General features: G+C 70.1%; 49 protein-coding genes (2 of these 49 running past the window's edge). 18 read left to right on the top strand and 31 right to left on the bottom strand.

Translation table 11 applies throughout. The annotated features are described in order from the left end of the window. A protein-coding gene (locus tag O7616_RS14120; protein ID WP_282261416.1) for an ABC transporter permease crosses the window boundary here: on the bottom strand, positions 1–939 show its 5' portion. The gene continues 33 nt to the left of window position 1, outside the view; 939 of the gene's 972 nt are visible here — the first part of the coding sequence; its start codon is at positions 937–939; its stop codon lies off the left edge, out of view. Beyond that, complete coding sequence (locus O7616_RS14115; RefSeq protein ID WP_282307204.1) at positions 936–2,447, bottom strand: sugar ABC transporter ATP-binding protein; 1,512 nt, start codon at positions 2,445–2,447, stop codon at positions 936–938. The genes O7616_RS14120 and O7616_RS14115 overlap by 4 nt, the downstream gene beginning before the upstream one ends. Before the next feature lie 520 nt (positions 2,448–2,967). Between O7616_RS14115 and O7616_RS14110 the strand changes: the two genes are divergently transcribed. Then, positions 2,968–6,516 (top strand): ThuA domain-containing protein, encoded by a 3,549-nt coding sequence (locus O7616_RS14110; RefSeq protein WP_282307203.1) that lies wholly within the window; start codon positions 2,968–2,970, stop codon positions 6,514–6,516. Positions 6,517–6,603: 87 nt separating this feature from the next. Here O7616_RS14110 and O7616_RS14105 read toward each other — a convergent pair whose 3' ends face one another. From O7616_RS14105 to O7616_RS14070, 8 genes are all read right to left on the bottom strand, one after another. After that, positions 6,604–7,605, bottom strand: a complete 1,002-nt coding sequence (locus O7616_RS14105; RefSeq protein WP_282307202.1) for an aldo/keto reductase — start codon at positions 7,603–7,605, stop codon at positions 6,604–6,606. Then, the gene (locus O7616_RS14100) at positions 7,602–8,480 is read right to left on the bottom strand and encodes an amidohydrolase family protein (RefSeq protein ID WP_282307201.1); all 879 of its coding nucleotides are present in this window, start codon (positions 8,478–8,480) and stop codon (positions 7,602–7,604) included. Before O7616_RS14100 ends, O7616_RS14105 begins: the two co-directional genes overlap by 4 nt. Further along, a complete protein-coding gene (locus tag O7616_RS14095; protein ID WP_282307200.1) occupies positions 8,477–9,238 on the bottom strand; it encodes an SDR family NAD(P)-dependent oxidoreductase in 762 nt (253 codons plus the stop codon). The genes O7616_RS14100 and O7616_RS14095 overlap by 4 nt, the downstream gene beginning before the upstream one ends. Continuing rightward, the gene (locus O7616_RS14090) at positions 9,235–10,260 is read right to left on the bottom strand and encodes an alcohol dehydrogenase catalytic domain-containing protein (RefSeq protein ID WP_282307199.1); all 1,026 of its coding nucleotides are present in this window, start codon (positions 10,258–10,260) and stop codon (positions 9,235–9,237) included. The genes O7616_RS14095 and O7616_RS14090 overlap by 4 nt, the downstream gene beginning before the upstream one ends. 109 nt (positions 10,261–10,369) lie before the next feature. Further along, entirely contained in the window at positions 10,370–11,590 is a 1,221-nt protein-coding gene (locus O7616_RS14085; protein ID WP_282307198.1) for a mandelate racemase/muconate lactonizing enzyme family protein, read from the bottom strand. A 1-nt stretch (position 11,591) separates the two neighbouring features. Next, positions 11,592–12,419: a carbohydrate ABC transporter permease gene (locus O7616_RS14080; RefSeq protein WP_282307197.1), complete on the bottom strand. Its 828-nt coding sequence runs from the start codon at positions 12,417–12,419 to the stop codon at positions 11,592–11,594. Beyond that, complete coding sequence (locus O7616_RS14075) at positions 12,419–13,399, bottom strand: sugar ABC transporter permease (RefSeq protein WP_282307196.1); 981 nt, start codon at positions 13,397–13,399, stop codon at positions 12,419–12,421. The genes O7616_RS14080 and O7616_RS14075 overlap by 1 nt, the downstream gene beginning before the upstream one ends. Before the next feature lie 4 nt (positions 13,400–13,403). Continuing rightward, complete coding sequence (locus O7616_RS14070) at positions 13,404–14,666, bottom strand: extracellular solute-binding protein (protein WP_282261427.1); 1,263 nt, start codon at positions 14,664–14,666, stop codon at positions 13,404–13,406. A 146-nt stretch (positions 14,667–14,812) separates the two neighbouring features. On the opposite strand from O7616_RS14070, the gene O7616_RS14065 reads away from it, so the two are divergent. Further along, positions 14,813–15,583 carry a FadR/GntR family transcriptional regulator gene (locus O7616_RS14065; protein ID WP_282307195.1) on the top strand — a complete coding sequence of 257 codons (771 nt, stop codon included), beginning with the start codon at positions 14,813–14,815 and terminating at the stop codon, positions 15,581–15,583. 76 nt (positions 15,584–15,659) lie between these two features. Here the strand turns inward: O7616_RS14065 and O7616_RS14060 are convergent, their stop codons facing one another. The 3 genes from O7616_RS14060 to O7616_RS14050 all read right to left on the bottom strand — a co-directional run bounded on the left by O7616_RS14060 (position 15,660) and on the right by O7616_RS14050 (position 20,486). Further along, positions 15,660–17,048, bottom strand: a complete 1,389-nt coding sequence (locus O7616_RS14060) for an RICIN domain-containing protein (RefSeq protein WP_282307194.1) — start codon at positions 17,046–17,048, stop codon at positions 15,660–15,662. Between the two features lie 490 nt (positions 17,049–17,538). Continuing rightward, entirely contained in the window at positions 17,539–19,005 is a 1,467-nt protein-coding gene (locus tag O7616_RS14055) for an endo-1,4-beta-xylanase (protein ID WP_282307193.1), read from the bottom strand. 482 nt (positions 19,006–19,487) lie between these two features. Further along, positions 19,488–20,486 (bottom strand): PaaX family transcriptional regulator C-terminal domain-containing protein, encoded by a 999-nt coding sequence (locus O7616_RS14050; RefSeq protein WP_282307191.1) that lies wholly within the window; start codon positions 20,484–20,486, stop codon positions 19,488–19,490. A gap of 269 nt (positions 20,487–20,755) precedes the next feature. On the opposite strand from O7616_RS14050, the gene O7616_RS14045 reads away from it, so the two are divergent. Then, positions 20,756–22,075 carry a PHB depolymerase family esterase gene (locus O7616_RS14045; RefSeq protein WP_282307190.1) on the top strand — a complete coding sequence of 440 codons (1,320 nt, stop codon included), beginning with the start codon at positions 20,756–20,758 and terminating at the stop codon, positions 22,073–22,075. An 82-nt stretch (positions 22,076–22,157) separates the two neighbouring features. Here the strand turns inward: O7616_RS14045 and O7616_RS14040 are convergent, their stop codons facing one another. Both O7616_RS14040 and O7616_RS14035 read right to left on the bottom strand, forming a co-directional pair. After that, positions 22,158–23,741 (bottom strand): arabinofuranosidase catalytic domain-containing protein, encoded by a 1,584-nt coding sequence (locus O7616_RS14040; RefSeq protein ID WP_282307189.1) that lies wholly within the window; start codon positions 23,739–23,741, stop codon positions 22,158–22,160. A 181-nt stretch (positions 23,742–23,922) separates the two neighbouring features. Next, positions 23,923–25,758, bottom strand: a complete 1,836-nt coding sequence (locus tag O7616_RS14035) for an RICIN domain-containing protein (RefSeq protein WP_282307188.1) — start codon at positions 25,756–25,758, stop codon at positions 23,923–23,925. A gap of 285 nt (positions 25,759–26,043) precedes the next feature. On the opposite strand from O7616_RS14035, the gene O7616_RS14030 reads away from it, so the two are divergent. The 4 genes from O7616_RS14030 to O7616_RS14015 all read left to right on the top strand — a co-directional run bounded on the left by O7616_RS14030 (position 26,044) and on the right by O7616_RS14015 (position 30,838). Further along, a complete protein-coding gene (locus tag O7616_RS14030) occupies positions 26,044–27,282 on the top strand; it encodes an extracellular solute-binding protein (RefSeq protein WP_282307187.1) in 1,239 nt (412 codons plus the stop codon). 141 nt (positions 27,283–27,423) lie between these two features. Then, positions 27,424–28,272 carry a sugar ABC transporter permease gene (locus O7616_RS14025; protein WP_348773880.1) on the top strand — a complete coding sequence of 283 codons (849 nt, stop codon included), beginning with the start codon at positions 27,424–27,426 and terminating at the stop codon, positions 28,270–28,272. Then, positions 28,269–29,093 (top strand): carbohydrate ABC transporter permease, encoded by an 825-nt coding sequence (locus O7616_RS14020; protein WP_282307186.1) that lies wholly within the window; start codon positions 28,269–28,271, stop codon positions 29,091–29,093. The genes O7616_RS14025 and O7616_RS14020 overlap by 4 nt, the downstream gene beginning before the upstream one ends. A 32-nt stretch (positions 29,094–29,125) precedes the next feature. After that, entirely contained in the window at positions 29,126–30,838 is a 1,713-nt protein-coding gene (locus O7616_RS14015; RefSeq protein WP_282307185.1) for a trehalase family glycosidase, read from the top strand. Between the two features lie 7 nt (positions 30,839–30,845). Here O7616_RS14015 and O7616_RS14010 read toward each other — a convergent pair whose 3' ends face one another. The 3 genes from O7616_RS14010 to O7616_RS14000 form a co-directional block, all read right to left on the bottom strand. Further along, positions 30,846–31,859 (bottom strand): LacI family DNA-binding transcriptional regulator, encoded by a 1,014-nt coding sequence (locus tag O7616_RS14010; protein WP_282261441.1) that lies wholly within the window; start codon positions 31,857–31,859, stop codon positions 30,846–30,848. Between the two features lie 121 nt (positions 31,860–31,980). After that, positions 31,981–32,565: an alpha/beta fold hydrolase gene (locus O7616_RS14005; protein ID WP_282307184.1), complete on the bottom strand. Its 585-nt coding sequence runs from the start codon at positions 32,563–32,565 to the stop codon at positions 31,981–31,983. 22 nt (positions 32,566–32,587) lie between these two features. Beyond that, on the bottom strand, positions 32,588–32,815 hold the full coding sequence (locus O7616_RS14000; protein WP_282307183.1) for a hypothetical protein: 228 nt from the start codon (positions 32,813–32,815) through the stop codon (positions 32,588–32,590). A 107-nt stretch (positions 32,816–32,922) separates the two neighbouring features. Between O7616_RS14000 and O7616_RS13995 the strand changes: the two genes are divergently transcribed. Together O7616_RS13995 and O7616_RS13990 are read left to right on the top strand one after the other, a co-directional pair. Next, positions 32,923–33,501, top strand: a complete 579-nt coding sequence (locus O7616_RS13995; protein WP_282307182.1) for a VanZ family protein — start codon at positions 32,923–32,925, stop codon at positions 33,499–33,501. A gap of 31 nt (positions 33,502–33,532) precedes the next feature. After that, positions 33,533–34,141: a class I SAM-dependent methyltransferase gene (locus O7616_RS13990; protein WP_282307181.1), complete on the top strand. Its 609-nt coding sequence runs from the start codon at positions 33,533–33,535 to the stop codon at positions 34,139–34,141. A 13-nt stretch (positions 34,142–34,154) separates the two neighbouring features. Here the strand turns inward: O7616_RS13990 and O7616_RS13985 are convergent, their stop codons facing one another. Then, positions 34,155–34,874, bottom strand: a complete 720-nt coding sequence (locus O7616_RS13985) for a VOC family protein (protein ID WP_282307180.1) — start codon at positions 34,872–34,874, stop codon at positions 34,155–34,157. A 96-nt stretch (positions 34,875–34,970) separates the two neighbouring features. Between O7616_RS13985 and O7616_RS13980 the strand changes: the two genes are divergently transcribed. Then, positions 34,971–35,561 carry a DinB family protein gene (locus O7616_RS13980; RefSeq protein WP_282307179.1) on the top strand — a complete coding sequence of 197 codons (591 nt, stop codon included), beginning with the start codon at positions 34,971–34,973 and terminating at the stop codon, positions 35,559–35,561. A gap of 27 nt (positions 35,562–35,588) precedes the next feature. On the opposite strand, the gene O7616_RS13975 is transcribed toward O7616_RS13980, so the two are convergent. Next, positions 35,589–35,819 (bottom strand): CGNR zinc finger domain-containing protein, encoded by a 231-nt coding sequence (locus tag O7616_RS13975; protein WP_282307178.1) that lies wholly within the window; start codon positions 35,817–35,819, stop codon positions 35,589–35,591. Positions 35,820–35,996: 177 nt separating this feature from the next. On the opposite strand from O7616_RS13975, the gene O7616_RS13970 reads away from it, so the two are divergent. Continuing rightward, positions 35,997–36,839 (top strand): MBL fold metallo-hydrolase, encoded by an 843-nt coding sequence (locus tag O7616_RS13970; RefSeq protein ID WP_282307177.1) that lies wholly within the window; start codon positions 35,997–35,999, stop codon positions 36,837–36,839. Positions 36,840–36,953: 114 nt separating this feature from the next. Here the strand turns inward: O7616_RS13970 and O7616_RS13965 are convergent, their stop codons facing one another. Further along, a complete protein-coding gene (locus O7616_RS13965; RefSeq protein ID WP_282307176.1) occupies positions 36,954–38,123 on the bottom strand; it encodes a cellulose-binding domain-containing protein in 1,170 nt (389 codons plus the stop codon). Positions 38,124–38,402: 279 nt separating this feature from the next. Here O7616_RS13965 and O7616_RS13960 point away from each other — a divergent pair, with 279 nt between their 5' ends. Beyond that, positions 38,403–38,810: a TIGR03618 family F420-dependent PPOX class oxidoreductase gene (locus tag O7616_RS13960; RefSeq protein ID WP_282307175.1), complete on the top strand. Its 408-nt coding sequence runs from the start codon at positions 38,403–38,405 to the stop codon at positions 38,808–38,810. A 120-nt stretch (positions 38,811–38,930) separates the two neighbouring features. Here O7616_RS13960 and O7616_RS13955 read toward each other — a convergent pair whose 3' ends face one another. Further along, positions 38,931–39,848: an oxidoreductase gene (locus O7616_RS13955; RefSeq protein ID WP_282307174.1), complete on the bottom strand. Its 918-nt coding sequence runs from the start codon at positions 39,846–39,848 to the stop codon at positions 38,931–38,933. Between the two features lie 56 nt (positions 39,849–39,904). Here O7616_RS13955 and O7616_RS13950 point away from each other — a divergent pair, with 56 nt between their 5' ends. Next, a complete protein-coding gene (locus tag O7616_RS13950) occupies positions 39,905–40,363 on the top strand; it encodes a MerR family transcriptional regulator (protein WP_282307173.1) in 459 nt (152 codons plus the stop codon). A 140-nt stretch (positions 40,364–40,503) separates the two neighbouring features. Then, positions 40,504–41,589, top strand: coding sequence for a hypothetical protein (locus O7616_RS13945; RefSeq protein ID WP_282307172.1), 1,086 nt, complete (start codon positions 40,504–40,506; stop codon positions 41,587–41,589). Positions 41,590–41,674: 85 nt separating this feature from the next. On the opposite strand, the gene O7616_RS13940 is transcribed toward O7616_RS13945, so the two are convergent. The 4 genes from O7616_RS13940 to O7616_RS13925 all read right to left on the bottom strand — a co-directional run bounded on the left by O7616_RS13940 (position 41,675) and on the right by O7616_RS13925 (position 44,382). Continuing rightward, complete coding sequence (locus O7616_RS13940) at positions 41,675–42,571, bottom strand: hypothetical protein (protein WP_282307171.1); 897 nt, start codon at positions 42,569–42,571, stop codon at positions 41,675–41,677. 151 nt (positions 42,572–42,722) lie between these two features. Further along, a complete protein-coding gene (locus O7616_RS13935) occupies positions 42,723–43,214 on the bottom strand; it encodes an SRPBCC family protein (RefSeq protein WP_282307170.1) in 492 nt (163 codons plus the stop codon). Next, on the bottom strand, positions 43,211–43,531 hold the full coding sequence (locus O7616_RS13930; RefSeq protein WP_282307169.1) for a metalloregulator ArsR/SmtB family transcription factor: 321 nt from the start codon (positions 43,529–43,531) through the stop codon (positions 43,211–43,213). The genes O7616_RS13935 and O7616_RS13930 overlap by 4 nt, the downstream gene beginning before the upstream one ends. A gap of 230 nt (positions 43,532–43,761) precedes the next feature. Beyond that, positions 43,762–44,382 carry an ABATE domain-containing protein gene (locus O7616_RS13925; RefSeq protein WP_282307168.1) on the bottom strand — a complete coding sequence of 207 codons (621 nt, stop codon included), beginning with the start codon at positions 44,380–44,382 and terminating at the stop codon, positions 43,762–43,764. Positions 44,383–44,474: 92 nt separating this feature from the next. Here O7616_RS13925 and O7616_RS13920 point away from each other — a divergent pair, with 92 nt between their 5' ends. The 3 genes from O7616_RS13920 to O7616_RS13910 all read left to right on the top strand — a co-directional run bounded on the left by O7616_RS13920 (position 44,475) and on the right by O7616_RS13910 (position 48,269). Continuing rightward, the gene (locus tag O7616_RS13920) at positions 44,475–45,674 is read left to right on the top strand and encodes an MFS transporter (protein WP_282307166.1); all 1,200 of its coding nucleotides are present in this window, start codon (positions 44,475–44,477) and stop codon (positions 45,672–45,674) included. A 221-nt stretch (positions 45,675–45,895) separates the two neighbouring features. Beyond that, a complete protein-coding gene (locus O7616_RS13915; RefSeq protein WP_282307165.1) occupies positions 45,896–46,735 on the top strand; it encodes an SAM-dependent methyltransferase in 840 nt (279 codons plus the stop codon). Between the two features lie 205 nt (positions 46,736–46,940). Further along, the gene (locus O7616_RS13910) at positions 46,941–48,269 is read left to right on the top strand and encodes a glycosyl hydrolase family 18 protein (protein WP_282307164.1); all 1,329 of its coding nucleotides are present in this window, start codon (positions 46,941–46,943) and stop codon (positions 48,267–48,269) included. Positions 48,270–48,317: 48 nt separating this feature from the next. Here O7616_RS13910 and O7616_RS13905 read toward each other — a convergent pair whose 3' ends face one another. After that, complete coding sequence (locus tag O7616_RS13905) at positions 48,318–49,028, bottom strand: TMEM175 family protein (RefSeq protein WP_282307163.1); 711 nt, start codon at positions 49,026–49,028, stop codon at positions 48,318–48,320. A gap of 312 nt (positions 49,029–49,340) precedes the next feature. Here O7616_RS13905 and O7616_RS13900 point away from each other — a divergent pair, with 312 nt between their 5' ends. Continuing rightward, positions 49,341–50,606: a PHB depolymerase family esterase gene (locus O7616_RS13900; protein ID WP_282307162.1), complete on the top strand. Its 1,266-nt coding sequence runs from the start codon at positions 49,341–49,343 to the stop codon at positions 50,604–50,606. Between the two features lie 15 nt (positions 50,607–50,621). Here O7616_RS13900 and O7616_RS13895 read toward each other — a convergent pair whose 3' ends face one another. The 4 genes from O7616_RS13895 to O7616_RS13880 all read right to left on the bottom strand — a co-directional run. Continuing rightward, positions 50,622–51,809: an amidohydrolase family protein gene (locus tag O7616_RS13895; RefSeq protein WP_282307161.1), complete on the bottom strand. Its 1,188-nt coding sequence runs from the start codon at positions 51,807–51,809 to the stop codon at positions 50,622–50,624. A gap of 213 nt (positions 51,810–52,022) precedes the next feature. Then, positions 52,023–52,847 carry a TIGR02452 family protein gene (locus O7616_RS13890; protein ID WP_282307160.1) on the bottom strand — a complete coding sequence of 275 codons (825 nt, stop codon included), beginning with the start codon at positions 52,845–52,847 and terminating at the stop codon, positions 52,023–52,025. 125 nt (positions 52,848–52,972) lie between these two features. Beyond that, entirely contained in the window at positions 52,973–56,158 is a 3,186-nt protein-coding gene (locus tag O7616_RS13885) for a penicillin acylase family protein (protein WP_282307159.1), read from the bottom strand. Positions 56,159–57,050: 892 nt separating this feature from the next. Then, on the bottom strand, positions 57,051–57,671 hold the 3' portion of the coding sequence (locus O7616_RS13880; protein WP_282307158.1) for a low temperature requirement protein A. The gene runs 594 nt beyond the window's last position; 621 of the gene's 1,215 nt are visible here — the last part of the coding sequence; its start codon lies beyond the right edge, outside the window; it ends in the stop codon at positions 57,051–57,053.

Genomic DNA, 57,671 nt, shown 5'->3' with positions numbered 1-57,671 from the left:
GACGGCGACCGCGGCGATGATGATGACGCCCCGGATCACCTGCTTGAAGAAGGCGTCGACCTCGAGCTGGTTGAAGATGGAGTCGATGCTGGCGAGCAGCAGCACCCCACCGATGGTGCCGATGACGCCGCCGCGGCCACCGGCGAGGGCCGTCCCGCCGATCACCACGGCGGCGATGGACTCCAGGTCGTAGAGACCCTCGGTGCCGACCCGGGGCGCGCCCGAGCCGAGCCGACTGGCGAGGTAGATGCCGGCCAGCCCCGCGCACATCGAGCAGAGCACGTGGGCGATGACGAGGATCCGGTCGTTGCGGACACCGGAGAGCCGGGCCACCTCCGGATCGCCGCCCACGGCGACCAGGTGGTGCCCGAACCGGGTCCGGGTGAGCGCGAACCAGACTGCCGCGGTCACGGCGAGCAACAGCAGGAACGACACCGGCACCGGGCCGACGCGCTGGTAGCCGAGGGTCTGCACGAGGGTGGGCGAGGTGGTGCCGGCCGGGCCGTCGTAGCCGTTGTCGAGGTAACCCTTGAGCAGCAGCCCGACGCCGAGCGTCGCGATGAACGCGTTGACCCGGAGCTTGGTGACGAGCAGGCCGTTGAACAGCCCGATGCCCGCGCTCACCGCGAGCACCAGGCCGATCGCCGGCACCAGCGCGCCGTCGCTGCCGTTCATCGTCTCGGCCGCGACGAGAGTGCTGAGACTGATCACGTACGCGACCGACAGGTCGAGCGAACCGCCCAGGATGACCAGGGTCTGGCCGACGGCGACGAGCCCGAGCCCGGCGGCGACGTGCAGCAGGCTCACCGTCGTGGACTGGTTGAAGAGCTGGCCGCCGTCGACGAGAACGACCAGCCAACCGATCGCCAGGGTGAGGATCAGGGCCACGAAGACGCCCGGCACGGGACGGCGGGCCGGAAGGAGCGACAGCGCGCTCATGCGGCGGCCTCCCGTGCCGTGCCGACCGCCAGGGCGACGACGTCCTCCTCGGTCGCGCCGGCGGGCAGCTCGCCCGCGACGCGCCCGTCGCGCATGACGACGATGCGGTCACTCATCCCCAGCAGCTCCGGCAGGTCGGACGAGATCATCAGCACTGCCGCTCCGTCGCGGGCGAGGCTGCGCACGAGGTCGTGGATGGCTGACTTCGCACCCACGTCGATCCCCCGGGTCGGTTCGTCGAAGAGGAGGATCCGCGGGTTGAGCGCGAGCCAGCGGGCCAGCACGACCTTCTGCTGATTTCCACCGGACAGGAAGCGGATCTCCTGGTCGTCGCCGGCGGAGCGGACCTCCACGGCGGCGAGCAGCTCGCGCAGGCGCTGCGTACGGGCCGCACGGCCGGACCGGGCGGCGAAGACAGCCCGGCTGGCGAGCAGCGCGTTGTCGAGCACCGACTGGCGGGGCACGATCCCCTCGCCCTTGCGGTCCTCGGTGACGTACGCGATGCCGGCCCGCATCGCGGCGCGGGGTGAGCGCAGTCGGACCGGCCGGTCGTCGACGCTGACGTCGCCGGTCGTGAACGGGGTCACCCCGAAGATCGCCCGGGCCAGCGCCGAGCGGCCGGAGCCCTGCAGGCCGCCGATGCCGAGCACCTCACCGGCGCGCAACTGGAGGTTGACGTCGTGCAGCTTGCGGTTGCCCACGTCGCGGAGGTTGAGCCGTACCGGGCCGCGGTCCTCGGGGGCGGCCCGGTCCGGGTAGTAGCTGGACAGCTCCCGGCCGACCATGTGCCGCACCAGCGCGTCGGCGTCGGTGTCCGCGGTGTCCACCGTGATGACGTGGCGACCGTCCTTGAGGACGGTGATCCGGCTGGACAGGTCGAAGACCTCGGCGAGCCGGTGCGAGACGTAGAGCAGGCCGATGCCGCGCTCCTGGAGTCGGCGCACCAACCCGTAGAGGAGTTCGACCTCGTGGTCGGCCAGCGAGGCGGTCGGCTCGTCCATGATGAGCAGGCGGGCGTCCAGGGCGAGCGCCTTGGCGATCTCGACGACCTGTTGCTGGGCGACGCCGAGCTGCCCCACCCGGGCGTCCGCCGGCAGGGTGGTCTCGCCGATCGAGGCGAGCAGTCGGGTGGTGCGGTCGAGCATCGCCCGCCGGTCGACCAGCCCACGACGCACGGGCTCGTGCCCCAGGTAGACGTTCTCCGCGACGGTGCGCTCCGGGAGCAGGTTGAACTCCTGGTGGATGATGCCGACGCCGGCCCGCTGCGCGTCCCGCGGACCACGGAACGTGCGCTGTTCGCCGGCGAACTCGACGGTGCCCTCGTCCGGGGCGTACCCGCCCGAGACGATCTTCATGAGGGTCGACTTCCCGGCGCCGTTCTCGCCGACCACGGCGTGCACCTCGCCCGGCGCGACATCGAGGTCGACACCGTCGAGAACGCGTACGCCGAGGAAGGACTTGCCGATGCCCCGGAGGTTGAGTAACGGCACCGGCCGTGGGTCTGACATTCCGAAAGCCCTCACAGACAGTAGTCATCAACAATATTCGATCAAACGCTACGGCGACTTCGAGGTGCCAGCCATCGAACTTTCGTAGGTAGCGGCGGATGCTTACGTTCTTCTATCGCGAACATTCCCTTGACATCGACGAAACATCACACGTATGAAGATAGATGTTTGGATGCTGGTCCGCAATCCTCGACCGGGGCCGATTGCCAGGCCCGGCAGCCAGACCGGCAGCGATGCCGCAGTTGGGCAGTCGATGGCGGCCGTCGTCAACCGGGCAGAACGTCGGACGTCACTTCATTAATTGACAGTCATGGATCTCTAGCTCATCCTGACCTCGTGGACCACGGGACGAGCACCACGGCGACCGTCACGCTGGGTGATGTCCTGCGGGTCTGAGTGCCGTTGCGGCGAACGGCATGAGGACAGACCAGAACGCTCACGCCCACCCGCGCGTCCAGGCACGACCTGACGCAGCGTGGTGCTCGTGATCGCACCCCCACCGCCCAACCTAGGAGACGGCATGCGTCGCAACACATTGCTCATCTCAGTGATCGCCGGCTTGTTGCTGGCGCTCGGACTCGCCCCACCCGCGTCGGCTGCTCCGGCCTTCCGGGCCCTGGTGTTCACCAAGACCACCGGCTACCGCCACGACTCGATCCCCGCCGGGATCAGCATGATCCAGCAGCAGGCGGCGGCGAACAACTTCGAGGTGGTGGCGACCGAGGACTCCAGCGTCTTCACCGCCGGTAACCTGGCGACCTTCGACGTGATCGTCATGCTCCAGACCTCCGGCATGGTCTGGACCTCGGCGGCGCAGCGCCAGGCGGTGGAGGGTTACCTCGCCAGCGGCAAGGGCATCGTCGCCATCCACAACGCCACCGACATGGGCATCGAGAACGAATACCCGTGGTGGGACCAGACCATCAACGCCGGCGCCCACATGCCCGAGCACTCCCCCGGCGTGCTCCAGGGCACCGCCATCGTCGCCGACAAGAAGCACCCGTCGACGGCCGGCCTGCCGGATCGGTGGACCCGCAGCGAGGAGTGGTACAACTTCGACGCCAACCCGCGCGGCAACGTGCACGTGCTGGTGACCGCCGACGAGCGCACCTACAACCCCGGATCCCGGGCGATGGGCCCGGATCATCCGATCTCCTGGTGCCGCAACACCAACGGCGGGCGGGTGTGGGCCACCGCGATGGGCCACGCGATCGGCTCCTACAGCGAGGCGAACTTCCAGAACCACGTGCTCGGTGGCATCCGGTGGGCGGCCGGTAACGCCGCCGGAGACTGCGGCGGCACCGTCTGGGGCAACTTCGAGAAGCGCACCCTCGACGACAACACCGTCGACCCGATGGCGCTGGGTGTGGCACCGGACGGCCGGGTCTTCTACGTCCAGCGCGGCGGCCAGGTGAAGATCTTCAAGCCCTCCACCAACAGCACCGTGACGGCCGGCACGCTCAGCGTCTACACCGGCGGTGAGGACGGCCTCACCGGCATGGCACTGGACCCCAACTTCGCCACCAACGGCTACATCTACCTGTACCACTCACCGGCCAACAGCAGCACCGACGTCAACCGGGTCTCCCGCTACACGGTCAGCGGTGACACGCTGAACACGTCGAGCGGCGTGACGATCATCGACATCCCCGCGTACCGGGACCGGACGTTCCCGGAGCCCGGCCACACCGGCGGCTACATCAAGTTCGGTCCGGACGGCAACCTCTTCATCGGCACCGGCGACGACACGCCGCCGAACCTGGATCCGAACTGGCAGGGCTACGCCCCGCTGGACTGGCGCTCGGGCAAGTCGAACCTGGACGCCGCCCGCAGCGCCGGCAACACCAACGACCTGCGGGGCAAGCTGCTGCGCATCCGGCCCTCGGCCAACGGTGGCTACACCATCCCGTCGGGCAACCTCTACCCCCAGGGCACCGCGCAGACCAAGCCCGAGGTCTACGCGATGGGCTTCCGCAACCCGTTCCGCTTCTCCATCGACCCGGCCAACGGCTGGGTCTACCTGGCCGACTACGGCCCGGACCGGAACCCGCCCACCACCAACCGCGGCCCGGAGGGCCTGGTCGAGCTCAACGTGATCAAGCAGGCCGGCAACTACGGCTGGCCGTTCTGCCACGGCAACAACCAGCCGTACGCCCCGTTCAACCCGGACACCGGCGTCGTCGGCGCGAAGTTCAACTGCTCCGCGCCGGTCAACAACTCGCCGAACAACACCGGTCTGACCAGCCTGAAGCCGGTCGTCATGCCGAACATCTGGTATGGCTACCCCGCCTCGACGACCTTCCCCGAGCTCGGCTCCGGCGGCTCCGCTCCGATGGGTGGGCCGATCTACCGGTACGACGCGGCGAACCCCTCCGAGACGAAGTTCCCGCCCTACTACGACGGCGTGCACTTCTTCTACGAGTGGGCGCGCAACTACGTCAAGGAGGTGCACTTCGACTCCTCCTCGGCGGTGACCCGCACCAACCCGTTCCTGCCCAACGTGCGGTTCAACAAGCCGATGGACATGGAGTTCGGCAAGGACGGCTCGCTCTACCTGCTGGAGTGGGGCACCAACTTCGGCGGCGGCAACAGCGACTCCGGGCTCTACCGGATCGACTACAACCAGGGCGGCCGGTCACCGATCGTCAAGGCCACCGGCACGCCCACCAGCGGCAGCGCACCGCTGACCGTCCAGTTCAGCAGCGCCGGCACGTCCGACCCGGACGGCAACACGTTGAGCTACCTGTGGACGTTCGGCGACGGCACCACCTCCACGGCGGCCAACCCGTCGAAGGTGTACACCTCCAACGGCAACTACACCGCCCAGTTGAAGGTCACCGACAGCACCGGCAAGACCGGCTTCGCCAACGTCCCGATCACCGTCGGCAACAGCGCGCCGGTGCTCACCATCACCACACCGGGCAACGGCGGCATGCTCACCTTCGGTGACAAGGTGCCGTACCAGATCACCGTGACCGACCCGGACGGCGGCACGGTCGACTGCTCGAAGGTGTTCCTCAACCCGGCGCTGGGTCACGACGACCACGCGCACGAGACCACCGAGTACCCGGGCTGCTCGGGGACCATCTCCACCGACCTGCTCGGCGGGCACCCCGACGGCGCCAACCTGTTCTACGTGCTGAACGCCCGGTACACCGACAACGGTGGCCCCAGCGGTGGGGCGCCGCTCACCGGCACCGCACAGGCGATCCTGCAACCGAAGCACAAGCAGTCCGAGTACTTCAGCAGCCAGTCCGGCATCCGGGTGGTCGACCAGGCGGCCGCGGAGAGCACCAAGCGCATCGGGGACATCTCCTCGAACGACTGGATCGCGTTCACCCCGATGAACCTGTCGGGGATCTCGACGGTCAGCTACCGGCTGTCGTCACCCTCCGGCGGCGGTTCGATCGAGCTGCGGGCCGACTCGCCGACCGGCACCCTGTTGGCCACCACCACGGTGCCCAGCACGGGTGGCTGGGACAACTACCAGTCCACGACACCGGTGAGCGTCGCGGCCCTCGGCGGGACGCACACGCTCTACATGGTGTTCAAGAACGCCAACAACTCGTTCGATGTGGACTCGCACACCTTCGGCGGAAACGGCGTCGGGACGCCCGGCACCGGCACCGGCACCGGTCTGGCGGGTAAGACCTACACGGTCACCGCGGTGCACAGCAACAAGCTGTTGGACGTCAGCGGTGTCTCCACCGCCGACGGCGCCCAGATCACCCAGTGGGCGTCCACCGGTGGCAACAACCAGAGGTGGCAGGCGGTCGACGCCGGTAACGGCGCGCTCTACCTGAAGGCGGTGCACAGCAACAAGTGCGTCGAGGTGATCGGTAGCTCGACCGCGGCGGGTGCCTTCCTCCAGCAGGCCACCTGCAACAACGGCAACCAGCAGAAGTTCACCGCAACCGCGACGGGAACCTCCGGCGTGTACACGGTGAAGAGTGCGCTGAGCGGGCTCTGCATGGACGTCAACGGCGCTTCCACGGCCGACGGCGCCCGGGTGTTGCAGTGGAACTGCACCAACGCGACGAACCAGCAGTGGCGGTTCACCGCGCTGTGATCCGCGGCTTGTCGCGGTAACGAACGACGTCCCGGTCGGGGCCGGTATCCGATGATCGGAGCCGGTCCCGGCCGGGACGTCTCCTTCTCAGCCGCGTCCGGCGTCCGCGCCGGGCGACACGGCGAGCAGACCCGCCTGCGCCAACGCGTCCCAGAGCTCCTCGGGCACGGCGGTCCCGAACCGTCGCATCGTCTCGGTGACCTGCGCGCCGTCGCGCACGCCGACGACCGTCGACACGACCGCCGGATGCCGACGGACGAACGCGAGCGCCGCCTGGGGCAGAGTCACCCCGTACGTCTCGCAGACCGCCGCGATCCGTCGTGCCCGCTCGATCAGCTCCGTCGGCGCCTGCTGGTAGTTGTAGACGGCATCGGCCGGTGGCCGCTCCCGCGACAGCAGCCCCGAGTTGTAGACGCCCGCGACGACCACGCCCACGCCCCGGTCGGTGGCGGCCGGCAACAGGTCGTCCGCCGCCCCCTGCTCCAGCAGGGTGTACCGCCCGGCGCACATCAGCACGTCGACGTCGGTCTCCCGCACGAACCGCGCCAGCATCGCCGACTGGTTCATGCCGGCGCCGATCGCGCCCACGACGCCCTGGTCACGCAGCTCGACCAGTGCGGGTACGGCCTCGCGTGCCGCCTGCTCCCAGTGGTCGTCCGGGTCGTGCAGGTAGACGACGTCCACCCGGTCCAGCCCGGTACGGTCCAGGCTGGCCTCGATCGACCGCAGGACGCCGTCGCGGCTGAAGTCCCAGACCCGCCGGTGGCTGGCCGGCACGTCGAACCCTTCGGTGTCCCGCAGGTGCGCGTCCTGCGGCGAGGGCACCAGGAGTCGCCCCACCTTCGTCGACACCACGTACTCGTCCCGTGGCCGCTCCCGCAGGGCGGCGCCGAGCCGACGCTCGGACAGCCCCAGCCCGTAGTGCGGCGCGGTGTCGTAGTACCGGACACCCGCCTCCCAGGCCCGGTCGACAGCCGACGCGAACTCCTCGTCCGTCGTCGTCCGGTACAGGTTGCCGCCCTGGGCCGCACCGAAGCCCAGCTCGGTGAGACGCACCTGCGGGCGGAGCGGCAGCGTCCGTACCCTCACGACGCCTCCAGCCCGTAGACGCGGCGTGCCGTGTCGCCCCAGATCGACGCCTGGTCGGCCTCGTCGTGGTCGCCCAGCAACGCCGCCAGCACCTCGACCCACCGCGCGTACGAACTGGCGAGCAGACAGACCGGCCAGTCCGAGCCGTACATCAGTCGGTCCGGTCCGAACGCGTCGAGCGCGGCCTCGACGGCCGGTCGGAGGTCTTCCGGCGTCCAGGGCGACCGATCGACCTCGGTCACCAGACCGGAGATCTTCGCCGTGGTGTTGGGGGCGTCCGCCAGCGCCCGCAGGCCGCGGGTCCACTCCGTCATCTCCGGGCGGCCCAGCGCGGGCTTGCCCAGGTGATCGAGGACGAAGCTCACCTCCGGCAGGTCGTGCGCCAGGCGCGCGGCCATGGGTAGCTGGTGCTGGCGGACCAGCAGGTCGTACACCAGGCCCGCCGCGCCCACCGCGGCGATCCCCCGCCGGACGTCCGGACGATCCAGGTACTCCGGGTCGGTCTCGCTCTGTACGAGGTGACGGATACCGACGAGGCGGTCTCCGCCCGGTGCCGCCCGCAGGCGGTCGATGCGGGCGACGACGTCGGGGGCGGTCAGGTCCACCCAGCCGACGACCCCGCGGACGAGGGTGTCCTCGGCCGCGATGGCCAGCAGGTCCACCGTCTCCGCCTCGGAGGCGATGGACTGCACCACCACGGTCGCGGTGACCCCGGCCGCCTGGGCGAGCGGCGCGAGGTCGGCGGGCTCGAAGTCGGCGTCGATGGCCGCCATCGTCACCGGGTCGATCCACGTCTGGGGGTGCCGTGCGCGGACCCAGAGGTGGTGGTGTGCGTCGACGATCCCGGCTCGCCGCGGCCCCTGCCCGCCGGTCATCGGCCCAGCCAACCGCCGTCGACGGGCAGCACGATCCCGTTGACGTAGTCGGACGCGGCCGACGCCAGGAACACCGTCGCACCGCCGAGGTCGTCGGCCCGGCCCCACCGGGCGGCCGGAATCCGGCCGAGGATCGCCTGGTTACGGTCGGGGTCGTCGCGCAGCGCCTGGGTGTTGTCGGTGGCGATGTAGCCGGGGGCGATCGCGTTGACGTTCACCCCGTGGGCCGCCCACTCGTTGGCCAACGCCTTGGTCAGGCCGGCGACGCCCGACTTCGACGCGGCATAGCCGGGGACGGTGATGCCGCCCTGGAAGCTCAGCAGCGACGCCGTGAAAATGATCTTTCCTCGGCCGCGCTCGACCATCGTCCGGCCGATCTCCCGGCTCAGGACGAACTGGCTGCTGAGGTTCACCTCGATCACCTGGTCCCACATCTCGTCCGGGTGCTCCGCGGCCGGCGTACGGGCGATCGTGCCACCGTTGTTCACCAGGATGTCGACCGGCCCGAGGCCGGTGAGGTCCCGGGCCAACCGGTGCACGGCGGCCCGGTCGCCGAGGTCGACCCGCAGCCCGGTGAACCGGCGGCCGGCGGCCTGCACGCGGGCTTCGACCTCGCTGCCGCTCGCTTCGAGCTGAGCGGAGACGCCGACGATGTCGGCGCCGGCCAGGGCCAGGGCCTCGGCCATGGCGAGACCGATGCCGCGCCGGGCCCCGGTCACGACCGCGGTCTGCCCGGACAGGTCGAACAGCGTGGTCACTTGTCGCCTCCCTGCAGGTCGAGCAGCACCTTCATGACGCCGCCACCTTCGAGCGCCGTGAAAGCGGCGGCGGCCGCGTCGATCGGCTCGATCCGGGAGATGAGCTGTCGTGCCGGGATCGCGCCCGACGCGACCAGTCGGATCGCCTCCTCCACGTCGTCGCGCTGGTAGAGCCGGGCGCCCAGAAGTTCCAGTTCGCGCCAGAAGAACCGGTGCAGGTTCACCTCGCGGGGCCTGGGGTGGATCGCCACCATCACCAACCTGCCTCGGGTGGTGAGCACGTCGACAGCCGTGGTGACACCGGCGGCGGCGCCGGACACCTCGAAGGCGATGTCGGCGCCCGCGCCGTCGGTACGGTCGTCGACGAGCGCCACGACATCGGTCGACCCCGGGTCGACGGCCTCGATCCCGACGCCGCCCGCCACCTCACGCCGGTACGGGTCCGGCTCGACCAGGAGCACCCGCGCGCCTCGGCTCTGCGCGACGGTCGCGATGAGCACACCCACCGGCCCACCGCCGACGACGACCACCTGGTCGTCGGCGGACACCCGTCCCCGCCGCACGTCGTGCACGGCGACCGCGACCGGCTCCACGAGCGCCGCGTGGTCCAGCGGTAGTTCCTCGGGCAGTGGCAGGACCAGCGTGGCCGGGACGTTCCAGGAGGACTGCATGGCGCCCGGTGAGTCGATGCCGAGGAAGTTCATGGCGTGGCAGATGTGCGAGGTGCCGCGCCGGCAGGCCGCGCACCGTCCACACGGGCGGGTCGGCATCACGGTGACGGGCTGGCCGACGCCCAAGCCGTCGACGTCCGCGCCGACCGCGGCGATCCGCCCGGACATCTCGTGCCCGATGATCGCGGAGTCACCGACCCGGGCGTCCATGTCGCCGTGGTAGATGTGCAGGTCGGTGCCACAGATTCCGGTGTAGGCCACGTCGATCCGCACCTCTCCCGGACCGGGTGGCGCCGGCTCGCGGTCTTCGATTCCGAGGTCACGCGCCCCCCGGTAGACGACTGCCTTCATCGCTCCTCCGTCTCGACGGTCGGTACGGCGGTCGTGCCGACCGAGCATGGTCGTGGGTGCACCGCCGCGGCGGTGCACCCACGCTCCTCCTGGTGTGGTGCTCAGCTCACTACCGCCCGGTGGGCGCCACCTCGTTGTGCGAGTTCAGCGAGACGACGGGCACCGGATGGCCGGCGACGATACCGTCCACACCGGCCAGCAACCAGCGGCCGGCCCGCTCCGGCCGGACGTTGGGGGTGTCGGCGGTCTGCGCCTGCGGGCGGCGGTTGGCGGCTCGGATCACCTCCTCGTCGACACGGACACCCAGCCCGGGCGAGTCGCCGAGGATGAAGGCGCCGTCCTCGACGTGCAGGTCGATGGAGACACCGACCGGACGATGAAGGTCCTGCAACTCGCTGGTCAGGTGGTTCGGCACCGAGGTCGCGGCGTGCAACAGCCCGATCGGGCTGTTGCCGATCGGGCTGACCGGCAGGTCGTGCGCGTGGGCCAGGGCGGACACCCGCAGGAAGTGGGTGACCCCCCAGACCGCGGCCATCTGGACGACGTCGACCGCACCGGCGGCGATCAGTGGGCGGTACTGTTCGAGCCCGGTCAGGTTCTCCCCCGTCGCGACCGACGCGCACACCCCCCGGCTGACGGCGGCGTGACCCTCGGCGTCCCACCGCCGGACGGGCTCCTCGATCCAGATGAGGTCGAGCGAGCGTTCGAGTTCGCAGACGTGCCGCACCGCCTGCTTGCGGGTCCATGCCTCGTTGACGTCGAGCATCAGACCCGCCCGCCGGCCGTGCCCGGCGTCGGTCAGGACGTCTCTGACCAGGCCGAGCCGGTGCCGGTCCCGCTCGATGTCGAGGCCGCCCTTGAGCTTGGCCGCCCGCAGACCGTGGCCGGCGTAGACCTCGTACGCGGCGACGAGTTCGTCGTCGGTCAACCCGATGTCCAGGCCGGAGGCGTAGGCGTTGACCCGCCGGTCCCGTCCGCCCAGCAGCCGCCACAGTGGCTCGCCGGCAGCCTGCGCCTTGATGTCCCACAGGGCGGTGTCGAGAGCGCCGATGGTGCCGAACACCGGCCCGGCGTGGCCGGCCTTGAAGGTGTGCCGCAGCATGCGGTCGTACAGGGTCGTCACCGCACGGGGGTCTTCGCCCTCGATCGCAGCGAAGATCCGCTCGATCTCGACGTGCGGCCCGAGGCCGACGCCGGTGATGCCCTCGTCGGTGTCGACGAGGACGATCGAGATCGGGACCACCCCGTCGGCGAACACGCCGTTGGCGTCGCCGACGGGGCGCCCCCACTCCTGGACCGTGGTGAGCGTCCGAAATCCCGTGATCCGCATGTCAACCCTTCGTGGAACCGGCGGCGACGCCGTCGGCGATTTGGCGCTGGAGGAACAGGTAGACCAACAGGACGGGTATGGCGGCGATCAGCACCCCGGACGCGAAGGTCGGGATGTTGTCGGAGTACTGCCCTCGCAACGAGGTCACCCCGATCATGAGCGTCCGGTTCTCGGCCGAGGGCATCATCACCAGCGCCATGAGGACGTCGTTCCAGCAGAACAGCGTGTTGAGGATGCCCACCGACAACAGCGCCGGGGTGCCCAGGGGCAGCATGATCCGGCGATACACGCCGTAGACGGTGTTGCCGTCGATCCGGGCGGCGTCGATGATCTCCGGTGGGATGCCCTTGTAGTAGCTCGTCATCAGGAAGACGGTGAAGGGCAGGAACTGGGCCACGTAGACGAGGATCAGACCCGGGTACGTGTCGATCAGCGCGGTGTCGGCCATGATCCGTGCGAGCGGCACCATGATCACCTGGAACGGGATGAAGAGCCCCGCGAGGCAGCCCAGGAACAATGCCGACGAGCCACGGAACCGCAACTGGCTCAGCGCGAAGCCGGCCATCGACCCGATCAGGAGCAGCAGCAGCACCGACGACGCCACCACGACCAGCGAGTTGACGAAGTAGCGGCCCATGCCGACGCTGGTCCACGCCGTGCTGATGTTCTCCCAGTGCAGGGTGCTGGTGAGGGAGAACCGGTCCAGGATGTAGTCCCGGCGGGTCTTCAACGCGACGTTGGCGGTGAAGAGCAGGGGGTAGATCGTCGCCACCGCGAGCAGTGACATCGGGATGGCGACCATCCATCGTCCCAGACGGACGCGGGACATCAGTCCACCTTTCCCGATCGTTCGAGCAGCTTGATCTGCAACAGACCCACCACGAGCATGATCGCGAAAAGGATCGTGGACGCGGCGGACGCGAGCGCCGGGCGGTTCATCTGGCCCTGCTGGATCCAGATGTAGTACTCCGGCAGGTACGTCGAGCCCTCCGGGCCACCGCTGGTCATGACGAACAGCAGCCCGAACATGGAGGTCAGCATCCCGATCATCGTGGTCACGAAGACGAACTGGATGGTCCGCGAGAGGGCCGGGACGATCACGTGCCAGACGACCTGGCGCAGTGACGCCCCGTCCACCCGGGCGGCGTCCAGCAGCGCGGAGTCGAGCGTGGCGAAGCCGGCGAGGAACACCACCAGGGCCATCCCGAAGGTGGCCCAGACGTGTACGCCCGCCACCACGAACATCGCGATGTCCGGGTCACCGAGCCAGTCCACCGGGCCGGCCCCGACCGAGCCGAGGACGGCGTTGACGGGACCGTCGAAGGCGAGCAGCAGGTTGAAGATCGCTCCGACGATGACCGGTGAGAGCACCGCCGGGAAGAAGTAGACGCTGCGGTAGAGACGGTGACCCGGCACCCGGAGGTAGATGAACGTGGCGAGCAGACCGGGGATCGCCACCGCCACCGGAAGCAGCAGCACCAGCAGACCGACGTTGCTCAGCGCGGTGCGGAACAGCGGATCACCGAACAACTCCCGGTAGTTGCCGAAACCGACCGCTTCCCCGTTCTGGTCACCGTCGCCGGTGAAGGAGAAGTTGACTCCGAGGATCAGCGGGTAGAGCCGCAGCGCCACGATGATCAGGACGGCCGGCGCGACCAGGATGTAGGGGGCGAAGCGCTCGGCCCCCAGGCCGCCCCGGGTGCGACGGGGACGGGTGCCACCGCTGCGCGCGGAGGAGGTGACAGCCGGGCCGCCGGCCCGCCCGGCCGAAGCCAGGCGAACCGACGGTTGCGTGTTTCCGATCGACACGAGGTCAGCCCGCCTGGTCGGAAGCGGCCAACTGCTTCACCACCTCGTCGACGGTGATCGAACCGCTGAGCAGCTGCTGGGAGAGGCGCCCCATGAGGTCGATCGTCTTCGAGGAGAGCGCGACGTGCAGAGCCGGCTTACCGGTCTTCAGTTCGCTCACGATCGTGGAGGCGGCCGGGCCGGCCTGCGACACGTCGATCGTGATGTCGGCGGCGATCGCGCCGGCGTCGGCGTAGAACGCCTTCAGCGCCTCGGCCGAGGTCAGCGAGCGCACCAGGTCGGCGGCCACCTTCGGGTCCTTCGTCCACTTGGCGACGGCATAGCCGATGCCACCGTCGTACGGCAGGCTCGGGGTGGTGCCGGCGGTGACGACCGGGGGCTTCATGACGCCGAGCTTCTCCGGGGTGAGGAACTCGTTGAAGGACTTCCAGTGCCCGACGTCCGACATGAGGCCCATGACGTGGGCGGCCTTGCCGGACTGGAAGGCCGCGAAGGAGTCGTTGAACATCGCGGTCGAGTTGGCCCCGTCGGTGTTCATCTTCTTGTCTCCGGTCTCCTTCCAGAGCTCGAAGACCCGCTTCACGTTCGGCGAGGTCCAGTCGCGCTTGCCGGTGATCCAGGCGTCGTACTCCGCGGCGGTCAGGGTGACCGACCCCATGCTGGAGAGCCAGAACTGGATGCCGACGCCCTCCTTGTTACCGAGGGCGAAGCACTTGGAGCCGGCCTTGGTGACGGCGGCGCAGTCCGCGACGAACTTGTCCCAGGTGGTGGCCGGGCTGGCCGGGTCGAGGCCGGCCTTCCGGTAGATCTCCTTGTTGTAGTAGATCGGGTAACCCTGCAGCGTCACCGGACCGCCGTAGACCTTGCCGTCCTTGGTGAACGCGTCCCAGCCGGCCAGCCGCTGCTTGTCCTCGGCCACGTAGTCGGTGATCGGCACCAGCGCGTCCACCCGGTCGCGGATCTGGCCCCCGCCGTTGAACATCATGACGTCCGGGCCCTTACCGGACTGGATCGCCGCACCGAGCAATGTGTAGTACTGGTCGAAGGGCTGCGCGACGAACTCGACCTCGACGTCCGCGTGCTTCTTCTTGAAGTCGGCCTTCGCCTTGTCCAGATACGATTTGGCGAACGGCTCGCCGGACTTCCAGTCCCACACCACCAACTTGCCGTCGGAACTCTTGGACGAGCCCGAGTCGCTAGCACTTCCACAGCCGGTCAAGGCCAGTCCAACAACGAAGACGGCCGACCATATTGCGCGCTGTCTCATGAGTTGTCACCTTTGAAAGTGGGGTGGCCGACGGCGCTACCGCCTGCCATCGTTGATCGGAAAGTAACTCGTATGACGTGTGACGTCAATACTCGGGCCGTAGACTGACGGGGACGTCGTGCCACGGCGGGTCATTCGGAGGGGACATGACGCCAGCTCAGGAGACAGCCCTGAACAGTCCGGTAACCCCGGCATGGGTCCGTCGACCGACAAACCTCGCCCGGGCGGTCACCGCCGAACTCGTGCAACGCATCGTCCGTGGCGTACACCCGTCGGGGACGTCCCTGCCTCCCGAGCCGGTCCTCTGCGAGACCTTCTCGGTGAGCCGGACGGTCGTCCGGGAAGCCGTCAAGATCCTTCAGGAGAAAGGGCTGGTGCAGGTCCGCCAGGGTGCCGGCACCATGGTCACCTCGCCGTCACAGTGGGACATGCTCGATGAGCTCGTCCTCGCGGCCACCATCGCCGAGGACGACAGCCTCGCGATCCTGGACGATCTCGTCGTCACCCGACGCGTGCTCGAGTCCGACATGGCGAACGTCGCCGCCCGGCTCGCCGACGCGGAGACCATCGACCGCCTTCGCGAGATGGTGGACGGGATGGACGAGCTGGTCGACGACCACGTGACGTACCACGAGCACGACCGGGCCTTCCACGACACGATCATGCAGGCGTCCGGCAACCGCATCGCCCGCGGTGTCGTACGCGCGCTGGAGAGCCAGGTCATCAACACCGCCAGCTACATGGGCCGCACCGAGCGCTCCCTGTGCGTGGCGTCCAACAAGGGCCACCGGCGGATCTACGAGCGCATCGCCGCCCACGACTCCGAGGGCGCCGCCGAGGCGATGTTCACCCACATCACCGAAGCCTGGTTGGTCCGCCGCAGCGGTTCGGGCAAGCCGGTTCGTCTGCAACGCTGAGCGGCAGCGCCACACCCCCGGGCACGGGAGCGGACGCTGCCGCCGACGTCAGCGCCGGACTCGCCGGCGACCGGGGTCAGGAGAACTGCGAGAAGAACCTCCAGATCTCACCCTTGGTCCAGGTCGTGATCCCACTCTCGGCGTAGGTGCCGTCCACCGGGCCGGGCATGTGGCCGTTGTCGTACGCGGCCCACTGCACGGGGTACCCGGACCGGCAGCCCGAGTAGGCGGTGGTGATGTGGGTGCGGCTGCCCGCCCCCGGCTCGGGCGGGTTCTGGGCGGTGCACCCGTTGTTGCGCACGAACGTGTCGCGCAGCGCCCTGCCCTGGGAGATGCTCAGGACGTTGTCCGAGATGCCGTGCAGGCCGAAGTACGCGATGGGCTGCGTCCCGCCACTGCACCCACTGATCTGCCCGCCGGAGATGACCGCGACCGCCCGGAAGACGGTGGCCCGGGCACAGGCGATGGCGTAGCTCATGCCCCCACCCCAGCTGAAGCCGAGCGCGAACCGCTGCCGCGGGTTGACACAGAGGCTGCTCTCGATCCGGCTGATCATGTCGTCGACGAAGACGATGTCCTCACCGCCGGAGTTGCCCCAGCCGTTGCCCAAGCCCTGGGGCGCGACCAGGATCGCGCTGTTGTTCGACTGCTCCTGCTGCCCGTAGTAGGACCACGGCGTTCCACTGGTGCCGCCGGAGGAGACGTCCTGCATGGTGCCGCCCCGCCAGTGGAACGCGAAGATCAGCCGGTAGGGGTTGCTGTTGTTGTAGTTGGCCGGCACCCGCAGGGTGAACGTCCGACTCTTGCCGTTGCTCTGGATCGTGTGCGTACCACTGGACAGGGTCGGCGCCTTGCCGCAGCCGCTGCCGCCGGTCGGTGGCGGGGTGGTGCCGCCGTCGGTGCGGACGAGCTGCCACTGCTGGTTGGCACCGCCGTGGTCGGCGTACTGCACGATGTTGCCGCCGTCGGCCGTGGAGGCACCCTGCACCTCCACCGCCTTGCTGCTGTGCCGGCTGATCAGTCGCACATGGCCGCCGTCCGAGTCGGCCAGCCGGAACTGCTGGTTGGTCCCGTTGAGGTCGGACCACTGCACGATCGCACCGCCGTCGGCGGTCGAGAAACCACTGACGTCGAGGACCTTGCCGGAGTGCCGGGACTTCACCCGGTAGAAGCCGCCTCCCGAGTCGACGAACTGCCACTGCTGGTTGGCACCGTTGTTGCGGGTCCACTGGCTGATCCGCGCGCCGTCGTTGGTGGCCGAGGCGTACAGGTCGAGCGCCTTGCCGCTGTTGCGGTTGACCAGGACGTACCAGGCATTGGTGTCCACGGTGGCCGCCGCCGCGGGGGCCTGGTTGACCGCGACCAGCGCGCTGGCCGCCATGACCGCGGCCGCCGCCGTGGCCAACCCTGACCGCCAGCGATGCCGTGTTGGGGAGGCGGGACGAGCCTCACCGATGACCTTCATGGTCCACTCCTTCGATCGGGGCCGCCCACGAGCAGAACGCATGGGAGTGCCCTGGGGTGCGTGCCGGCGACTGGTGGTGGCGTCAGCACGTCTGAGGGGTATGCGGACGAGACGCGGCCGCCGCCGAGCGGCCGTGGCCCAGGCCACGGACCGGATGTGGAGCAGGCCCGCGCCGGGTACGCGGCACCCTCCGGCTCCGGGCAGCCAGGTGGTCCGCGGGTGAAAATTAGCGTTAACGACGTCATACGTCAAACGATTGACGTCGATTTCGCGAGGTTCTCCACGGGCGGCAGCATGGGCGCTGGTAGCGGCTCTCTGCGCTTCGCGCCGCGACGGCCCAGTGACTTGACGTAGCTCTTGTTATCGCTCACAGTCGATGGACGGTGGGGCGGCGCCGATCGGGCGAGCGGCACCTCCCCAGCGGGCACAAAGAGCGGCCCGCCCCGGGTGGGGGCGGGCCGCCGTCCTTGTCACCTGACTCGTCCGGTCGCTATCCGATCCGGACCAACTGCCACTGCTGGTTGGTGCCACCCCAGTCGGCGTACTGGACGATGTTGCCGCCGTCCGCGGTGGACGCGCCCTGCACCTCGATGGCCTTACCGCTGTTGCGGTTGAGCAGACGCAGGTAACCGTCCGACGAGTTGGCGATGCGGAACTGCTGGTTGGTGCCGTTACCGTCACTCCACTGCACGATCGCCGCGCCGTCGGCGGTGGAGAAGTTGTAGACGTCCAGCACCTTGCCGGAGTGCCGGGACTTCAGCCGGTAGTAGCCGCTCCCCGAGTCGACGAACTGCCACTGCTGGTTGGTGCCGTTGTTCCGCGACCACTGGCTGATCCGCGCGCCGTCGTTGGTCGCCGAGGCGTACAGGTCCAGCGCCTTGCCGCTGTTCCGGTTGAGCAACACGTACCAGGCGCTGGTGTCCACGCCGGAGCCCGGCGGGGGCGTGGTGGGTGGGGTGGAGCCGCCGTTGAGGGCGTCCAGGACGGCGTTGTACGCGGCCTTCTTGTTGCCGTTGCAGTCGAACAGCAACGCGTTGTCCGAGCCACGCCACGAGTCACAGTCGCGCACGCCCCAGGTGGTGATGCCGGTGCAGCGGGAGACGGCCAGGCAGGCGCGGGTGACGGCAGCGTAGATGTTGGCCTGGTTGCCACCGGTCATCACGTCCAGCTCGGTGATCTGCACGTCCACACCGAGGTCGGCGAACCGCTGCAGGTTGGCCTGGTAGTCGGACGCCAACGAGGTGCCCAGGTGCGACTGGAACCCCACACAGTCGATCGGCACACCACGGGACTTGAAGTCCCGCACCATGTTGTAGATCCCGGTCGACTTCGCGTTGATCCCGTCGGTGTTGTAGTCGTTGTAACACAACTTCGCACCCGGATCCGCCGCGTCCGCCGCCCGGAACGCCGCCTCGATCCAGTCATTACCCGTACGCTGCAGATTCGAGTCACGACGCCCACCCGAACCACCGTCGGCGAACGCCTCGTTCACCACATCCCACGAGTGGATCTTCCCCCGGTAGTGCGTCGCGACCCGGGTGACGTGGTTGATCATCGCGCTGCGCAACGCGCTGCCCGACATACCCTGCGCCCACCCCGGCTGCTGCGCGTGCCACAACAACGTGTGACCCCGCACGCCCATGCCGTTGGCCTGCGCGTGGCTGACCAGGCGGTCACCACTGGCGAAGGTGAAGGTGTTCTGTTGCGGCTCGGTGGAGCTCCACTTCATCTCGTTCTCGGCCACGACATCGTTGAACTCGCGGTTCAGGATGGTCGTGTACGCGCTTGTCGACAGCTTGTTGACAGCGACAGCCGCACCGAAGTAGCGGCCCTTCTCGGCGGCGGCCGCCTTCAGGGTCGTGCCGGCACCGGCTGCGGGAGTCAGCGCCACGGTCATACCGGTGGTGAGGGCGACGGCGAGGGTCGCCGCCGCCAGCAACGTTCTGCGTGATTTCATGTCGTTCCTTTTCAGTGGTTGCATCGGTGGTGGTGATGTGCCACTTCGATCAGGACGGCCGCCTGGTGCGGCGCACGCGGTCGGGGAAGGCGTTCGCCGGCGCAGCCGGGAGCCCTGAGGTGACGTCCACCGGCCCGGAGGGGACGCCGAGATGCGAGGCACGACCCGCAGTGCTCGCCCGGTGAGCCCCACGAAACGACAATCCTCGATATCGAGGGTGAGCGATAACATGCCGTTCGTCAAGACGAAACGAGCCGTTCACGCCCACGCGCCGGAACGCCTCACCTCGCTCACCATCGACCGCCTGCGAGGATCGCCGTCATTCGCCACGTGGCCCGCCGGATCGGCCGCGCTGCGACACCACCGGAAGACGCCTGAGGGTGGCCCTGTTATCGCTCACAGCTAGCAAGCGAGACCGAGCGCGGTCGGCGGCGACGTCGAGTGTCAAGCACGATGCGGCGGCAAGCTCCAGGACGCTCTCGTCAGCCGGCGGCGCCGCCGTGCCCCCGCTCGGCCAGGTTCGCCTCGACGCGTACCCCGGCGAGCATGTCGGCCGTGGTGTGCGCCCGAATGCCGGGTTGCGTGCCGTCGGCGAACCGGGCGACGACCGCGCGGACGTGTCGCTCGGCGGGCGCGGCGAGGCCATCGTAGACGGCCGCGAACAACTCCTGCGCCGGCCGCCGGAGCCACCCCTCGGGAAGGAGTTCCACCGGCAACTGCGGATCCAGTACCGGGAACCGCCGGAAGGTGTCCATGATCTCGGTGCGGGCCCGCACCGCGGCGGCACCGTCGACCTCCCCGGACACCACCCCGGGCAGCAGCGGCGTCCAGCGTCGGAGGAACGCGTCGTAGCTCCGGCTGATCGCCTCGACGTCCCAGGCCTCGATAGGGGCACGGTGAATGGCCGAGCCGAGCGGAACCTGCCGTCCGCGAAACACCGTCACGGCACCGAGAGTGAGCTGGTCGAGTCGCGCGCGAGCCGGACCGCTCAGCTCGCGTGGTGAGATCCACAGCCCGTCGTACAACGGCGCGTAGCCGAGCCATCGCAGTTGCGCCCGCAGGGCCCGCCGTCGTGCGCTCAACTCCTGCGGCAGCGAGAAGGCGACGACGGTCCAGCACCCGTCCCATCGCACCGTCGAGGTGGTGGAGGTGAGGATCCAGTGCGCCCCCGCGGAGAGGCTGGCAGCCGCGCCGCGGCTCAGCCGGTACGAGCTGCGGCGTCCCAGTCGACTGCCCTCCAGGACGCCGCGGCGGGCCAGCCGGCTGATCGCGGTGCGCGCACCGGCGGTCGTCACGCCGGTCTCGCCGAGCAGCGCCACGATGGCGGCGGACGGGAGCGGGACACGGGTCCGCAGGGTGTAGTCCGCCAGCAGGGTCACGGCGACCCCCTGGGGTGAGTTGCCCGCCTGCCGCCGGGGCAGCCGGAGCTCGTGATCTCCGTCGTCCGGATAGATCTCGTCGATGTCGAACGGGCTTGCCACAGGCGCTCCGTGCTCTTCAGGGACGGTGTGACGACTGTAGACGGAGCACCGCCGGGCGGACTTCCGGGACCGGCCCGCGATAGAGAGACTTCGATTGACACTTGTCGGTCCGAGGGGAACACTAATTGCCATGCAATGCCGTCCGGAGCCGGGCAGAGGCAGGGCAGACCACAGGTAGCGGGCAGGCGCGATCAGGCGGGCACCGGGCGCACCCGCCGGCGGATCGCGCGACCAATCCCAGCCGCACCGGCAATCGAAGGAGTCGTCCGTTGACAATCAAGAGAAAACTGCTGCTCGCGCTCGCCGTGCCACTGGTGACGGCCGGCCTGGTGGTCCCCGCGTTCCGACCCGCGTACGCGGCGTCGCTGACCGAGGTGACCAGCTTCGGGGACAACCCGGGGCGGATGCGTATGCACGTCTACGTGCCGGACAACCGCCCGGCCAGGCCGGCGACAGTGGTGGCCATGCACGGCTGCGGCGGCTCCGGCCCCGGCTTCTACTCCGGGAGCGAGTTCGCCGGCCTCGCCGACCGCTACGGGTACATCGTGATCTACCCGTCCGCCACCCAGCAGGCCGGCTTCGGCAACTGCTTCGACACCTGGTCGGACGCCGCCAAGCGGCGTGGCGGGGGCAGTGACCCGGTGTCGATCATCTCCATGATCCGGTACGTGCAGCAGCAGTACGCGGCCGACCCGGACCGGGTCTACGCCACCGGCAGCTCGTCCGGCGGCATGATGACCAACCACATGCTGGCGCTCTACCCCGACGTGTTCAAGGCCGGCGCCGCGTTCATGGGCGTGCCGTTCAACTGCTTCGCCAACGCGGCGGACTACCCGCCGGGCAGCAGCCAGTGCACCGGCGGGAACATGAACCGTACGCCGCAGCAGTGGGGCGACGCCGTGCGCCAGGCGTACCCCGGCTACTCCGGACCGCGCCCACGCGTGCAGCTCTGGCACGGCACCAACGACACGCTCGTGCCGTACTCGCTGCTGCAGGAGACGATCGAGCAGTGGACGAACGTGTTCGGCCTGAGCCAGACACCCACCTCCACCGACACTCCCCAGGCCAACTGGAACCGGCGTCGGTACGCCGACACCAGCGGCACCGTGCAGGTCGAGGCGTACAGCATCCAGGGTGCCGGGCACAGCCTGCCGTCCGGCGGGATGGCAGCCGCCGCCCTGCAGTTCTTCGGCCTGACCAACCCCACGACGCCGCCGCCGACCACCCCGACCCCGACCACCCCTCCCCCGACCACGCCGCCGCCGACCAACGGCGCGTGCCGGGTGACCGTCGCCATCAACGCCTGGAACAACGGCCTGACCGAGAACATCACCATCACCAACACCGGCACCAGTGCCGTCAACGGCTGGTCCCTGGTCTTCACCCTGCCGAGCGGGCAGACGATCACCTCGGGCTGGAACGCCACCTACTCGCCCAACTCCGGGCAGGTGACGGCCCGCAACGTCGCCTACAACGGCGGTATCCCCGTCAACGGTTCGGTGACGATCGGTTTCCAGGCCGGCCACAGCGGTAACAACGGCCGGCCGTCCTCGTTCGCCCTCAACGGTGCGTCCTGCGCCATCGCCTGAGACCGGGCCGGCGTCGACGAGACCGTGCGCCGGTCACCACCTGCGTGGTGACCGGCGCACGACTCGTTCCGGCGTCGCCGGGTCAGCGGTAACCGGCGCCCACCACGTTGGCCTGCACCGCGTTCTCGGTCGCGTCGGACGGATAGCCGGCGACCATCGCGCCCTCGTAGAAGGTGCCGGCGCTCAGGTTCGCGCCGCCGTCGGGCTTGCAGCAGTCACCACCACTGCCCAGGATGATCGCGCCCTGCTTCTTCATCGGGCTGTACCCCGGCGGGAGCGAGCCGTCGTACAGCGTGTAGAGGCTGCCGGACTGCGCGTCGCTGCCCTTGATGGCGAACCGGGTGGTGCCGTTGTTCTTCAGCGTCGCGGTGACGAACTTGCTGGTGAACGCGCGCTGATTCGGGTTCCAGGTCTGGCTGCCACCCGGGAAGAGGCCCCACTCCAGGTCCGCCTGCACCCACGGGCCGCTGCCGGAGCAACCGCCGAACCAGCACTGCTTGCTGAAGTTGATGGCGTCCATCGCCCCGGCGGCGTCGGCTTTGCGCGTCGTCTCGCTGTTGCCGTAGTCGAAGCAGCACCCGCTGTTGACGTGGGTGCCGCTGGTGACCATGTACATGCCCTCGGGAGCGGCGCCGGTCGGCACTCCGGTGAGGTGCCCGTCGCGCCAGTAACTGTTGCCCGGGTTGATGTAGAGCGAGTACGCCTTGGCCCCGCCCACCGTCAGCGACTCCGACGTGGCGATCGCCGGCTTGCTCTGCGGTGAGCCCGGCACCACGCTGGATCCCTGGTACCAGAGGTCGTTCCCGCGACCGGACTGGTCGAAGACGACGGTGATCACGCAGGTGGTACCGGCGCAGAAGGAGTCCTGCGTGGCCGCGACGGCGGTGCCGCCCGCGGCAGACACCGCGATGTTGCGGGTCGTGTTGTCCGACGAGCGCCGCACCTGGTAGAGGTTCCCGGAGTACGCCGCGAAGAGTGCCCGCGTCGTGCTGTGCGCCGCGATGCACGGGGTGCCGCCGGAGGCGTAGATGTCGCACGGGCGCGCCCCGCTCGGCGGTGGGGTGGTCGGCGGTGGCGTCGTCGGCGGGGTGCTCGGCGAGCTCCACTGCTGGTTCGCGCCGCCGTTGCAGGCCCAGAGGATGATCTTGGTGCCGTTCGCGGTGGCGGCGGCGTTGGCGTCGAGGCAGAGCCCGGACTGCACGCCGGTGATGGTGCCGTTGCTGTTGACGTTCCACTGCTGGTTGTTCTGACCGTTGCAGTCCCAGATGATCACCTGCGTGCCGTTGGTGGTGCCCCGGCCGTTGGCGTCCAGGCACTTGTTGCCGTACACCGTGAGCTGCCTGCTCGACGTCCAGGTCCAGGTCTGTCCGGCGCTGCCGTTGCAGTCCCACAGTTGGGTCTGGGTGCCGTTGGTGGTGCTGGAGTTCGGCACCTCGAGACAGCGACCGGACTGCGTTCCGACGATGGTGGTGCTCTGTCCCGGCTCGATCGCCGCGGACACGGCCGCGGCGGCTTCGGCGGCGAAGGGTGAGGTGGCGGGCGTGGTGCCGTAGCCGACGAGGACGCCGACCAGGGCAGCGGCCAGAAAGGTCAGACGTCGGGCTCGGCGGCGTCTCGGGACGGGGTCGGGGGCCGTTGCGGGCCCACCGGGGGACGGGGTTCGCACGAGGTGCTCCTCGGAGTCGCGGAGGTGGGGGATTGTCGACGCGCCAGGGCGAGGGTGGTGTCGGCGAATCGATTCGCAAGAAATGGTAGGATCTTTGTTTCATTCATGTCAATGAATGTTGTCGGCGGGTGGTGCGCCGGCCGCTCGTCGGGCGGCCGGCGCATCACCTCCCCCGAGGCATCTACCGCCCCAGCAGCCGCCACGTCTGGTTCAACGGGCTGCCCTGGCTGACCGCCCGACAGGTCCACTGGTGGACCAGCGCGCCGGCCGCCGTGGAGACCGCGTTGACATCGACACACTTGCCACTGTGTCGGGCGACGAGTTGGTAGTCGTGCGAGTCGTTGCCCGAGTACGTCACCTTGCGCAGCGTGAACTGCTGGTTGGAGCTGTTGAGGCAGGTCCACTGGTGCACGGCCGCGCCGTCGGCGGTGGACACGCCGCTGACGTCGAGGCACTTGCCGCTCTGCTGGTTGACCACGGTGTACGTGTTGGCCACACCGGCGACCGGCCGGAAGTTCCAGAGCTGCTGGTCACCGCCGTCGCAGATGTTCTGCTGCTGGACGTTGCCGTCGGCGGCGCTCTGCCCGGGGTTGTTCAGGCACTGCTGGGAGTGCTGCGCCACGGCCACCGACTGGAAGCCGCCCTCCGCGGGCGGCAGCAGTGTGAGGGTGTAGGTGTCGGTCTGGTTGGAGTACGGCAGGGTGACGGTGGCGTTGTTGTTGGACACGTTCACCACGCTGTTGGAGACCGTGATCGGCCCCTGGACGGCACCGCCGTTGTTGTGCGGGATGCGCTGGGTGAGCACCCGGACCTGGTTGTTCTGCACGATGCCGCTGGTCGTGTCCAGGCGTTGCAGGTTGACGGTCAGGTTCCCGGTGGTACGACCACCACCGACCAGGACCTTCGCCGAGCCGGTCGTCTTCGTGGCGTACGCGTCGAACGACTGACTCGGGGTCACCCCGACGATCTGCCCGGTCTGCGAGGCGTAGAAACGGTAGTTCCACCACTCGCCCTTGGGCTGGTGCTGTCCGGCCGAGTTACGGATCAACAGGTTGCCGAGGTCGTTGTGCAGACTTCCTCCGCTGGCCCAGTTCGCCCGCAGGCCGTCCGCCCGGGCCCGCTCCAGACGCGCGATGTACCACGCGCCGTCGGCCGGGTTCTGCTCGTCGGGGGCGCCGTACTCGTTGATCTGGTACGGACGCGGGTGGGCGATGCCGCGCGGGTCGAGGGTGGCGTTGGCCGCGGCGACGTTCGCGACCGGGTCGCCCGGCAGCGAGTGCCAGCTGATGATGTCCGGCACCGTGTTGGTCGAGCGGACGAAGTCCAGGTACTGGTTCCAGAAGGTGTGCGTGGTCGACGGCACGCAGGCGCAGCTCGGCCCGACGATGAGCTGGCTGGGGAACTCCGCCCGGATGCGCTGGTAGGTCCGGCGCCACAGTTCGAGGTACTGCGAGATCGGGCGGTTCCAGAAGATGGTGATGTTGGGTTCGTTCCAGATGTCCCACTGCACCGACAGCCCGGACGCCCGGACGTCGCCGATCAGGCGGGTCAGGAAGTTGTCGTAGTCGGTCCAGTTGCCGTTGTCGCCGGGGAAGCGTGAGATCCCCGCGCCGTCGGCACCCCACAGGTCGTGCGGCAGGATGATGAACTGCCCGCCGAGGGCGTTGGTCCGACGCGCCTGGGCGAGGGTGGAGTTCCAACGGCGGTCGTAGGTCCCGCCGACCCAGCCGCTGCCCGGAAGCTGTGCGCCGCCGGCACGCATGTACTGGAACTTGACGTCCCGGTAGAAGTGGTCGGCCGGACCGCTGGCGTTCTCGGTCATGCCGTAGATCCAGCCGGAGGCGCGGTAGGTCGGCGCACCGCTGGTCGAGGAGAAGTTGACGCTGATCGACTCGTCGGCGGCCTGGGCGGGGGACGGGGCGACGGCGACGGCGGTCGTGGCGGCGAGCAGACCGACCACGAGTCGGGCGACGATCGCACCGGCTCGTCCTGACCTGCCGCGGGACGGGGTTTTCACGGGCGGCTCCTTGGTGGGGCGTGGGGGACGCTCTCCGGAGGCAGCACTTGCGAATCGATTCGCACGGATCGTAGGACCGGGCACTGAACCGTGTCAATGAATTGACAGCCGGATGAAGGCTGTGTTTCCGCGTCCGCCCGCTGATCTCTTGACCACCGGTTGCGGACCGCCTTATCTTCGTGCGAACCGATTCGTCGAATCGATTCGCCTCATGATCGGGCTCCGCCCGACCCGCGACTGTCACACCACCCCACCCCTGACGATCGACTCGAAGTGAGGCACCACATGACCGGACTCAGTCGTCGGCGGCGCCTGGCCGCCGTCGCCGTGATAGCCCTCGCCGCAGCGGCCGGCAGCGCCTGCTCGTCGTCCTCAGATCAGCCCGCCGACGGCGGGGCCTACCTCGTCTGGGACCCGTACCCCCAGTTCGCCGACGACTCCGAGTGGGTCGCGCTGCTCAAGAAGTGCGGCACCTCGGCCGGTGTGACGGTCGAGCGGACCGGCTACGACACCACCGACCTCACCAACAAGGCGCTGCTCGCCGCCCAGCAGGGAAACTCGCCGGACGTGCTGATCGTCGACAACCCGGTCATCTCGACACTGGCCGAGGCCGGCGCGCTCACCACCACCGACGACAACAAGCTCGACGTGTCGTCGATGGAGAAGAACCTGCTCGGCGCGGGCCAGAGCGAGGGCAAGACGTACGGGGTGCCGATCGGCGCGAACACCCTCGCCCTCTACTACAACAAGGAGGTCCTCACCGCCGCCGGTGTCGACCCCGCCGCCGTCACGGACTGGGCCTCGCTGAACGAGGCGCTGGGCAAGGTCAAGGCCAAGGGGAAGAAGGGCATCACCTTCTCCGCGATCGGCACCGAGGAGGGCAGCTTCCAGTTCCTGCCCTGGTTCTGGGGAGCCGGCGCCCAACTGACCAGTCTGGACTCACCGCAGGCGGTGGCCGCGCTGAACCTCTGGACGGACTGGCTCAAGCAGGGCCACGCACCGAACTCGGTCATCAACAACACCCAGACCACGAGTTGGCAGGAGTTCGCCACCGGCGACTACGCCTTCGCCGAGAACGGCACCTGGCAGCTGGCCAACGCGGAGAAGCTCGGCTTCGCGTACGGCACGATCGCGATCCCGGCCAGCGCGGGCGGGCCCGCCCCGGCACCCACCGGCGGTGAGTTCGTCTCCATCCCGGTGCAGGAGAACACCGGACGGTACGACACCTCGCAAAAGCTCGTCGCCTGCCTGACCAGCGCCGACAATCTCCTCACCACCGACACCACCCTCTCCTACGTCGCACCCGTCGCCGCCGTCCAGGATCGGCAGGCGACGGCGGACCCCAAGCTCAAGGTCTGGGTCGAGGCGGTTCGGGCGGCCAAGGGTCGCACCGGCGACAACCTCGGCACGAAGTACCCGAAGATCTCCGAATCGCTGTGGACCGCGGTGCAGGCGGCCCTCAGCGGCGGGAAGTCACCGGGAGAGGCGCTGGCCGCCGCGCAGGCCGCAGCCACGAACAAGTAGGCGAGCCGAAGCGACCCCATGGCCCCCACGACAGAGACCCCCACCGCCGTACGAGGCCAGGGTGAGGCGGCGACCGCCGCCCCACCCGGGTCTCCCCCGTCCCGAGTCCGCCGGCGAAACCGGTGGCCGGCATGGGGCTTCCTGGCACCCGTGACCGTCTACCTGGCGGCCTTCTACGCCTACCCGCTCTACCGCAATGTCGAGTTGAGTCTGCGGGAGTACACCGTCCGCTCGTTCGTGCAGGGCGGCGCGCCCTTCGCCGGCCTGGACAACTACCGGACCGTGCTGACCGATCCGGCCTTCGTGCCGACGCTGACGCACACAGTGGTCTTCACCGGCGCGTCACTCGCCTTCCAGTTCACCATCGGCATGGCCCTCGCGCTCTTCTTCCACCAGCACTTCCCGCTGTCGCGCACCCTGCGGGCGCTGTTCCTCGTACCGTGGCTGCTGCCGTTGATCGTGTCGGCGTCGACCTGGTCGTGGCTGCTCAACAGCGACTCGGGGTTGGTCAACTCCGCGCTCGGCGTGGTGGGCGTCGACCCGGTCAACTGGCTCACCTCGCCGGGTTGGTCGCTCACCTCGGTGATCATCGCGAACATCTGGATCGGCATCCCGTTCAACCTGGTGGTGCTCTACAGCGGGCTGCAAGCGATCCCGGCCGAGGTGTACGAGGCATCCGCCCTCGACGGCGCGACCGGGTGGCAACGGTTCTGGGCGATCACCTTTCCGTTGCTGCGCCCCGTCTCCGCGATCACGCTGCTGCTGGGGTTGATCTACACGCTGAAGGTCTTCGACATCATCTGGATCATGACCAAGGGTGGACCGACCGGCTCGTCCGCGACGCTCGCCACCTGGTCGTACCGGCTCGGCTTCGGCAATCTGCTGCCCGAGTTCGGACCGGGAGCGGCCGTCGGCAACCTGCTCATCGTGATGGCCCTGATCGCCGGGCTCGTCTACATCCGGATCGAGCGAAGGCAGCACCTGCGATGACCCAACCGACGCCACGGGCCTGGTGGAAGACCGGCGTCGGCCTGGTCCTGACCGGGCTGATGCTCTTCCCCGTCTACTGGATGATCAACGTGTCGTTCACCAGGGACCAGGACATGCGGGCCACTCCCCCGCACCTGATCCCCACCAACGGCACCCTGGACGGCTACCGGGCGGTGCTCGACCAACAGTTGCCCTACCTCGGCACCAGCTTCCTGGTCGGCCTCGGCACCGTCGCGCTGACCGTGGCGCTGGCCGCCCCGGCCGGGTACGCGCTGGCGAAGCTCCGACCTCCCGGCGGCCCGGCGTTGAGCTTCGTGCTACTGATCGCCCAGATGATCCCGGGAATCATCATGGCGATGGGCTTCTACGCCATCTACCTCAGCCTCGGCGTCCTGAACACACTGCCCGGCCTGATCCTGGCCGACACGACACTCGCGGTGCCGTTCGCTGTCCTGATCTTCACGGCCTTCATGTCCGGCATCCCCGACGAACTGCTCCAGGCCGCCGTGGTCGACGGCGCCGGCCGGCTACGGACCTTCTGGTCCGTCGTACTGCCGGTCAGCCGCAACTCGATCGTCACGGTGTCACTGTTCGCGTTCCTGTGGTCCTGGTCGGACTTCATCTTCGCCTCGACCCTCACCGGTGGCGGCGACCACCAGCCGATCACCCTCGGCATCTACCACTACATCGGCAACAACAACCAGCAGTGGAACGCCATCATGGCGACCGCTGTCGTCGCCTCCATCCCCGCCGCCGCGCTGCTGGTCCTGGCCCAGCGCTACGTCTCGATGGGCGTGACCGCCGGCGCCGTCAAGGACTGACCACCCGCACCACAGAAAGGCACCCGCCACCCATGACCGTCGCCCCGTCCGGTCCGGAGTTCGGAATCCAGGACATCCCCTTCAGCTACCGAGGATCCTGGTTCAACCTCTCCCCGGTGGTAGCCGAGAAGACGTACGCCGACGATCTGCACCTGGTCTCCCACCAGACCGGTCTGCACCCCGTACTGCGCCTCGCCCCCACGGTCCCCGACACCACTGTCGTCGCCACCCCGGCGCTGCTGACCTGGCGCAGCGGCCGCGACCGGATCGAGGCCGTCTACGACAGGCCGGACACCCTGCGGATCCGGGGACAGCGGCTCGGTCTGCGGGTGGCCGCGGCGGCCGGCACCCTGACCGCGTTCAGCGGCACCTACCTGTACCTCGACCCGGTCGACGGGTCACACGTGTTCACCTCGTACGAGACCGGTCGCCGCTACCGGGTCACCGTGCTCTCCGGCACCCTCGCTCGGACCGACGGCGTGGAGGCGCTCGGCACCGCCGACCGGTCCCTGGACCTCCCCGCCGACCAGCCCTGGGAGATCGCGATCGAGGAGTACGCGACCGCCCGCCGCCGGTACGACGGGTCCGTCCCGTTCGAGCGGTTGTGCCGCGACCGGCTGACGGAGTTCACCGCGTTCGTCGACGCGATCGCCCCGTGGCGGAGCCCGGACACACCGGCCGCCGAACTGGCCGCGTACGTCCTGTGGTCGGCCACCGTCGCCCCGGCGGGCTTCGTCAGCCGCCCAGCCGTCCTGATGTCCAAGCACTGGATGGACAAGGTGTGGAGCTGGGACCACTGCTTCAACGCCATCGCCCTGGCCGCCGGAGAGCCCGAGCTGGCCTGGCACCAGTTCCACCTGCCCTTCGACCACCAGGACGAGGCCGGCGCCCTACCCGACTCGGTCACCCACTCCGAGGTCCTGCACAACTACGTCAAGCCCCCCATCCACGGCTGGGCGCTGCGCCACCTGCGTCGACGCCTCCCGCAGCCGCCGGACCGGGCGGCGCTGGCCCAGACGTACGACCGGCTGGCCCGCTGGACCCGGTTCTGGCTCGACGCGCGTCGGGCACCCGGTCAGGACCTGCCCCACTACCAGCACGGCAACGACAGCGGCTGGGACAACGCGACGACGTTCGACGACCACCGGGTCCTCCAGACAGCCGACCTCGCCGCGTTCCTGGTCTCGCAGCTTCGCTGCCTGGCCGACCTCGCCGCCGAGCTGGGTGAGCCCGCCGAGCAGTGGTCCCGCGAGGCCGACCGGATCTGCGCCGCCATGCTGCACGACCTGTGGGACGGCGAACGGTTCCTGGCCCGCAACCCGCACACCGGTCAGCGACGGGCGAGCCGCAGCCTGCTCGACCTGATGCCCATCACACTCGGCGCGGACCTGCCCGCGCCGATCGTCGCGACCCTGGCGCGAGGCGTCGAAACGCACCTGACCACGCACGGGCCGGCCACCGAGCCGACCGACTCGGCCCACTACCTCGCCGACGGCTACTGGCGTGGCCCGATCTGGGCGCCCTCCACCGTCCTGGTCGAGGACGGCCTGCGGCGGGCCGGGCAGACCGGGATCGCCGACGAGATCAGTCGACGGTTCCTCGCGCTGTGCGAGAAGTCCGGTTTCGCGGAGAACTTCGACGCCGAGACCGGTGCCGGCCTCCGGGACCGCGCGTACACCTGGACGGCCAGCAGCTACCTCATCCTGGCGGCCGCCCAGGAGCAACGGCGTGGCACCGGCGGGTAGGCCGGAGTCAGCGCGTCGGCACCGGGCCGGTGCTGGACCGCAACGAGATGGGCGGCGTGTAGAGGCGGTGTCGTGGCACGGCGCCACGCTCGGCGATGGTCTCCAGCAGCAACGACACCGCCTCGGCACCCATCTCGACCATCGGCACGTCGGCCGCCGTCAACGGGGGGCGGAAGTCCTCCGCCCAGTGCTGGGCGGCGACCCCGGTGACCGAGAAGTCGCCCGGCACGGCCATCCCGGCGCCGGTCAACGCCCGCTGCATCCCGGGCAGGGCGGCCTCGTTGATCGTCGCCACCGCGGTGACGTCCGGGTGCGTCGCGAGCAACTGCTCCACACACGCTTCGCCGGAGGCGGTGTCGTCGCCGCAGCAGACCTCCACCCCGGTCAGGCCCCGCTCCGCCGCGGCCGCCCGGAAACCGGCCAGCGCCCGGTGGCTGGGGCCGTACCCGGCGGCCACCAACTCGGCCGAGCGGTTCACGAGCGCCACCTGCCGGTGACCCAGATCGGCCAGGTGGTGCACGCACCTGGCGATCAGGCCGGCGTAGTCGATGTCGATCCAGCTCATGCCGTGCGGCTCGGCCGTCCGACCGATCGTGACGAAGGGCAGACCGGCCTTGGCCAACCGGGTCACCCGGTCGTCCTCCAAGCGGATCTCCATCAGGATCACGCCGTCGACCCGACGCCCGGTGACGATCCGCTCGAACGACCGGTCGTGGTCACCACCGGACGGGGACAGCAGCACATCGAGGTCGTGGCGGGCGGCCGCCTCGACGACACTGGCGACGAAACCCAACTGCATGTCGGTCAGCCGCTGACTCGCCGGTGGGATCACCAGGCCGAGGGTGCGGGTGCGCCCCTCCTTCAACGCTCGGGCGCTCGCGTTCGGCCGGTAGTCCAGCTCGTCGATGACGGCCTGGATCCGCTGCCGGGTCGCCTCCGACACCGCCCGTTTCCCGCTCAACACGTACGACACGGTGCTGCGGGACACCCCCGCCCGGCGGGCGATCTCGCCGATGTTCATGGACCGCCCTCGAATCACATCCTGCCCCGCAACGGGGACGCGCCAGGCTTCGCGGACGAGCATATCCACAGCGAGCTCACCGATCGTCGGCCCGGCCGGGCCGGGTGGAGGTCGGCCGCCGTCAGCGACCAGCCTGGTCAGCCGACCCTCGGGCGTCGCCCTCGACGACTCTCGCCACCTCGCCCAGGTCGTTGTTCAGCTGGTGATCGCGGCCGGGCAGCCGATGCAGCCGCGCCTGCGGGATGACGCCGGCGTACAGGTCGGCGTGCGACGGTGGGGCGGTCTCGTCCCGGAGGCCATGGAACACGTGCACCGGCACGTCGCGCGGCAGCCTCGCGCCGAGGTCGTACGGCACCTCGAACTCACCGGCCTCCCAGCCGCCCGCACCGACGAAGGGGGCGGAGACCAGCACGATGGCCCCGAGCTGCCGCACCGGTGGCCGCTCGGCGAGCGTGTTGACGAGGATCGTCCCGCCCACCGAGTGGCCCACGACGACCGCCCCGTCCTCCAGGGAAGCGATCTCCCGCCGGATGGCCACACTCCAGGTGGCGTAATCGGGGTCGGCCTCCTTCGGCATACGCGGGTAGCGGACCTCGTAGGCGTCGCCGAGCTCCCGACTCAAGCTGTCGAACAGCTTGTCGTCCCACTCGTCGTGCACACCGGCGCCGCCGCCCTGGATCAACAGGACCTGGGTACGTCCCGGCATGACGATCCTCCCCGCGTCGGTCTCAGCGGGTACCCGGTGGCGTGGAGGTCACGCCTCCCGGTCGGCCGGCCCCGCCGGAGCGCTTGAGCATGACCGCTCCGCCGGCGACGAAGATGATGGCGAGGATCAACCCGACCGGGTTGCCCTGCGCCAGACTGCTGAAGAACCCAAGGATGCCGAGGATGACCAGCACTCCACCGAGAAGTCGCAGGAAGTAGCCGCCGACTGCTCTGCCCCGTCCATTCGTCATGGTGTTTCTCTGCCCGACGCGCGGGTTCCGCAAACGGGTCACGGGCGTGCTGCCCGGATCCCGAACCAGGGCCGGTAGCTTTCACCCGTCGGGGAAGGGGATGCCTCATGGTCAAGGGGTGGCACGGCTGGTTCGGCACGTTCAACGGCGTCGTCCTCATCACGGTCGCCGTGCTGCCGTTGGCCGCGCTGGCGGTGTGGGCGCTGGCCCGTCGCCGGGCCGACAGAAGCACGGCGTTGCGGATGTCGCTGGCCGAGGTCGGCATCGTCTACGGCACGGTGCCGTGGGTCTGGATGATCATGTTGCCGGGTGACCAGGCCGGTGTCGCCCCCGGTCGGGTGAGCCTGGTGCCCCTGCGGGACCTGCTCACGATCGTCTCCGACGGAGGGCCGGTGACCGCGACGGTCCAGGTCGTCGGCAACCTGCTGGTGTTCGCGGCGCTGGGGTTCCTCGCCCCGCTACGGTTCGCGGCGCTGGCGTCGGTGCCGCGCATTCTCGCGCTCGCGGTGGCCTGCTCCGTCCTGGTCGAGGCCGCCCAGTACCTCCTGCGGCTGGACCGGGTGTCGTCGGTGGACGACGTGCTGCTCAACGCGGCCGGGGCAGGGCTGGCCGCGCTGGCGTCGCGCCGCTGGTGGGCCACCACGCGAGTACCCGTCGAACCACGTCGGCCGGCCCCGGCACACTGAGCGGGCGGTGCGTCACTCGTATAGTGCCGCCGTGGACAGGGACAAGGTTCGGCAGGCGTACGCGTCGGTAGCGGATCTGTACATCGAGCTGTTCGGCACCCGCGAGCGGGTGGACCCCGACGACCTCGCCCTCATCGGGCGACACCTGGCCACCCGGACAGGTCCGGTGCTCGACCTGGGCTGCGGCCCCGGCCACCTCACCGGTCACCTACGGTCGCTGGGCGTCGACGCGACGGGGATCGACCTCGTCCCCGAGTTCATCGCCCACGCCCGGGCGACCCACCCCGACGTCGCGTTCCACATCGGCTCGCTGGAGAGCCTCGACGTCGTCGGCGGCTCGGTCGCGGGCATCCTGGCCTGGTACTCGTTGATCCACCTGCCGCCGGAGGAGCTCGACGGGGTGCTCGGCGAGTTCCGGCGAGTGCTGGCCCCCGGTGGCGCGTTGGTGCTGGGCATGTTCGACCACGACGAGGTCGGCCCCTTCGACCACAAGGTCGTGACCGCCTACCGATGGCCGGTCGACGAGATCTCGGAACGACTCAGCCGGGCCGGTTTCGTGGAGGTCGAACGCCTCCGACGGGCCGGAGAGGGCGACCAGCGCCCGCATGTCGCCATCGCGGCGCTCGCGAAGGACCGGTGAGCCCAGGCCGCTGCTACGCGGAGCGGTGACCGGCACCCCGGACGCGGAACTCGTTGCCGTCCGGATCGGCCAGCACGACCGCGCCGTCCTCGTCGACGTCGAGTCGAACGGCACCGAGGGAGGCCAACTCGTCGACCGCCGCCTGCTGGTCGTCGGCGGCCGGGACGAGCTCGAAGCGTTGCCGGTTCGGCTCCTCCTTCGGCGCCACCGGCGGGCCACCCCAGGCGACCTTGGTGCCGCCGCGCGGTGACTGGATCGCCGTCTCCTCGTTCTGGTCCCACACCAGCGGCCAACCCAGCGCCCTGCTCCAGAACAGGCCCACCTCCCGGGTGCCCTCGCAGGTCAGCTCACCGAGGAAGCCGGTGCCGGCGAGGTACGCGTTGCCGGGCTCGATCACGCAGAACGCGTAACCCGCCGGGTCGGCCAGGACGGTGTGCCCCTCCTCGGGCCGCTGCCCGACGTCGAGGTGGTCGCCACCCAGCTTCAGCGCCGTCGCGATCGTGTGCTGCTGCTCGTCGGGATCGGCGCTGGTCAGGTGCAGGTGCATCCGGTTCGCGCCGAGCCGGCCCGCGCGGCCCGCGACGAACCGGAGACCGAGTTGGGCGTCGTCGCCGGGAAGAAACACGGCACCGGCGTCGTCGACGACGTCCCGATTCAGCAGCGCTGCCCAGAACCGCGCCGCAGCAACCGGATCGGCGGACTCGACGGTGACTGCCAGCAGGTGCGAACGCATGACCTGATGGTAGGTATCGCCCCGACACGCCACCAACGCATTTACGAGTCGGTCACGGGTCAGCGGCCTGGCCTTCGATCCGGGAGACTGGCCGGCATGTCTGACCCGGACGATGTGAAGGCTGCGCTGCACCACTACCTCAAGGAGACACGCGGGGCCCTGATCTGGAAGTTGGAGGGGCTGAGCGAACGCGATGCCCGGCTCCCGCGTACCGCGACCGGCAACAACCTGCTCGGTGCCCTCAAGCACTGTCTCAACGTCGAAGCGAGCTACTTCGGGCTCACCTTCGGGCGCGAGTTCCCGACCCCCGAGGACCTCGTGCCGATACACGCGTTCGACGAGGACCCGCAGGCGGACTGGTACGCCCGCGAGGACGAGACGAAGGACGGGCTCATCGAGCTGTATCGCCGGGTCGGGGTGTTCGCCGACCAGACGATCGACCGACTTCCACTCGACGCGCCGGGGCAGGTGCCCTGGTGGCAGCCCGGCAGGCAGGCCACCACACTGCACCAGATCATCATCCACGTGACGTGCGACCTCGCCCGGCACGCCGGTCACATGGACGTGATGCGCGAGCAGCACGACGCGGTGATCGGGCGGCGGCCGGACAGCGCCGGTGTCCCCGACGGTTACGACTGGCCGGCGTACGTCAGCAAGCTGACGAAGCTGGCGGACCGTTTCCGCTAGCCCGCCCGGCGCGGCGGCTGCGCCGACCTACCCGTCACTGGCGCGGCCGCTTCGGGCGCGGGCGCGGTAGGCGGCGACGTTCGTGCGGTTGCCGCACACCTCGTAGGAGTGCCAGCGCTGGGTGCGGCTGCGGGTCGTGTCGTAGAAGACGTGGGCACACCTCTCGTTACCGCAGATGCGCAGCCGCGACCAGGTGTCCGCCGTGACGAGGTCGGCGACGGCGAGCACGATCCGGCCGACGACGGGATCGCCGGCCACCTGCTGAAGCTGTGGTCGCCCGGCAGCCGTGAAGGTCTGCCGGAAGGTGAGTTCGCTCCCGTCGGCCCGGATTCGCAACACCCCGCGCGGTCGGCTGACTCGGATCTACGCTGGACCCGCCGGGGTGGTCGAGCAGGCGGCCGACACGGGCAGCCCGCTGACCGCTGGAGAACCACGATGCAGTACGCCGTTCATCACATACGCCGGCCGGGTCTGACCCGGGACCTGCCGTACGGCCCGGAGGACCTCTTCTGGGTCACCAACACCGCGACCCTCGTGATGGGTGAGCAGGACGCGGTGCTGATCGACACCTTCGTCACCACCGAGCAGAACCAGCAGTTGATCGACTGGGTGCGGTCGTTCGGGCGCAGGCTGACCCACGTCTACGTCACCCACGGCCACGGCGACCACTTCTTCGGCCTGGGTCAGATCACGCAGGCGTTTCCCGGCGTACGCGCGGTGGCCACCGACGCGACGGCGGCGGGGGCCGAGGCTCAGGTGACGCCGGACATGCTGACCTCGTTCTGGCAGCGCCTGTTCCCGGGGCAGATCCCCGACCGGCTGACCGTCCCGGAGCCGCTCGGTGACGACCGCCTCGAACTCGAAGGACAGCGGTTGGACATCGTCGAGACGGGCTTCACCGACACGGCAGGAAGCACAGTCGTCTGGGTGCCGGCCCTCCGGTTGATCGCGGCCGGCGACGTCGCCTACAACGACACCCACCCGTACCTGGCCGAGAGCACCACCGCGACGCGTCGGGAGTGGGCCGCGACGCTCGACCGGCTCGGCGAGCTCGACCCGGCCGCGGTGGTGGCCGCCCACAAGAATCCGGACCGGCCCGACGATCCACGGATCCTCGCCGAGACGGCGGCCTACCTTCGCGAGTTCAACCAACTCGACGCCGACACCACGACCGCCGAGGAGTTGTACCGCGCGATGCTCGACAGGCATCCGCGTCGGATCAACCCGGGTTCGCTGTGGAGTGCCGCGCAGCGGGCGAAGCAGCCCGCCCTGCGGTGACCGTCGATCACCTCCGTCGGGGCGGATGCGGCGATGAGCGGTATACCTCAGAGGTATGAATATGACTCTGAGGTATACCGCTCAAGAGCACAGCGGTGCGGGCAGCAGTGACGATCAGCAGCCGATGCGGCTGGACCCGAGCGCGACGTCGTCGTACCAGAGGATGTCGGCCCCGCCGCCGTAACTCTCCCAGCCCAGCTTCAGGTCGGTGAGCTGCGGACGCCAGGTGCGGTTGTACCACTGGCCGTCGATGTCGTGCGTCGGTGCGCCGTCCGCGGTCAGCCCGGTGACGGCGGTGCCGTCCACCCAGGTACGGAGCTGACCGGCGGAGCCGTCCACCATGAACTCCACGCACACCCACCGATTGGTGGGTAGTGGCAGGCTCTGGGCCACCCCGGCCGGGCTCTGCTCGGGCAGGGTCGCGTCGTCGGACGCGCGGTTCCACTGCAACGCGCCGTTCTGGCCGCCCAGCCGCAGGTCCTTGTTGCCGTCGGCGGAGTCCGCCATCGCCACCATCGTGGTGTGCTCGGCGGGCTGGGCGGTGGTGTGCAGCATCCAGATCCGGCCGTACCGGACACTGCCCACGCTGCCGAGGTTCTTCGTGGACCTGACGAAGACGTGGTTGCAATAGCCCGCCGCGCCGTTGATCCGCACCGCGCGGCTGCCGCTGTGCGTGGTGGCCGTGTCGATGGTCGCGGTACCGGCACCGGAGCAGTCCGGGCTCACCACGGCCCAGTCGCCGGACGGTGTCGACCCGGTCTGGTTCTCGAAGCCGTCACAGAGCACAGCGCCGGCACAACCGGTCGGGGGCGGCGTGGTCGGGGGCGGCGTGGTCGGAGGGGGCGTGGTCGGAGGGGGCGTGGCGCCGTTGCACGGTACGCCGTTCAGTGTGAACCCGGTCGGCGCGCCGCCGCTGGAGCCGTACGTGCCCTGCAGACCGAACTCGGTCGAGCCGCCGGCCGGGATACTGCCGTTGTACGACAGGCTGCGGGCGGTCACCGTCGAGCCCGACTGGCTGACCGTGGCGTTCCAGCCGCTCGTAACGCGCTCGTCCCCGGCGTACGTCCAGGTGGCGGTCCAACCGGAGACGGCCGTGTCCCCCGGGGCGATCTTGACCGTGGCGGTGAATCCTCCGGGCCACTGGTTGGGCGTGTAGTCGACCCGGCAGCCCTGGGCGGCCGTCGCGGGACCGGTGAGCAGGGCGGAGCCGGTCACGGTCGCGGCGGCGGCCAGCGCTGCGACGACCGCGAGGGTCAGGACGGGGCGGGCGCGGAGAATCGTCATAAGAAGGGTCCTTCTGCCATCGGGCTGTGGGAAGGGGGCGCGGCGCGTCCTGGACGGACGCGGCGCGGCGACGCACCGTGGGTGCGGCGCAGCGGCTGGTCGGCGCGTACGACCAGGTGCCCGGCTCGGGGTGGACCTGTCAACCGCCGACGGTCCGAACCCGGACCCCGGCGGCGCCCGGACTCAATCTATTCACAGATTTCAATCCAATCAAGCGCCCGCGGCGTCGATCGTCACCTTCGCGCGGCCCGCCGGCTCCGGTCGTGATCGACTGGTGGGGTGACCGAACCACTCGCCACCCCACCGACGGACGTCCAGGCACGTCTGGCTCAGGAGTCGAACGTCTGGCTGTGCACGTTGCGGCGGGACGGCTCCCCGCACCTGACGCCGGTCTGGTTCGTCTACGTCGCCGGTACCTGGTGGATCGGCAGCGACGGCCGCAGCGTCAAGGTCCGCAACGTCACGGCCGACCCACGGGTGTCCCTGGCCCTGGAAGGCGGCGACGCCCCCGTGGTGGCAGAGGGCACCGCCCGGGTACACCGAGACGGCTTCCCGGCCACGGTCGTCGATGCGTTCGCCGCCAAGTACGACGGATGGGACGTCGGCAGGCAGGTCACCCCGGAAGGCGAGCGAGTGCTGCTGGAGATCCCCGTCCGGCGGTGGCTGCTCGCCGGCACGGCGCAGTAGGCCGCGGAGCGACGGTTCGTCGCGGCGGCCCGACGGGAACTCGCGGTCCGCGACCTGGCAGACGAGCAACAGGCCGGCGTCCACCCCGCCGACCTTCCCCGGTGACCCGGGGGCTGCGGCTCACTCGTCGAGGTCGACGCCCGTGAGGTCGGCCGACAGCGCCCAGAGTCGGGCTGCCGCACCGCTGTCGGCGGGGTCGCCGTCGACGACCCGGCAGTCCACGCAGTAGTCGCCGCCGTGCCCGTCGAGCTGCGGTGACGTGGCGGCCCAGACCTGGGTCGCCGCACCCTGGTCGGCGGTCTTGAACAGACCCGGTGCCGGGGTCCCGTCCGCGTCGATCCAGCCGGCGGCGACCATCTCCTCGACCGGAAGGTGTCGTTGCAGGGGGGTGAGGATCCAGCCGGGGTTGACGGAGAAGGCGTGGACGCCGTGCGGTCGGCCGAGCAGGTCGAGGTGGCGGGCGAACAGGATGTTCGCGAGCTTGGACTGGGTGTACGCCTCCCACTTGTCGTAGCCCTGCTCGAACTGCACGTCGTCCCACCGGATGCGCCACGCGGGGTCGCGCCCGGAGGCGACCGAGACGACGCGAGCCGAGCCAGCCGCGGTGAGCGCGGGCCACAGCAGATTCACCAGCGCGTAGTGACCGAGGTGGTTGGTCGCGAAATGCGCTTCCCAGCCGGGTCCCACCCGTGTCTCGGGGCAGGCCATGATCCCGGCACTGGCGATCAGGATGTCGATTGCGGAATGGCGGTGCAGGAAGCGTTCGGAGAACGCGCGGACCGAGCCGAGGTCGGCGAGGTCGAGCGGGCCGACCTCGACCCCGGCGACGTCGGCGAGCGCCTGCCGCGCCACCTCCGGCCTACGGGCCGGCACGACGACCCGGGCCCCGGCCCGGGTGAGCGCGAGGGTCGTGGCGAGACCGAGGCCGGAGTAGCCGCCCGTGACGACAGCGGTCTTCCCGGTGAGGTCGATTCCGGCGAGGACGTCTCCGGTCGTGCGGTGGGCGCCGAACATGGTGTGGGTCGTGTCGCTGGTCATGCCGCGGACGCTAGGTGCTGGACCGAGGTCTAGGTCAAGCGGATACGGTCGATGCCATGGCGGGCGACGGGTTGAGCATCGGGCAGGTCGCGCAGCGCACCGGGTTGAGCGTGCACACCCTTCGGCTCTACGAGCGTGCAGGTCTGTTGGCCGGCGAGGTGCGGCGTGACGCGTCCGGCAGGCGCGTCTACAGCGAGTGGGACGTCGAGTGGCTGACCAACTGCGTGAAGTTCCGGACCTCCGGGATGCCACACGCGACGATCAGCCGCCTGGCCCAGCTCGTCCGCGAGGGCACCGGCAACGAGGCCGAGCGACTCGATCTGCTGCGCGAGCACCAGCTCCACGTCACCGAGCAGCTGGCGCGGCTGCGCGACTGCCTCGATCTCATCGACCGCAAGGTGGACAGCTACGAGCGGCACCTGGCCGCCGGGGCCTCCGGTGACCCCTGGCAGCGACCCCGGCCCGCGCCGGCCTCACCCGATGCCGAGCCGGCCCAACGGGTCGGCGGCGCCTAGCACCCGCTCACGCGTCCGACAGAGTGGTGCGGACGATCGTGGCGCACACCCGACACGAACTCATGCGGTAGCCGACTGTGACCGTACTGTAACCGGCCGCACACTCCTCCCCGACATGTTCCCGTCGGATGGAGGAACACATGCGTTTCCGATCGTTCGTCACCGCAACACTGGCGGCAGTCCTGGCCGCCGGTGCGCTTGCGCCGACGGCACCGGCCACCGCGGCCACCGCCGATCGCTGGGGGTTCGCGTACGTCAAGGACCCGACCGTCGCGGTCTGGACGGTGCTGGACACCAGCCGGCAGTGGGGTAGCTGGAAGACGGCGTTCCCAGCCGCCTGGGCCGACGGCATCAAGCTCGCGCCCGGCCGGTTCCAGGTTCGCTTCCCGCAGGTGGGTGCCGGCTCGCGCGGGGTGCCGCACGTGACCCCGGTCAACCGGACCGGGCACTACTGCGAGGTGGTCCGCTGGTTCCAGTCCGGCGCCGACGAGATCGTCGACGTGCAGTGCCACAAGCCCGGCGGCACGCGCGACGACACCCCGTTCACGGTGCTCTGGACGACCAGTTCGGGTGTGTTGCCGGCCGGCACCTCCCACGCGTACACGCAGTGGAGCGGCGGGGCGCTGGTGCAGTCGTACAACTCCACGGGTGTGGTGAACGCGGTCGGGCCGGCGGGCGTCGGGCAGTACCTGGTGCGGCTGCCCGGGGTGGGGCTGGCCGGCGTGCTCGCCGGGAACGTGCAGGTGACCGCCGTACAGCCGAACGCCGGCCCTCGCCGGTGCAAGGTCTACTCGTGGAGCCCGGTCGGTAGCGACGTGCAGGTGTACGTCTTCTGCTTCGACCAGGCCGGCGCGTTCGTCAACACCGACTTCGTCCTCTCGTACCACCGTCGGCGGCCGGTGATCGGCTCCCTGGGCCCACCGTCGTACTTCGGTTACCTGGGCACCGCCGTCGGCGGTCCGACCAACGACAACTCGGTGCTCGGCGTCGGCGCGAACACGGTGGCGCCGCTGGCGCCCTCCGGCCGTTACCTGGCGACCTTCCCGCAGATCGGGCTGAAGGAGACCCACGCCCAGGTCGTGGCGCAGGGCGCGGGCAGCAACTACTGCCACCTGACGCAACCGTGGACGTACACCACGAACGCCGACGTCGACGTCATCTGCTTCGACAACGCCGGCACGGTCACTCCGCACCGCTTCCTGGCCACCTTCACCTCCCGGCTCTGACGCCGGGCCGTGTCGGCGGCGACCGCACCGGGTCGCCGCCGACACGGCTGCGCGCGACGCGCCACCGGACAGGCACCGCCCGCCCTCAGCTCATGTCGACGAACTCCACAGTGGGTGCGAAGTGTCGGACAGCGGCCTCGAGGCTCGGGCGGTGCAGCCGCCAGAAGGTCGCCGGGCGGCTGTCGGCTAGGACGGCGGGCGGCACGTACGGAACAGCTGCCTCATTCAACAGCCGCATGCCGGGCGAGCGCGCCGAGCCGGGCAGCGGCGGCAGGCCGCGACGCCGTTGCAGGCCGACATAAGGAATGGTGGTCCAGCGGACGTGCTGCGTCCACAGCACCACCATCTCGATGTCGGACCATGGCACCACAGCGGTCGACGAGGACGGCCAGGGCGGCGTCTGGCCGAGAGTGACACCTGCCGCGTCGACGCGCAGCGCGACACGACGGCTCAGCACCGAGACGAGTCGCAGCAAAAGCAACCCGCCACCGAACGCGACAGAAGCGACGCCGGCAACCCTCTCGTCGGGGAGGATCAGGACGCCCACGACGACGAAACCCACGCTTGCGGGCATCAGCACGAGATCGCGGCGGGTGAGGCCGAAGCGCACCTCGTACACCTCGCCGGGGGCGATCCTGCTGCCCTCGGCGGCCCCGCCGCGAGACAACGGCGCGGCGGGTCGCCGAGTGACGGCCACGTAGGCGAAGGTGCCCAGCCAGCCGGCGGCCGCGAAGCTGACCACGCCGTCCCATGGGAACGGCAGCCCGACCAGGACCAGCCGGTGCAGCACCTGGTACACGACGACGGTCACCAGGAGAGCAACGCCAAGTGCCCACCAGCGATGTCGCGGGCGGACCACCACCTGCCACCACAGCAGGACCAACGGGCCGCCCGGAGCCACCACGGCCGGCCGCAACCACGCCGCCGGGTCGGCCCCGCGCACTGCGCCGAGCGCTGCGAGTACGCCGAGCGTGAGGCCCACCGCGAGAGGCGGCCCCAGAATCGCCCAGCGAAGGCGCACGGGGCCTGATCGTTCTTGCACGGCGGGAACAGTACGCAAGGCCGTCCAGACTGCTGACGTGTGCGCTGCCCGGCTCGCCTACCGACGTCAGGAGCGACCGGCAGCAGCCGGATCACGCGTCGCCGGCCGCCCCGTCGATGAGGGACTGGTACCGGTCGAGGTAGAGAGGCCAGCCGGAGTCGGTGTCGACCCCGTCCCGGACCGATTCCCACCCCGGACCGTGCCGGTCGATGTGCCGGTGCTCCAGTTGGACCCTGGTCTGGTCCGGCGTCTCGGCGACGAAGGTGACCTCCACCTCGCTGGTGAGGTCCAGATCGGTCTCGATCTGCCAGGTCGGCCCGATGTCCCAACTGAAGACGACCCGGTTCGGCGGCTCGTACGCGAGGATGCGGGCCCACCGGCACTCACTGCCGTCGGCGCCCCGGTCGCAGATGAACCCGCCGACCCGGGGCTCGAAGACGGTCTCGACGATCGGGACGGGGAGCAGGTTGTGCTCGCGCGGCTTGAAGTCACCGAACCGCTCGGTGAACACCGTGAAGGCGTGCTCGATCGGTGCCTTGACGACGATCTGTCGGCGGACCACCGCCGGGGCGGATTGCGTCATGTGCTCTCTCCGGTCTCTTCGACGACATCCTGATAACCGTCCAGAGCCCGACGCCAGAACGTGTCGAGTTGGTCCCGCAGCGCGGCCAACCCCACCGGACTGAGCCGGTAGACGCGCCGGGTTCCCACCGCTTGGTCGACGACCAGCCCGGCGCTCTTGAGCACCTTGAGGTGCTGCGACACGGCTGGCCGGCTGATCGGCAACTCGTCTGCCAACTCCCCCACGGCGAGGGGCCGATCCGCCAGCCGCTGGACGATGGCGAGCCTGCTCGGGTCGCCCAGTGCTTCCCATCCCGGGTGCGCTCCGTAAGTCACCACGAACGTAAGTTACGACTTACCGTTGTCGTCGTCAAGGCGAATCGCTCGACAGCCTGCCTGGGCGAGCACGGTTCGGGTCCCGACAACGGGCGACGCCCCCGCGATGATCCGCCAGCGGGATCTCCGTCGAACGGGCATCCGTCCGGACAGCTCCGGACTGTTCGGCATCCGGTCGGCCGGGTGGGTGACGGCATCGGCAGGCCCAGCACCGGACGTGAGATCCGCCGTGCTCAACCCGTCGCGCGGGTGCGCCGCGCGGCGACGTACCGGCGGATCTTCTCGGACGTCCCGCAGTCGTCCATGCTGCACCAGCGGCGACTGCGGTTCTTGCTCTCGTCGACGAAGAGGAAGCGGCAGCCGGCGCATCCCTTGATCCGGCCCAGCGTGCCGGTGGTGAGGAGCTGGACCGCGGAGTGCACCACCGGCCACAGTGGACGGGCGAGCGTCTGGTCGTCCCGCCAGGACCAACTGAACGTGCGCCCTCGCTCGAGCCGTGCGTGACCGAGCGCATCCGCTTCGTCGTCTCGCAGCCGAGCCAGCACGGACACGCTCGGACTGCGGTCGGCGGCGACTGCCCGGAACACCTCGTCGAGATCGTCGCGGATGCGCAGCGATCGGGTGAAGGCGGCCTCGGAAGCGCCCGGGTCGTCGTGGGCGAGCCGGCGCAACGCCGTCGCCTCCGGTGCGCTGAGCGCACCCGCGTACGCGCCCCAGGCGATCAGGTCGAGGTAGCCGGTCAGCACGTCGTCGTCCGGCGACCCGGCGGGCGGACCGGTGCGGGTGTTGACGAAGTCCAGGGCGAGACTGCCGCCCACCAGGCGCATCCGCGTCACGCCCTCACCTGTTTCCATCGAAACCCACTTTACCAGTTGACCACCATCGAAGAGCGCCACTAGCCTGTTTCCATCGTAGACGGTTTAACCGGTAACATCGGGAGGGTCTGATGGGTCGTGGGAGGGCAGTGGGGGCGCTGATCGGCTTGTCCGGCGGGACGTTCCTCTACACCACCGCCGAGGCACTGCCGATCGGGCTGCTGCTCCCGATGGCCGTCGACCTGGCGGTGTCACCGCCGCAGGTGGGCATGCTCGTCACCGCGTACGGCGCGGTGGTGATGGTCGCCTCGGTCCCGTTGACGGCGCTGGTCCGCCGGGTTCCGCGCCGATGGCTGCTGTCGGCGCTCCTGGTCGGCTTCGTCCTCAGCACCGCCGTCACGGCGCTGGCGAGCACCTTCACGCTGCTCCTGACGGCCAGGATGGTCACCGCGTTGACCCACGCGTTGTTCTGGGCCGTGGTGGTGCCGGCCGCGGCCGAGCTGTTCCGGCCCGCACTACGCGGGCGGGTGGTCGCCGTCGTGTTCGCCGGCGGCACCGTCGCGCTGGCCCTGGGAGTGCCCGCAGGCACCTGGTTGGGCGAGCGGGCCGGGTGGCGGACCTCGTTCCTGGCGGTGGCCGCCCTCGGCGCGGTCGTGCTCGTCGTGGTGGCCGCGCTGCTGCCCTCGGCGCGGCCGGAAGAGGGACACGCCGCCCGAGGTGCGACACCCGACGCCCGACGGTTCTGGCTACTGGTGGCGGTGGCCGTCCTGGCGACCGCGGGCGCCATCGCCGCGTACACCTATGTCGCCCTGTTCGTCACCGAGGTCAGCGGATTCGCCGCCTCGACGGTCGGGGCCATCCTGTTGGCCCGGGGCATCGCCAGCGTGCTCGGCATCCTCGCCATCGGCCCGCTGCTGGACCGCAGCCCGTGGAACGCCCTGCTCATCACCGTCGCGGTGCAGTCGGCGGCACTGCTCGGGTTGTACACGTTCGGCGAACGGCCGTCGGTCTCCGTCGGCCTGATCGCGGTGGCCGGCCTCGCGTTCACGGCCTTCACCGCGTCACTGGGCGGCCTCGTGTTGCAGGTTGCGCCCGGCCGCTCCGACCTCGCCGCCGCCACGGTCTCCGCCGCGGTCAACGTCGGCATCACCGCCGGCGCGTTCGTCGGCGGCCTCGTCCTACCGAGCCACGGCGTACGCGCCACGGTGCTGATCGGTGCCCTGCTCGGCGTCGTCGCCCTGCTGCTGACTCTCGGCGAACGTCTCGTCCGGCCGACGCCCCGCGCGGCGGAGGGACGACGCCAGGCAGAGCCGGTCCGGTCGGCGCGGTGACCACCATTGCCGGAATGCCGATCACGGCCCGCACGACACGGCTGCTGACGTGGCGGCCGTCGGCGCCCGTCTCGATGTTTGCGTGTCGAGTGCGCTGGTGAGAGGGCGATTCGCTGGGAGCGGTACCACTCGGGGCGCAAATTCAGCCCGCCCGATCGCTACACTCGCCGCAGCGCCAGCAGTGCCGCCCACAGACCTCAGCCTGCGCTGGTCCGAATCGAATGGAGACGCCTGTGACCCGCGACAAAGCGGTCCCCCCCGGCATCGACCCCCGCATTCCCAGCGTGGCACGGGTCTATGACTTCTTCCTGGGCGGCAAGGACAACTTCGAAGTCGACCGACAGGTCGCCGAGCACGCGCTGCGGATCACGCCGGACGGGCCGGCAGCCGGCCAGGCCAACCGGGCCTTCCTGCGTCGAGTGATCCGCTTCCTGGTCAGTGAGGCGGGCATCGACCAGTTCCTCGACATCGGATCGGGGCTCCCCACCCAGGGCAACGTGCACGAGGTCGCCACCGAGCAGAACCCCAAGGCTCAGGTGGTGTACGTGGACAACGACCCGATCGTCCTGACGCACGGCCGGGCCCTGCTCGCCGCCGACGGCACCGCGACGGTGATCCAGGCGGACATCCGGACGCCGCAGGAGATCCTCGATCATCCGGACGTACGCCGCTTCCTCGATTTCAACAGGCCGATCGGGTTGCTGCTCTTCGCGATCCTGCACCACCTGGGCGACGACGAGGACCCGCGAGCGGTGGCGGCCGAGTTGATCGACGCGCTGCCCTCCGGCAGCTACATCGCGATCTCACACTTCCGCGACCCCGGCGAACGGGACCCGGAGGGCTCCCGCAAGGCCCGCGAGGTCGAGCGGGTCTTCAACGAGTCGTTGGGCACCGGCCGCTGGCGCACCGACGAGGAGATCCTCTCGTTCGTCGATGGGCTGACGCTGCTGGAGCCGGGGCTGGTGCCGCTGGCCGAGTGGCGTCCCGAGCCGGACGCACCCGCTCCGGCGCAGACCGACACCTATCACACCTTCGTCGGGCTCCTCGCCCGCAAACCGTAGGCGTTCCGCCGTCCGGCGGCGGTTACGGCCCCAGATCCGCGTGGCTTCCCGGTTGTCGCCGCCTCCGACGTGCCGGAGACGGCGACAACCCTGATGCCGCGCGGATGGTGACGACTTCCCGGGATCTGTAAACAACCCTTGATATTAATCTCCACGGACGTCAATATGTGGAGGTCACGGGTCGTCGAAGCCTGGGGAGTGAGCCATGAGAAGCCGCCGGATCTTCGCAGTGCTGGCCGGGGCGGCGATGACCGTCACGGCCACCGTCGCCTTCGTCCCCAGCAGCACGGCAGCGGTGCCATCGGCGACCGCCGTGCCGATGGTCGCCTGCACCGCACCGACCTGGGCCGAGGGCAGCACCTACCAGGCGGGCGCCCAGGTGACCTACAACGGCCGCCTCTACCAGGCTCTGGTCACCCACACCGCGCACCCCGGCGCCGGCTGGAACCCCGCCGCCACCCCGTCGCTGTGGCGGGACCTGGGCGCGTGTTCGGGAACCACCCCGCCGCCCACCACCCCACCGCCGCCGACCACACCGCCGCCGACCACGCCTCCCCCCACCACGCCGCCGCCGACCGGCGGGACCTGCGCGGTGAAGTCACGACCCACCGGCAAGGTGTTGCAGGGTTACTGGGAGAACTGGGACGGCGCCTCCAACGGCGTACACCCTGGACTCGGCTGGATCCCGATCACCGACAGCCGGCTCACCCAGCACGGCTACAACGTGATCAACGCGGCGTTCCCGGTGATCCGGGCGGACGGCACGGTCCTCTGGGAGAACGGCATGGACGCCGGCGTGAAGGTCGCCACCCCGGCCGAGATGTGCCAGGCCAAGGCCGCCGGGGCCACCATCCTCATGTCGATCGGCGGAGCCGCCGCAGGCATCGACCTGAGCTCCGCCGCGGTCGCCGACCGGTTCATCGCGACGATCGTGCCGATCCTGACGAACTATCACTTCGACGGCATCGACATCGACATCGAGACCGGCCTGACCGGCAGCGGCAGCATCAACACCCTGTCCACGTCGCAGGCCAACCTGATCCGGATCATCGACGGTGTGCTGGCCCGGATGCCCTCGAACTTCGGCCTGACCATGGCACCGGAGACGGCCTACGTCACCGGCGGCAGCGTGGTCTACGGCTCGATCTGGGGCTCCTACCTGCCGATCATCAAGAAGTACGTGGACAACGGCCGGCTCTGGTGGCTGAACATGCAGTACTACAACGGCAGCATGTACGGCTGCTCCGGTGACTCGTATCCGGCGGGCACCGTGCAGGGCTTCACGGTGCAGACGCAGTGCCTGAACAACGGCCTCACCATCCAGGGCACCACCATCCGGGTGCCGTACGACAAGCAGGTCCCGGGCCTGCCCGCGCAGATCGGGGCCGGCGGTGGGCACATGTCGACGTCGTTGGTCACACAGGCATGGAACTCCGTGCCCGGCCTCAAGGGCCTGATGACCTGGTCGGCCAACTGGGACGGATCGAAGGGGTGGACCTTCGGCGACAACGTCAAGCGCCTACAGGGCCGCTGAGGCGCGCTGGTCGCAGGAAAGGATGCCGCTGGTACCGCAGGGTCGGGTTCACGCCGGGCCGTCGTGCGCGGCCTGTGCCCGGGTACGTCTGATGCTGTCGACCTCACCCTTGATCGGTAGCCAGTAGAAGGGGATGAAGGCAGCCACCACGATCAGGCCGGCGATCGGGTGAACGACGCAGAGCGCGGTTCCGACGGCGATCCAGGCGGGGGCGGGTCGAAACCGCCTGCTGATCGCCCTGGCGGTGGCGTCGTCGGTGGTGGACGTCAGCAGGCGGTGACCGCCCTTGGCGTACTCCCAGATGACGTTGAAGAGGATGGCTGCGGTTCCGTAGACGATGCCGTAGAAGACGAGCGCGGTCCGCTTGCCGGGGCCCTCCTCGAAGGCGCGGGCCAGCACCGACGAGACGAACGGTAGGAACGCGATCACCATCAGGAGCAGCGTGTTCAGCAGCAGCAGCAGGCGGTCGGCGGAGCGGATGTGGTCGAACATGACGTGGTGGTTCACCCACATCTGGCCGATCAGCAGGAAGGTGACGCCGTAGGCCAGGTAGGACGGCCACAGGTCGAGCAGCCCGCGCATGAGGTGTTCGGTGTCCCGCGGTGGCCGGATCTCCAGGACGAGCAGGGTGATGGCGATCGCGGTGACGGCGTCGCTGAAGGCGACCACCCGGCGGGGGTCACGTTCCGCGCCGATCGGCGAGCGGGTCCTGGTCGTTCCGTTCGTGGTGGCGCCGCGGGACGCCCGGTTCCAGCGCATGAGCTCCCCCCACCGGTCACCCGACTACCGCAGAGCGCTGCTGGAGATTCCCGCCGTCTGTTGAGCTAAACCGGCAGCCGGGGCCGGGCGGCAGGGTGGCGAGCTGAGCGGGCGCACCGGGCTGTCATCCGGTCGGCGCGGATGCTCACCGTGGCTGCAGTCTGGCGCGGACGGCTTCGGCGTCCGGGTGCTTCAGGGCCGTGAAGATGTCCAGTGCCCGCCCCTGAGCGCGGGGCGGGCATCGGTTGCCAGCCGATTTCCGCGCCGTTACGGTGAGGTTCCATCGACGTTTGTCCACAAACGGGGGGCCGTATGTCCACGCCTGTCACTCGCCGTACCGTCCTGGCCGGTGGCGCCGGTGCCGCCCTCGGCCTGGCGCTGCCCGGCTCCGCCGCCCTCGCCGGTGGCCACCACGAGAGCGGCGTGAGCTTCACCCTCGACGCGAGGACGCTCGACGGCGGTGAACAGGTCACCTCGGTCACCCTCGACACCAGCCGACTCGGGCCGATCGACCCGGCCGCGCTCACCCCCGGCACGTTCAGCGTGCACGCCAAGGCGACCAGCCCGATCCCGATCGCTCCCGGTGACCTGATCTTCAGCGAGTACGACCTGGACCGCACGGTGACCGCGGCCCGGCTCGACCGGCACGGAAAGATCGTGCTCGAGCTGAGCCACGCCGAGGGCCAACCCGGCGGCGGCACCCTCGGCTACATCCTGAGCAGGGGCCGCAACGTCCGACTGGACCTCGTCTACACCATCACGCAGAACACCCCGCTGGTCCGACGCCACGGCTCGCCGGTCACCATCACGCGCTTCGTGCAGGGGCGGCTGTCGAACCCCGAGGTGGACGCCTTCACCCACCACGTCTCGGGCTCGGGCCTGAAGTACCGGTTGTACTCCCCCGAGCGTTCGCCCCGCCACGGTCGCCGACCGCTGATCGTCTGGCTGCACGGCGGCGGTGAGGGCGCCTCACTGCCGGACGACTACTACGACAACGAGACGACGCTGCGCGCCAACCGCGGCGCGCTGGGCTTCGCCACCCCGGAGGCTCAACGGATCTTCTCCGGCGCGTACGTGGTCGCTCCGCAGAGCACCTCCTACTGGATGGAGGACGGCCCCCGCTTCGCCCCGCTGATCCGCGAGATCGTCAAGGACCTCGTACGCCGCAGGCATGTCGACCCCGACCGGATCTACGTGGTCGGTTGCAGCAACGGCGGCTACATGTCCCTGGAGATGACAGTCGCCTATCCCGACCTGTTCGCCGCGTCGGTGCCGATCTGCGGCGTCGTCGAGCCGCTCGGCGGGGACGGCCCACCACTGGTCACCGACGCGGAGCTGGCGGCCATCACCACCCCGACCTGGCTGGTCACCTCGCTCGACGACGACACCGTGCCACCCGAGACCAACACGATCCACGCCCACGACCTCATCCCGGGATCACTGATGAGCCTGTACGACAACGTGGTGTGGGACGGGTACCAGTTCCCCGGCCACTGGTCCTGGATCTACGTGGCCCGCAACGACCCGAGTCTCAACGGCACCCACGTCTGGCAGTGGATGGCCCGCCGCCGTCGGTGATCCGCCATGCCCGCCTCAGCTCACCGGGTCACCGGCGCGGTACACGGCGAGGGGGCGGCGCAGCACGGTGATGTCGCGTGTCGGGTCGCCGTCCACGACCAGCAGGTCGGCCTCGAATCCGGGGCGGACGCGACCCTTGCGTCGCCCCAAGCCACACACCTCGGCGCCGACCGAGGTGGCCGCGGCGAGGGCGGTGGTGGCGGGGATGCCGCAGGCCACGTACTCGACAAGGGTCTCCGGCAGGATCCCGTGCGGCTTCGCGGGGCCGAGGCCCGCGTCCGAACCGGCTACCAGACGGACCCCGGCGCGGTGCAGGGTGGAGGCTCCGGTAGCCAGCGCGGCCGCGCTGAGCCCGGCGCGCGCCGCCATCGCCACCACCTCCGGCGGCGTGACCACGGCCGGATCGGTGCCGAGCGTGGCGCAGACCGCGATTCCGGACGCGGCCAGCCGGTCCGCGAGGTCGTCGGGTACGCGAGCCCCGGCCGCTGTCACGCAGGTGCAGTGCTCGATGCCGTCCACCCCGACGCGCAGCGCCTGCTCGACCGCGCTGAGCGCGTGCGCGTGCGCGGTCACCGGCAGGCCCAGGTCGTGCGCCTGGTTCACGGCGGCGGCCGACTCCAGGTCGGTGAACTGCGGCCGGGTGGTGTCCGTACCGGGGGTGAACACCCCGCCACTGGCCATGATCTTCACCAGGTCGGCGCCCGCTGACGCCCGCAGCCGCACGGCCTCCCGCACACCGTCGACACCGCTCGCCTCGCCCCCCAACGACCAGCAGTGCCCGCCGATGCTGGTGACCGGCGCACCCGACGCCACCACCGTCGGCAGGTCGTCACGAACCCTCCGAGCCCGCCAGCGGAGCACCGCGTCACGTCGGTCGCCCAGGTCCCGTACCGTCGTGATCCCGGCCGTCAGATGCGCGCGCAGTGACGCCTCGACGACCGCGTCGAGGTCCGTCCCGGCGCGGTCCGCGAGTCGGCCGAGCGCGTCGGGCCCGGCATCGAAACACAGGTGTACGTGTGCGTCGACCAGCCCGGGCAGCAGCGTGCCGTGCGGCTCCTCGCGCACCGGCCAGCCCTCCGGTGCCTCGGCCCGGCCCCGGCGCACCTCGGCGATGCGCCCACCGTCGAGCAGGACCAGCACCCCGCCGTCCACCAGCCGCTCGCCGTCGAACATCCGTTCCGCCCGGACCGCATGCCTCGTCATCGTCACCCCAGCCCCCTGCGCGGCCACCGCCCGGCGGCGTCCTCGCCCTGCGGCGGCCACCGGTGATGACCTGACCATCGCACCACCACCGGGTCCGCGGACTCCCTCGCCAGGGTGAACCCGCCTCCCTCCGGCGGGTCAGGGGCACCCGCCCAGGTGCCTCTCAAGAACGACGAGCGGCGTGCCCGACGGACCCAGCAACCGAGACTGGGTTCAGGCCGGCGACGAGTCCACGGCACTGCCCGGGAAGCGTTCCACGAACGCGCGATACACCGGTGTGCCCGGCAGACCGTCATGGATGGCGAACACCACGTGGTCGAACCGGTCGACCACCCGCAACGCCTCGGCGAACGCCCCGGCCACGGTGGCGGGATCGTTGCGGAACACCCCGCACCCCCACGCGCCCAACACGATCGTCCGGTGCCCGTGCGCAGCCGCGACCTCCAGCACCCGCCGGGCACGCCGGGTCAGCACAGCCGGCACGGCCGCGGTGTGCTCGGGCTGGTTGTTCACGATCGCGCCGAGGTTCGGTGCCGCGGCGGTCAGAAACGACGTGGTGTACGGCTGATCGAGCAGGTTGCCCTTGTCGTCCCGGAACACCGGCACGAGTGGGGAGTAGATGACCCGGTCGCTGTACCGCAGATCCTGCTGCCCGCGATGAGACGTGTAGAACTCCGGCACGGCACGCAGACACGGGTAGAGCGCCGACGAACGCGCGACGCTCTCCTCCTGCGCCTGTGCCCCGCCCAGGAACCCGCCGCCGGGGTTCTTCGCCGACGCGAACACCAGACACGCGGCACCGGGCCCCAGTCGGCGGGCCGCCTGCAACGTCGACTCGTGTGTCACCTCCACCGTGCCGACGCCGGGCTCCGCGTCCCGTACCGCGAGCACCTCGTCGGGCAGGTGATGACGAGTGCCGGTGACCGCGGCGCGCACCGCCTCGTCGATGACGACCTCGGCACCGCTGCCGTTGCGATAACGCCCCGACTCGGCGATCGCCACCGTCTGCCGGGCGATCTCACGAAGACGACCGCTCACCGGCACACCCGGCGCATGGGAAAGTCCACAGCCAGCAGGCTAGGCAGGCCGAGCCGTTACCGACAAGCACTTTCCGCACGCCACGGAGGGCCGACGAGCGTTGCCCGGCGACCCTCCGGGTGCGCTCACCGTCCGTACAGCTCGAACTCGTACAGCGAGAACCCGTACGAGGTGGCCCGCTTGACTCCGTACACCCGCACGTAGCGGGCGGTGACCGGCGCGAAGGTGGCGTTGTCGACGCCACCGTTGCCGGTCGTGGTGCTGAACACCGGTGTCCAGGAGCTGCCGTCGCCGGAGACCTCGATGCGGTACGAGGTGCCGTAGGCCGCCTCCCAGCGCAACACCGCCCGACTGACGCTGCGGGCCGCGCCGAGGTCGACCCGGAGCCACTGGTTGTCGTTGTAGCTGCTGGCCCACCGGCTGCTCAGGCTGCCGTCGACCGCCTTGTCCGGGGTGTGCCCGGTCAGGAACTGGGTGCTCGACGCGGTGGCCGGGCGGCCCCGGGCCAGGTTGGTGACGTCGTCGCCCCGGCGCGCCGGGAACGAGACGACCTGCTGGTAGGTGGGGCGGTTCTGCCAGGCGATCACCGGGTGGGTGATGCCGCCGAGCCCGGAGTGGGCGATCGAGTCGGCGCACCACTGGTCACCGGCGGAGCAGGACTTGTCGCCCGGGTAGACGGTGGTGCGGGGCACCGCGGCGGCCTGTCCGAGCGTGTCGAGCAGGGCCTGTCGGCACGCGCCGAGGTTGCCGTTGCCGCAGTACGAGCGGCCCAGGCCGCCGGCCACCGGGTCGCCGAGCACGGTGCGCAGGTCCTTGTCGACGTAGCCCCACCAGCCGTGCTGGAACGACGAGCCCTTGTGCGCCTGACCCTGCAACGCCCAGTTCGCGGTGCCGTCGCGCCCGCCGTTCTGGCCGCCCGACGGCGCCTCGTTCACCTGCATGGCGTCGACCAGCGCGGCGTAGAGGTCCGGCCCGAGGCCGGGGCGGAACTGCGCGGAGGCCAGCAGCGGCCACCAGGCGTCGAAGATCCGGATGGCGTCGGCGTGCTGGTAGACCTTGGAACCGGGGGACGTCTCCACCCGGCGGGCGCCGGCCTGCTGCCAGGCCCGCAGCTTGCCCACCGCGTCGGCCAGCGCCGGGTCGGTGACCGGCGTGCTGTCCAGCACCCGCAGCAGGTCGCCGAGGACCTGCTGGCCACGCAGGTCGGTCACCGCCGCATCCGCCACGATCTTGACGACGTCGGCGCGGCCGAGCTTGCGCTGGGCGATCGCGGCGCGCACCGGCCCGTCGAGAAGCTGACCCCGGTGTACGGAGCCGAAGCTGAAGTTGCCGTCGGCCGCCCCGAAGTCCCGCGCCTGCTTGTTGTTCCAGCTGACGTAGTAGTCCTGGTCGACCGACTGCGGATGCGCCGACGACGGCGTGTACGTGGCGTCGTTGGTGTCCGGGTTCCAGCCGACCCACTCGTACGCGGGTTCGGCCTTGGTGGGCAGGTTCGGGTCGGCGGTGGCCGGGCGGACCGGGTTCGAGCCGGAGTTGTAGTACGCCGCCTCGGTCGAGTTGACGTAGAACCAGTTGAACGCGTAACCGACGTCGGCCGCGGACGCCTGGAAGGCCGCCGCGCTGCCCATCGCCGACGGGTCGTTGTACGCCTGGAAGCCGATCGCCGAGTCGGCCTCGTGCCGGTAGGTGGAGCGCAGTTTGGTGAACGCGGTCGGCTGCCCGTTCACCAGGCCCCGATAGGCGACCAGCCCGTACTTGGTGCGCAGCGCGCGCAGCGTGTACGACCCGGCCGGGGTGGAGTCGGCGAGCGTCGGCGACCAGGAGTTGCGCTGCTCCAGCGCCTCCATGGCGAGGCACTGCCCGTGGTAGAGGTAGCTGTTGGTGCGCAACGTCGGGGCGCTGCCGTCGGTGGTGCACAGCGGCACCGCGTACGTGTCGGTGAGGTCCTGCGAGGCGGAGGTGGCGCTCCACGCGTAGTCCTGGCCGCGCCCGAGCAGCACGTAGAGGTTCAGCCCGGCGAAGGCGGCGCCACGCGCGCTGATGCCCGGGCCCTGCAACTCCTGGAGCATCAGCAACTGCGGCGCGAAGTAGCCGGTCTGCGGCCCGAACACGGCGACCGGATTGCCGGTGGTGGTGTGTTGCCCGGAGACCACCACCGCGTTGGACATGCCGTGCGCGCGCAGGTTGGCCAGGCCACCGACCAGTTCCTCGGTGGCGGTGCTGGCACCGGTGCGGGCGGCGGCGCCACCGGCCTGGTCGTAGGCGAGCGGTTCGGCGACCACCGTTCCGGCGTCGGGGAGCACCGCGCTGGTCGCGCCCGGCGGAGTCGCCCCGTACGGGAAGCTCTGCCCGTCGTGCAGGGTGAGCACGGTCTCCGGGTCGTTCTGCGACCGGAACGCCGCCCACACCCGGTCGCCCTCGGTGGCGCCGTACTTGGCTCGGGCGGCGACCCGGACCAGCGCGGACTGCATCTCGCTGCCGCCGCCCCCGCCGAAGAGGCCGCCGATCACACCGGCGGTGGCGATGAGGTCGGTCATGGTGAAGTGCTTCGGCTTGCCCGCCCCGGCGAGCACGTACTCACCCGGGTAGTTGTCCTCGGCGATCGACTTGTCGATGTAGGCGTTGATGCCGGCGATGTAGTCGACCACGTCGGTGTAGAGCTGCCGGCCCCGGGCGCCCTTGGTGCGCAGCGCGTCCACCTGGGCCTGGAGGTCCGCCTCGGTGTACGGCGAGTTGGCCCAGACGCTCTGCTCCAGCTCCCGGTTGCCGGGCGCTCCACCGGCGAACGAGCTGACGTTGCCGCGACCGACGTGCCGCAGCAGGTCCATCACCCAGAGCCGGTCCTGGGCTCCGGCGTAGCCGGCGCCGAACATGGTGCCGGCGCGGGTGGTGCCGGTGATGTGCGGGACGCCGGTGGCCTTGTCCCGCACGATGGTGACGTCCGCGCGTGGCGAGACGGTGCTCTCGACCTGCGCGGCCGGTACGCCGAACGAGGCGTCGTTGTAGAAGTGGGCGATCTGCTCGTCGGTCAGCCCGGCGTAGTTGTAGACCAGGTTCGCGTACTCGTCGAGTTGGTCGCTGGAGTGCGCCGGGCGGGTGCCGAGGGCCTGGTGCGCCAGGATGGCGACGAGCGTGGCGTTGCCGTTCTGCCCGGGGGGCAGGATGTCGGCGCACTGACCGACGCAGTAGTCGTCGGCGGCGAACGTGGTGGCGGCCGGCGCGGGTGACGGCGGGATGACCGTCAGGACGCTCGCGGTCACTGTGGCGGCGGTGAACGCCGCGAGCCGGTTACGGAGAGCGGTACGGGGCATGGCGATCCTCCGGGGACGCGGAGTCGGGCCGTTCGGTCTCGCCCGGCTACGGTGCCGACGTCTCGCCCTCCGCGCCCGGGCGTTCCACCCGGAGGTGAGAATGACTCATATCGATCTCGGGCAATGATCGGCGCAGAACCGCCGCCCGGGATACCCGTCGTTCACCACGCGCCAATGCCGACGTTTCGCCGCCTTTCGCTCACCATCGCCTCGGCGCCGCGCCGAAACGGATGGTCTCGCCGACCCGTTCCGGCCTACCGTGCAAGAGGTTCGCCGCACCCACGAGAGGACTCACCCCGCATGCCGCCCGCTCTCTAGACCTGACACGTCCCCCGCGCACGGGTCGCCGACGTCGCCGTCGGCTCCTTCTCCGTGCCTTCCGTCAGGTTCTTGGAGAGATCATGTCTACGCGTCCTCATGTCGCACTGCCCTGGCCCGTCGCGCGTACGCGGCCTCCCCTGCTCGCCCTCGGCTGCGTCCACTGCGCCGGCGGCATCGGTGGCCGGACGTTCCGCGTCATCGCCGTCGGCGAACCCGTCCACGTCCGCCTCCCGGCACCGCACGTCCGCCCGACCCACTCCGGCGGTTCCTCGGGCCGTTGGCCTTCGCTCCGGCGAAAGGCACGCTGGCCCCACCCGGGGCTGCATCAGGCGGCGGTCCGGACGCGGTCGCTGATGACGCGAGAAGGACCGTTCCGCTACCGGCGACGGAGATGATCGCCCGGGAGCGTACTCGGGATCGATGCCGACGCTGGTGATGACCGCGACGTGCTCGCGGGCAGCGCGGCGGGCCCGCTCGACGGCGGCCGGTCGAACCCGGTGACCGTGCCGCCTCGGCGGGCCCGGGTTCGCTGCCGGCTGCGGACCGGTGTGGTCGACGCCGCGGGTACGCCTCAGCGGGGCGGAGACGCCTGCTCCAGGGGGCGTCCGTGAGCTCGGATCGTGTCCGAGACGGCGACGCCGAGCAGGACGGTGACAGCCGCGGCGGCGACCCACACCGGCGGCAGGCCCACCATCACCGGCGCCATCGCCGCGAGGACCAGGATCCCGACCGGCCGTGGCCAGGACACCCGGGCGAAGGCCACGTACTCGAAGACGGAGCGCCCGGCGAGGTAGAGCGCGGGCCCGCCGAGGATCGCCCCGACCCAGGCGCGTTCGGCGTCACCGAGTGGATCTATGAGGACGAGTTCGGAGCCGGCCGAGGTGGCGAGGATGCCGGCCACCATGAGCAGATGCGAGAACTCGGCCAACCGGCCGAGCCGGCCCGGTTCGGCGGACGCCGCGACGGCCTCCCCCAGGATCTGGCCGGCTCGGTAGAAGTAGATTCGCCACAGCATCACCGTGGTGAGGAACGACAGGGTGAGAGCCACTATTCGTTCGGTCACGATCGGACCGCGGAGAAGACTCGACCCGGAGGTCAGGATCGTCTCGCCGAGCGCGACGATGACGAGCTGCCAGTACCGATCGGCCAGGTGCTCACCCGCGACGGCCCACGGGGACACCCGCGAGCGACC

Source organism: Micromonospora sp. WMMD964 (genome assembly GCF_029581455.1).
Taxonomy (GTDB): domain Bacteria; phylum Actinomycetota; class Actinomycetes; order Mycobacteriales; family Micromonosporaceae; genus Micromonospora.
This window is presented reverse-complemented; position numbering and strand designations above follow the sequence as displayed.

What these genes read in the sequence shown, in the direction of transcription:
- O7616_RS14010 (WP_282261441.1), bottom strand. Translation starts at nt 31,859, where the DNA reads ATGAACATCGGCGAGATCGCCCGCCGGGCGGGGGTGTCCCGCAGCACC.
- O7616_RS13945 (WP_282307172.1), top strand. Translation starts at nt 40,504, where the DNA reads ATGCGTTTCCGATCGTTCGTCACCGCAACACTGGCGGCAGTCCTGGCC.
- O7616_RS13955 (WP_282307174.1), bottom strand. Translation starts at nt 39,848, where the DNA reads ATGACCAGCGACACGACCCACACCATGTTCGGCGCCCACCGCACGACC.
- O7616_RS13995 (WP_282307182.1), top strand. Translation starts at nt 32,923, where the DNA reads ATGGTCAAGGGGTGGCACGGCTGGTTCGGCACGTTCAACGGCGTCGTC.
- O7616_RS14090 (WP_282307199.1), bottom strand. Translation starts at nt 10,260, where the DNA reads ATGAAGGCAGTCGTCTACCGGGGGGCGCGTGACCTCGGAATCGAAGAC.
- O7616_RS14070 (WP_282261427.1), bottom strand. Translation starts at nt 14,666, where the DNA reads ATGAGACAGCGCGCAATATGGTCGGCCGTCTTCGTTGTTGGACTGGCC.
- O7616_RS13910 (WP_282307164.1), top strand. Translation starts at nt 46,941, where the DNA reads ATGAGAAGCCGCCGGATCTTCGCAGTGCTGGCCGGGGCGGCGATGACC.
- O7616_RS14080 (WP_282307197.1), bottom strand. Translation starts at nt 12,419, where the DNA reads ATGTCCCGCGTCCGTCTGGGACGATGGATGGTCGCCATCCCGATGTCA.
- O7616_RS14055 (WP_282307193.1), bottom strand. Translation starts at nt 19,005, where the DNA reads ATGAAATCACGCAGAACGTTGCTGGCGGCGGCGACCCTCGCCGTCGCC.
- O7616_RS13965 (WP_282307176.1), bottom strand. Translation starts at nt 38,123, where the DNA reads ATGACGATTCTCCGCGCCCGCCCCGTCCTGACCCTCGCGGTCGTCGCA.
- O7616_RS13985 (WP_282307180.1), bottom strand. Translation starts at nt 34,874, where the DNA reads ATGCGTTCGCACCTGCTGGCAGTCACCGTCGAGTCCGCCGATCCGGTT.
- O7616_RS13925 (WP_282307168.1), bottom strand. Translation starts at nt 44,382, where the DNA reads ATGGAAACAGGTGAGGGCGTGACGCGGATGCGCCTGGTGGGCGGCAGT.
- O7616_RS14020 (WP_282307186.1), top strand. Translation starts at nt 28,269, where the DNA reads ATGACCCAACCGACGCCACGGGCCTGGTGGAAGACCGGCGTCGGCCTG.
- O7616_RS14030 (WP_282307187.1), top strand. Translation starts at nt 26,044, where the DNA reads ATGACCGGACTCAGTCGTCGGCGGCGCCTGGCCGCCGTCGCCGTGATA.
- O7616_RS14005 (WP_282307184.1), bottom strand. Translation starts at nt 32,565, where the DNA reads ATGCCGGGACGTACCCAGGTCCTGTTGATCCAGGGCGGCGGCGCCGGT.
- O7616_RS13920 (WP_282307166.1), top strand. Translation starts at nt 44,475, where the DNA reads ATGGGTCGTGGGAGGGCAGTGGGGGCGCTGATCGGCTTGTCCGGCGGG.
- O7616_RS13915 (WP_282307165.1), top strand. Translation starts at nt 45,896, where the DNA reads ATGGAGACGCCTGTGACCCGCGACAAAGCGGTCCCCCCCGGCATCGAC.
- O7616_RS13905 (WP_282307163.1), bottom strand. Translation starts at nt 49,028, where the DNA reads ATGCGCTGGAACCGGGCGTCCCGCGGCGCCACCACGAACGGAACGACC.
- O7616_RS14115 (WP_282307204.1), bottom strand. Translation starts at nt 2,447, where the DNA reads ATGTCAGACCCACGGCCGGTGCCGTTACTCAACCTCCGGGGCATCGGC.
- O7616_RS14015 (WP_282307185.1), top strand. Translation starts at nt 29,126, where the DNA reads ATGACCGTCGCCCCGTCCGGTCCGGAGTTCGGAATCCAGGACATCCCC.
- O7616_RS14060 (WP_282307194.1), bottom strand. Translation starts at nt 17,048, where the DNA reads ATGAAGGTCATCGGTGAGGCTCGTCCCGCCTCCCCAACACGGCATCGC.
- O7616_RS13885 (WP_282307159.1), bottom strand. Translation starts at nt 56,158, where the DNA reads ATGCCCCGTACCGCTCTCCGTAACCGGCTCGCGGCGTTCACCGCCGCC.
- O7616_RS13980 (WP_282307179.1), top strand. Translation starts at nt 34,971, where the DNA reads ATGTCTGACCCGGACGATGTGAAGGCTGCGCTGCACCACTACCTCAAG.
- O7616_RS14100 (WP_282307201.1), bottom strand. Translation starts at nt 8,480, where the DNA reads ATGACCGGCGGGCAGGGGCCGCGGCGAGCCGGGATCGTCGACGCACAC.
- O7616_RS14000 (WP_282307183.1), bottom strand. Translation starts at nt 32,815, where the DNA reads ATGACGAATGGACGGGGCAGAGCAGTCGGCGGCTACTTCCTGCGACTT.
- O7616_RS14085 (WP_282307198.1), bottom strand. Translation starts at nt 11,590, where the DNA reads ATGCGGATCACGGGATTTCGGACGCTCACCACGGTCCAGGAGTGGGGG.
- O7616_RS13900 (WP_282307162.1), top strand. Translation starts at nt 49,341, where the DNA reads ATGTCCACGCCTGTCACTCGCCGTACCGTCCTGGCCGGTGGCGCCGGT.
- O7616_RS13970 (WP_282307177.1), top strand. Translation starts at nt 35,997, where the DNA reads ATGCAGTACGCCGTTCATCACATACGCCGGCCGGGTCTGACCCGGGAC.
- O7616_RS13935 (WP_282307170.1), bottom strand. Translation starts at nt 43,214, where the DNA reads ATGACGCAATCCGCCCCGGCGGTGGTCCGCCGACAGATCGTCGTCAAG.
- O7616_RS13895 (WP_282307161.1), bottom strand. Translation starts at nt 51,809, where the DNA reads ATGACGAGGCATGCGGTCCGGGCGGAACGGATGTTCGACGGCGAGCGG.
- O7616_RS14065 (WP_282307195.1), top strand. Translation starts at nt 14,813, where the DNA reads ATGACGCCAGCTCAGGAGACAGCCCTGAACAGTCCGGTAACCCCGGCA.
- O7616_RS14110 (WP_282307203.1), top strand. Translation starts at nt 2,968, where the DNA reads ATGCGTCGCAACACATTGCTCATCTCAGTGATCGCCGGCTTGTTGCTG.
- O7616_RS13950 (WP_282307173.1), top strand. Translation starts at nt 39,905, where the DNA reads ATGGCGGGCGACGGGTTGAGCATCGGGCAGGTCGCGCAGCGCACCGGG.